Origin of the sequence: Veillonella ratti, from assembly GCF_003992115.1 — a bacterium.
In the GTDB taxonomy this organism is placed as follows: Bacteria; Bacillota; Negativicutes; order Veillonellales; family Veillonellaceae; genus Veillonella_A; species Veillonella_A ratti.
Genome location: NZ_RQUX01000007.1, coordinates 1 through 57,671, shown reverse-complemented (window position 1 = coordinate 57,671; position 57,671 = coordinate 1). Strand labels below are relative to the sequence as shown.

The 57,671-nt window shown below is 42.4% G+C and carries 48 protein-coding genes, 1 tRNA gene, 1 other RNA gene and 1 other annotated feature (1 of these 51 running past the window's edge); of the genes, 47 read left to right on the top strand and 3 right to left on the bottom strand.

All coding sequences use genetic code 11. The features are described from left to right. The 14 genes from radA to ssrA form a co-directional block, all read left to right on the top strand. Positions 1-207 carry the 3' portion of a DNA repair protein RadA gene (radA, locus tag EO124_RS04530; RefSeq protein WP_127058519.1) on the top strand. 1,167 nt of this gene lie to the left of the window's left edge, so the window shows 207 of its 1,374 coding nt (coding positions 1,168-1,374); its start codon lies beyond the left edge, outside the window; it ends in the stop codon at positions 205-207. Between the two features lie 83 nt (positions 208-290). Continuing rightward, positions 291-1,448: a PIN/TRAM domain-containing protein gene (locus EO124_RS04525; protein WP_127058518.1), complete on the top strand. Its 1,158-nt coding sequence runs from the start codon at positions 291-293 to the stop codon at positions 1,446-1,448. Beyond that, the gene (gene ispD, locus EO124_RS04520) at positions 1,445-2,608 is read left to right on the top strand and encodes a 2-C-methyl-D-erythritol 4-phosphate cytidylyltransferase (protein ID WP_127058517.1); all 1,164 of its coding nucleotides are present in this window, start codon (positions 1,445-1,447) and stop codon (positions 2,606-2,608) included. The genes EO124_RS04525 and ispD overlap by 4 nt, the downstream gene beginning before the upstream one ends. A gap of 59 nt (positions 2,609-2,667) precedes the next feature. After that, positions 2,668-4,134, top strand: a complete 1,467-nt coding sequence (gene gltX / locus EO124_RS04515; RefSeq protein ID WP_127058516.1) for a glutamate--tRNA ligase — start codon at positions 2,668-2,670, stop codon at positions 4,132-4,134. A 111-nt stretch (positions 4,135-4,245) separates the two neighbouring features. After that, the gene (pepT, locus tag EO124_RS04510) at positions 4,246-5,466 is read left to right on the top strand and encodes a peptidase T (RefSeq protein WP_127058515.1); all 1,221 of its coding nucleotides are present in this window, start codon (positions 4,246-4,248) and stop codon (positions 5,464-5,466) included. 159 nt (positions 5,467-5,625) lie between these two features. Then, positions 5,626-5,829, top strand: a binding site (T-box leader). Positions 5,830-5,878: 49 nt separating this feature from the next. Further along, the gene (cysS, locus tag EO124_RS04505; protein ID WP_021842447.1) at positions 5,879-7,333 is read left to right on the top strand and encodes a cysteine--tRNA ligase; all 1,455 of its coding nucleotides are present in this window, start codon (positions 5,879-5,881) and stop codon (positions 7,331-7,333) included. Then, a complete protein-coding gene (locus EO124_RS04500; protein ID WP_021842446.1) occupies positions 7,323-7,790 on the top strand; it encodes a Mini-ribonuclease 3 in 468 nt (155 codons plus the stop codon). Before cysS ends, EO124_RS04500 begins: the two co-directional genes overlap by 11 nt. Positions 7,791-7,821: 31 nt before the next feature. Further along, on the top strand, positions 7,822-8,550 hold the full coding sequence (gene rlmB / locus EO124_RS04495) for a 23S rRNA (guanosine(2251)-2'-O)-methyltransferase RlmB (protein WP_127058514.1): 729 nt from the start codon (positions 7,822-7,824) through the stop codon (positions 8,548-8,550). Positions 8,551-8,568: 18 nt separating this feature from the next. Next, a complete protein-coding gene (locus EO124_RS04490; protein ID WP_127058513.1) occupies positions 8,569-9,105 on the top strand; it encodes an NYN domain-containing protein in 537 nt (178 codons plus the stop codon). Positions 9,106-9,186: 81 nt separating this feature from the next. Then, the gene (gene sigH, locus EO124_RS04485) at positions 9,187-9,858 is read left to right on the top strand and encodes an RNA polymerase sporulation sigma factor SigH (RefSeq protein ID WP_021842443.1); all 672 of its coding nucleotides are present in this window, start codon (positions 9,187-9,189) and stop codon (positions 9,856-9,858) included. A gap of 14 nt (positions 9,859-9,872) precedes the next feature. Further along, positions 9,873-10,109 carry a preprotein translocase subunit SecG gene (secG, locus tag EO124_RS04480; RefSeq protein ID WP_127058512.1) on the top strand — a complete coding sequence of 79 codons (237 nt, stop codon included), beginning with the start codon at positions 9,873-9,875 and terminating at the stop codon, positions 10,107-10,109. 55 nt (positions 10,110-10,164) lie between these two features. Further along, a complete protein-coding gene (gene rnr, locus EO124_RS04475; protein WP_338142091.1) occupies positions 10,165-12,639 on the top strand; it encodes a ribonuclease R in 2,475 nt (824 codons plus the stop codon). 26 nt (positions 12,640-12,665) lie between these two features. Next, positions 12,666-13,145, top strand: a complete 480-nt coding sequence (gene smpB, locus EO124_RS04470; protein ID WP_021842440.1) for an SsrA-binding protein SmpB — start codon at positions 12,666-12,668, stop codon at positions 13,143-13,145. 200 nt (positions 13,146-13,345) lie between these two features. Further along, positions 13,346-13,689, top strand: a transfer-messenger RNA (tmRNA) gene (gene ssrA, locus EO124_RS04465). 53 nt (positions 13,690-13,742) lie between these two features. Here the strand turns inward: ssrA and EO124_RS04460 are convergent. Further along, on the bottom strand, positions 13,743-15,221 hold the full coding sequence (locus EO124_RS04460) for a DASS family sodium-coupled anion symporter (protein ID WP_127058510.1): 1,479 nt from the start codon (positions 15,219-15,221) through the stop codon (positions 13,743-13,745). A 207-nt stretch (positions 15,222-15,428) separates the two neighbouring features. Here EO124_RS04460 and EO124_RS04455 point away from each other — a divergent pair. The 19 genes from EO124_RS04455 to EO124_RS04370 all read left to right on the top strand — a co-directional run bounded on the left by EO124_RS04455 (position 15,429) and on the right by EO124_RS04370 (position 38,124). Next, positions 15,429-15,512, top strand: a tRNA-Leu gene (locus EO124_RS04455). A gap of 320 nt (positions 15,513-15,832) precedes the next feature. Then, a complete protein-coding gene (locus EO124_RS04450; RefSeq protein WP_127058509.1) occupies positions 15,833-16,387 on the top strand; it encodes a YagU family protein in 555 nt (184 codons plus the stop codon). 474 nt (positions 16,388-16,861) lie between these two features. Then, on the top strand, positions 16,862-17,425 hold the full coding sequence (locus tag EO124_RS04445) for a TetR/AcrR family transcriptional regulator (protein ID WP_164726547.1): 564 nt from the start codon (positions 16,862-16,864) through the stop codon (positions 17,423-17,425). After that, the gene (locus EO124_RS04440; protein WP_127058507.1) at positions 17,418-18,548 is read left to right on the top strand and encodes an efflux RND transporter periplasmic adaptor subunit; all 1,131 of its coding nucleotides are present in this window, start codon (positions 17,418-17,420) and stop codon (positions 18,546-18,548) included. Before EO124_RS04445 ends, EO124_RS04440 begins: the two co-directional genes overlap by 8 nt. Before the next feature lie 11 nt (positions 18,549-18,559). Further along, a complete protein-coding gene (locus EO124_RS04435; protein WP_127058506.1) occupies positions 18,560-21,700 on the top strand; it encodes an efflux RND transporter permease subunit in 3,141 nt (1,046 codons plus the stop codon). 335 nt (positions 21,701-22,035) lie between these two features. Beyond that, positions 22,036-23,418, top strand: coding sequence for a C4-dicarboxylate transporter DcuC (dcuC, locus tag EO124_RS04430; protein ID WP_127058505.1), 1,383 nt, complete (start codon positions 22,036-22,038; stop codon positions 23,416-23,418). A gap of 220 nt (positions 23,419-23,638) precedes the next feature. Next, on the top strand, positions 23,639-24,916 hold the full coding sequence (locus EO124_RS04425) for a manganese-dependent inorganic pyrophosphatase (RefSeq protein WP_127058504.1): 1,278 nt from the start codon (positions 23,639-23,641) through the stop codon (positions 24,914-24,916). 90 nt (positions 24,917-25,006) lie between these two features. Continuing rightward, on the top strand, positions 25,007-27,202 hold the full coding sequence (gene pcrA, locus EO124_RS04420; RefSeq protein ID WP_127058503.1) for a DNA helicase PcrA: 2,196 nt from the start codon (positions 25,007-25,009) through the stop codon (positions 27,200-27,202). Between the two features lie 54 nt (positions 27,203-27,256). Then, on the top strand, positions 27,257-29,281 hold the full coding sequence (ligA, locus tag EO124_RS04415) for an NAD-dependent DNA ligase LigA (RefSeq protein WP_127058573.1): 2,025 nt from the start codon (positions 27,257-27,259) through the stop codon (positions 29,279-29,281). A 62-nt stretch (positions 29,282-29,343) separates the two neighbouring features. After that, positions 29,344-29,634 (top strand): Asp-tRNA(Asn)/Glu-tRNA(Gln) amidotransferase subunit GatC, encoded by a 291-nt coding sequence (gene gatC, locus EO124_RS04410; protein ID WP_127058502.1) that lies wholly within the window; start codon positions 29,344-29,346, stop codon positions 29,632-29,634. 11 nt (positions 29,635-29,645) lie between these two features. Beyond that, a complete protein-coding gene (gene gatA / locus EO124_RS04405; RefSeq protein WP_127058501.1) occupies positions 29,646-31,103 on the top strand; it encodes an Asp-tRNA(Asn)/Glu-tRNA(Gln) amidotransferase subunit GatA in 1,458 nt (485 codons plus the stop codon). Further along, positions 31,100-32,542: an Asp-tRNA(Asn)/Glu-tRNA(Gln) amidotransferase subunit GatB gene (gene gatB, locus EO124_RS04400; protein ID WP_021842114.1), complete on the top strand. Its 1,443-nt coding sequence runs from the start codon at positions 31,100-31,102 to the stop codon at positions 32,540-32,542. Before gatA ends, gatB begins: the two co-directional genes overlap by 4 nt. 114 nt (positions 32,543-32,656) lie before the next feature. Continuing rightward, complete coding sequence (locus EO124_RS04395; RefSeq protein WP_127058500.1) at positions 32,657-33,028, top strand: hypothetical protein; 372 nt, start codon at positions 32,657-32,659, stop codon at positions 33,026-33,028. A gap of 281 nt (positions 33,029-33,309) precedes the next feature. After that, positions 33,310-33,795, top strand: coding sequence for an HAD family hydrolase (locus EO124_RS10340; RefSeq protein ID WP_241230666.1), 486 nt, complete (start codon positions 33,310-33,312; stop codon positions 33,793-33,795). Positions 33,796-33,822: 27 nt separating this feature from the next. Beyond that, positions 33,823-34,149 (top strand): hypothetical protein, encoded by a 327-nt coding sequence (locus EO124_RS10335; protein WP_241230665.1) that lies wholly within the window; start codon positions 33,823-33,825, stop codon positions 34,147-34,149. 166 nt (positions 34,150-34,315) lie between these two features. Then, positions 34,316-34,891 carry a hypothetical protein gene (locus EO124_RS04385; RefSeq protein ID WP_127058499.1) on the top strand — a complete coding sequence of 192 codons (576 nt, stop codon included), beginning with the start codon at positions 34,316-34,318 and terminating at the stop codon, positions 34,889-34,891. Between the two features lie 264 nt (positions 34,892-35,155). Then, the gene (locus EO124_RS04380) at positions 35,156-35,731 is read left to right on the top strand and encodes a hypothetical protein (RefSeq protein WP_127058498.1); all 576 of its coding nucleotides are present in this window, start codon (positions 35,156-35,158) and stop codon (positions 35,729-35,731) included. 236 nt (positions 35,732-35,967) lie between these two features. Beyond that, on the top strand, positions 35,968-37,575 hold the full coding sequence (locus EO124_RS04375; RefSeq protein ID WP_241230664.1) for a subtype B tannase: 1,608 nt from the start codon (positions 35,968-35,970) through the stop codon (positions 37,573-37,575). Positions 37,576-37,623: 48 nt separating this feature from the next. Then, positions 37,624-38,124 (top strand): GNAT family N-acetyltransferase, encoded by a 501-nt coding sequence (locus tag EO124_RS04370; protein ID WP_127058497.1) that lies wholly within the window; start codon positions 37,624-37,626, stop codon positions 38,122-38,124. Between the two features lie 176 nt (positions 38,125-38,300). On the opposite strand, the gene nadE is transcribed toward EO124_RS04370, so the two are convergent. Both nadE and EO124_RS04360 read right to left on the bottom strand, forming a co-directional pair. After that, positions 38,301-40,262 (bottom strand): NAD(+) synthase, encoded by a 1,962-nt coding sequence (nadE, locus tag EO124_RS04365; protein WP_127058496.1) that lies wholly within the window; start codon positions 40,260-40,262, stop codon positions 38,301-38,303. A gap of 113 nt (positions 40,263-40,375) precedes the next feature. Beyond that, on the bottom strand, positions 40,376-41,599 hold the full coding sequence (locus EO124_RS04360; protein WP_127058495.1) for an MFS transporter: 1,224 nt from the start codon (positions 41,597-41,599) through the stop codon (positions 40,376-40,378). 490 nt (positions 41,600-42,089) lie between these two features. Between EO124_RS04360 and EO124_RS04355 the strand changes: the two genes are divergently transcribed. The 14 genes from EO124_RS04355 (at position 42,090) to rnhB (ending at position 57,417) form a co-directional block, all read left to right on the top strand. After that, positions 42,090-42,674 carry a histidine phosphatase family protein gene (locus EO124_RS04355; RefSeq protein WP_164726546.1) on the top strand — a complete coding sequence of 195 codons (585 nt, stop codon included), beginning with the start codon at positions 42,090-42,092 and terminating at the stop codon, positions 42,672-42,674. 153 nt (positions 42,675-42,827) lie between these two features. After that, complete coding sequence (locus EO124_RS04350; RefSeq protein WP_127058493.1) at positions 42,828-44,669, top strand: B12-binding domain-containing radical SAM protein; 1,842 nt, start codon at positions 42,828-42,830, stop codon at positions 44,667-44,669. Continuing rightward, positions 44,662-45,624, top strand: a complete 963-nt coding sequence (gene mnmL / locus EO124_RS04345) for a tRNA modification radical SAM protein MnmL/YtqA (RefSeq protein WP_127058492.1) — start codon at positions 44,662-44,664, stop codon at positions 45,622-45,624. The genes EO124_RS04350 and mnmL overlap by 8 nt, the downstream gene beginning before the upstream one ends. Positions 45,625-45,719: 95 nt before the next feature. Continuing rightward, a complete protein-coding gene (locus EO124_RS04340) occupies positions 45,720-46,838 on the top strand; it encodes a PhoH family protein (protein WP_127058491.1) in 1,119 nt (372 codons plus the stop codon). Positions 46,839-46,843: 5 nt separating this feature from the next. Next, entirely contained in the window at positions 46,844-47,338 is a 495-nt protein-coding gene (gene ybeY / locus EO124_RS04335) for an rRNA maturation RNase YbeY (RefSeq protein ID WP_206512535.1), read from the top strand. After that, positions 47,331-48,227 (top strand): GTPase Era, encoded by an 897-nt coding sequence (gene era / locus EO124_RS04330; protein WP_127058490.1) that lies wholly within the window; start codon positions 47,331-47,333, stop codon positions 48,225-48,227. The genes ybeY and era overlap by 8 nt, the downstream gene beginning before the upstream one ends. A gap of 6 nt (positions 48,228-48,233) precedes the next feature. Beyond that, the gene (locus EO124_RS04325; protein WP_127058489.1) at positions 48,234-49,598 is read left to right on the top strand and encodes a hemolysin family protein; all 1,365 of its coding nucleotides are present in this window, start codon (positions 48,234-48,236) and stop codon (positions 49,596-49,598) included. Positions 49,599-49,604: 6 nt separating this feature from the next. Then, the gene (gene recO / locus EO124_RS04320; protein ID WP_127058488.1) at positions 49,605-50,321 is read left to right on the top strand and encodes a DNA repair protein RecO; all 717 of its coding nucleotides are present in this window, start codon (positions 49,605-49,607) and stop codon (positions 50,319-50,321) included. A gap of 159 nt (positions 50,322-50,480) precedes the next feature. Continuing rightward, positions 50,481-51,356, top strand: coding sequence for a glycine--tRNA ligase subunit alpha (gene glyQ, locus EO124_RS04315; RefSeq protein WP_021841067.1), 876 nt, complete (start codon positions 50,481-50,483; stop codon positions 51,354-51,356). 1 nt (position 51,357) lies between these two features. Then, positions 51,358-53,409: a glycine--tRNA ligase subunit beta gene (gene glyS, locus EO124_RS04310; protein WP_127058487.1), complete on the top strand. Its 2,052-nt coding sequence runs from the start codon at positions 51,358-51,360 to the stop codon at positions 53,407-53,409. A 74-nt stretch (positions 53,410-53,483) separates the two neighbouring features. Then, a complete protein-coding gene (locus EO124_RS04305) occupies positions 53,484-54,887 on the top strand; it encodes a DASS family sodium-coupled anion symporter (RefSeq protein ID WP_127058486.1) in 1,404 nt (467 codons plus the stop codon). Between the two features lie 185 nt (positions 54,888-55,072). After that, positions 55,073-55,414: a 50S ribosomal protein L19 gene (rplS, locus tag EO124_RS04300; protein ID WP_021841063.1), complete on the top strand. Its 342-nt coding sequence runs from the start codon at positions 55,073-55,075 to the stop codon at positions 55,412-55,414. Positions 55,415-55,700: 286 nt separating this feature from the next. Beyond that, entirely contained in the window at positions 55,701-56,621 is a 921-nt protein-coding gene (gene ylqF, locus EO124_RS04295; protein WP_127058485.1) for a ribosome biogenesis GTPase YlqF, read from the top strand. Beyond that, positions 56,608-57,417 (top strand): ribonuclease HII, encoded by an 810-nt coding sequence (gene rnhB / locus EO124_RS04290; RefSeq protein WP_127058484.1) that lies wholly within the window; start codon positions 56,608-56,610, stop codon positions 57,415-57,417. The genes ylqF and rnhB overlap by 14 nt, the downstream gene beginning before the upstream one ends. The last annotated feature ends 254 nt before the right edge of the window (positions 57,418-57,671 follow it).

Sequence of the window (57,671 nt, the reverse complement as noted above, 5' to 3'; positions counted from 1 at the left end):
GATATGGTGATTCTCGGTGAAGTAGGCTTGACCGGTAACATCCGAAGTATTCCGCGCATTGAACAGCGTATTGCGGAAGCTGCCAAAATGGGCTTTACCCGTTTTGTGGTGCCGGCGGGGAATGCGAAACAGGTGAAGACGAACCGCAAGGATATTACGATTCACGGCGTTACCACGGTACAAGAAGCGATGCAACTCGTATTTTGATAGTATTTTTAATAATGATTTAATGATTTATTTATAATTTTAATGTACAATATAGGTGTACACAGTGAAAGGAGGTGAAATGAATGGTATATAAGATTTTACGTCATGTCATAGCCTTATTGGTTGGGATTATGGGTTATATGTTGACGGACAATTTTATGCCTGTATGGGAACCGATTATTGATGTGAAGTTCTGGACAATGGGCTTCTTCGGTATTTCCATAATTAAAATTTTAGCCTTAGCTTTGGGCGGCTTAATTGGCGCTCTAATCGGCTTTGTTATCGCTTTGCCGATTATTAATCAGGGGTTAAAATTGGCCAGAAGAATTGAAAGTCTCTTATCCCGTGTACCTAATCAGGAATTAATGGCCGGCACAGCCGGATTACTTTTTGGACTTATAATAGCAAATCTTATTGGCTTGGCATTTTATCGCGTACCGATTATCGGTTCGTACATTCCTATTATTTTAAGTGCTATCTTCGGTTATATCGGGATGCGTTTGGCATCGCGCAAAGGACCGGAGCTCTATGCCAACTGGCTGCAGAGCCGCACAGTGGCAAAAGATAAGAAAAAAGACGTTGTCCCTAAAGACAGCGAGCAGGCGGCAATACCGGTTATCTCCGAATTTGAATCGGTATCGGTAGCAAAGTTATTGGATACGTCGGTTATTATTGACGGTCGTATTGCAGAATTGTGTGAAACGGGCTTTTTGGAAGGGCCTTTAGTAGTGCCTTTATTCGTGCTTGAGGAATTGCAACATATTTCTGACTCAGCCGATGTGTTGAAGCGTAATCGTGGTCGTCGCGGTCTTGATATTTTGCAAAGTATGCAACAAAAAGAGGTAATCACCATTAAAGTAATTGCCGATGATTTTGAAGATATTACAGAAGTAGACTCCAAATTGATGCGTCTTGCTTTGGACAAAAAGTGGAAAATTGTAACGAATGATTTTAACTTGAACAAAGTAGCCAGCTTGCAAGGTATTGAAGTGCTTAATTTAAATGATTTGGCCAATGCATTAAAACCGGCCATGATTCCGGGCGAATGGATTCGTGTCCAGGTTATTAAAGAGGGCAAGGAAGATAATCAAGGTGTCGCTTATTTAGATGACGGTACGATGATTGTTATTGAAAACGGGGCCCAATATGTGGACACGTCAATTGATGTTATGGTTACGTCAGTATTACAGACCAGTGCAGGTCGTATGATTTTTGCACGAGCGAAAGGAACTAAGGAATGATCAGCTGTATTTTATTAGCCGCCGGAGCCGGTAAACGCATGCGTTGTGAAGCTAACAAAATATTTTTACGCCTCGGCAAATATTCTGTGTTGCAGTGGAATTTGCACCATCTGGCGAAGGTAGCTGATATTTCGGAAGTTATTATCGTAGCCGCAGCCGGTGAAGAAGATGTTGTGACGAAGGAAGTAGCCGATATGGGTACGTTGCCTTGGCAACCACGCATCGTACCGGGCGGTAAAGAACGGCAGGATTCGGTACGAGCCGGCACTCTTGCTGTCAGTGAGTCAGCGGAGCTTATTCTGGTACACGACGGGGCAAGACCCATGGCTAAACCGGAACTGTTTAAGGCAGTAGCTGAGGGGGCTAAAGAACATGGCGCCGCCGTAGCGGCTGTATCGGTTATCGATACGATAAAACGTGTGTCTGATGATTTATTAGTTACGGAGACGCTAAAACGTAGCGAATTATATGCGGTTCAAACGCCGCAAGGTTTTCAGCGTCAATGGCTCATGGATGCACAGGCCTACGCGGCTGAGACTGACTTCTTGGGAACTGATGATGTATCTTTGGTAGAGCATCAAGGTAAACCGGTTCATATCGTACTGAGTGATTATACCAATTGTAAACTCACAACCCCCGAGGATATTATAAGAGCTAAGCAATATTTAGGAGTGACAGAACCTATGATGCGAGTAGGCTTCGGCTATGATGTGCATCGTTTTAAAACAGGCAGGCCTTGTATTTTGGGCGGTGTACAAATCGAGAGTGAATTCGGCCCTGATGGCCACAGCGATGCGGATGTATTGATTCATGCTTTGATGGACGCTTTATTGGGAGCGGCCGGTTTACCCGATATTGGGTATTGGTTTCCGCCGGAAGATGATGCGTTCAAAGGTATTTCAAGTATGGAATTATTGCGCCGTGTTGTGAAACTACTACACGAAAAAGGATTTAAGGCGTATAATGTAGATGTTATGGTCATTGCTGAAGCGCCTAAATTAAAGCCTCATATCGGGGCTATGAAGGAAAATCTGGCCGGTGCCTTAGGGATTGGCGAAGATTTTATTAGTGTAAAAGCAACGACTCATGAGAAGATGGGGGCGTTTGGTCGCAAGGAAGGTTTGGCTGCTCAGGCGGTAGTAACGCTTTATAAAGCTTAATCTTTAGCAACCTGTCACCCTATAAATAAAATGTATTAAGTAAAGGAGCGGATATAAACATGGCAAAGATGAAGGTACGATTTGCACCAAGTCCGACAGGACCTTTCCATATCGGTGGTGCCCGTTCAGCCCTTTTCAACTGGCTATTGGCACGTAAAGAAGGAGGTACATTCCTTCTGCGTATTGAAGATACAGATTTGGCGCGTTCTACGCGTGAAAGCGAAGAGAATATTAAAGCCGCTCTTAAATGGCTCGGCATGGATTGGGATGAAGGTATTGACGTAGGCGGTGAACATGGTCCGTATCGTCAGACTGAACGTCTTGATATTTATAATGAAGTAACGCAGCGTTTATTGGATGAAGATAAAGCTTATCGTTGTTACTGCACCGAAGAAGAATTGGAAGCGGTACGTCAGGAACAATTGGAACGCGGTGAAACACCTAAATACAACGGTCATTGCAGCCATTTAACAGAAGAACAAATCGCTGAATATGAAAAAGAAGGCCGTAAACACACGGTTCGTTTGCGTGTACCTTTGAATCAGACCATTGCCTTTGACGACATGGTACGCGGTCATGTATCCTTTGAATCCAACGGCGTTGGTGATTTTGTTATTGTAAAATCCGACGGTATTCCGGTTTATAACTATGCCGTTGTTATCGATGATCATACCATGGAAGTAACTCACGTAATTCGTGCGGAAGAACATCTTTCCAATACGCCGCGTCAGATTGCAATTTATAATGCCTTGGGCTGGGAAGTGCCGACTTTCGGTCACATTTCCTTGATTCTCGGTAAAGATTACAAGAAGATGAGTAAACGTCACGGTGCTACTTCCGTTGATCAGTATCGTCAACTTGGCTACTTGCCGGAAGCCATCGATAACTTCTTGGCTTTGCTCGGTTGGGCTCCGGACGGCGAACAGGAATTGTTTACGCAGGAAGAATTAATTCAAAACTTCTCCATGGACCGCGTAGCTAAAAATCCAGCCGTATTCGATATTGATAAATTGAATTGGATTAACTTTAACTACATGAAGAACTTGTCCGATGAAGAATTATATGAATTATGCTTACCGCATTTACAGGAAGCCGGTTATGCTTCTGAAAACCCTGATGAAGCGGAAAAAGCTAAACTCATCATGCTTTGTGTATGCTTAAAAGATCACATCAGCTTCGGTGCTCAGATTAAAGAAGAAGCAAAACTAATCTTTGAAGACATTCAGGCTCCGGATGCCGAACACGCTGAAGAAATTAAAGCGGTATTGGCTGAAGAATCTTGTCCGACCGTACTCAATGCATTCCGTGCAGCCGTAGCGGATTTGGACGAAATCACGCCAGATGTAGTAAAAGCTACCATCAAAGGTATTATGAAAGAAACCAAATTGAAAGGGAAATTTGTATTTATGCCGATTCGTATCGCTACGACCGGTCAAATGCACGGCCCTGATTTGAACTATATCATTACCTTGTTCGGTAAAGAAAAGACGTTGGCACGCCTTGATGCGGCTATCAGTCAGTTATAATTGATTATTTTAGTAGGTTACATCCTTTATTGACGGTCAATTTTTGAGTACGGGAGGTTTCCTCCCGTACTCTTTTTTTATATTCTTTCTTTTTTTAAAGGAGGCTATAATATGGAATCTATGGTTGAACGTTTTTTGCGGTACACTAAAACAAACACGCGCTCTGATGAAGCGGCTACTTCAGTACCGAGTACACAGACTCAGGTTGAGTTTGCCAAAGTATTGAAAGCGGATTTGGAAGCACTGGGCTTAAGTGATGTGAAAATCAACAAAAAGAACGGGTTTGTCATTGGTGCTTTACCGGCTAATACTAACGACCAGGTACCGGCCATCGGCTTTATTGCCCATATGGATACAGCTGATTATAATGCGGAAAACATTACCCCGCGTATTATCAAAGATTATGACGGGCAGGATATTTTGCTCAATGAAGCAAAAGGTATCTATAGCCGTGTTGCCGATTTCCCTAATTTAGCCAATTACAAAGGTCAAACTTTAATTGTCACGGATGGAACGACTCTTCTTGGTGGCGATGACAAAGCGGGCATCGTTGAAATCATGGAAGCGTTGCGTTATTTAAAAGAAAATGAAGACATCAAACATGGTCTTATTATGTGTGCCTTTGGTCCTGACGAAGAAATTGGGCGCGGTGCAGATTTGTTTGACGTAAAAGACTTTCCTGTAGATTTTGCGTACACCATTGACGGTACCCGTCTTGGTGAATTGGAATACGAAACATTCAATGCCGCTTCTGCTACCGTTGAATTACACGGTATATCCGTGCATCCGGGATCTGCAAAGAATACCATGATTAATTGCAACAAATTGGCCATGGAATTCGATCGTTTATTGCCGCAAGCCGCTGTTCCTGAATTAACGGAAGACCATGAAGGCTTTATCATGCTTGCGAGCAATGAAACGGGTGTAGAATCAGGCACCATGAAATACATTATTCGTGACCACGACCGTTCCTTCTTTGAAGCCAAAAAACAATTATTTGTATTGGCCGCCAAAGTATTGAACGAACGTTACGGCCGTGAAGTAGTCACATTGACACTTAAAGATCAATATTACAATATGTATGATATCATTAAAGATCATATGGAATGTGTAGATATTGCGAAAGCAGCTATGGAAAAAGCCGGTGTTAAACCGCTTATCCAGCCGATTCGCGGCGGCACTGACGGATCTAAGATTTCCTTTATGGGTATTCCGACACCTAATTTGTTTACCGGTGTGGAAAACCTTCACGGTCCTCACGAATACGCTTGCGTTGAACATATGGAATTAGCGGTTAAGACGATTGTTAATATTGCCACGGCAGCTAAATAAGAGCAAAATAACAGGCAAAATAATAAGAAAATTAAATATAATGGAACCACTTGCACACGATTTAATTTTAGCCGTATAATTTGTATAGAATTAGTCGTAATACATTGACTTTATAAGGGTTTTATGATATTATTCTCTATATATCGAATAAAATTGTTATTAAAGACGATGAACGAAAGAAGTACTTTGTGACTAACTTTACAGCGAGAACTAACTGGTGGAAGGGTTTAAGTATAGCCAAGGGAAATGCATTCGGGAGTTAACAGACTGAATAGAGTAAGTTTGTTCGGATACGCCCGTTATGCGTTTGAGAGAGTGCTATCAGTACTTAACAGAGTGGAACCGCGGGCCACCGTCTCTGTAATGAGATGGTGGCTTTTTATATTTTAACGGAAGAGAGGCATCGGTAGCGATGAGAGAAATTAAAGTATACAATACGATGACAAGAGAAAAAGAAGTATTTAAACCGGTAAAGGAGGGAGAAGCTAAGATTTACGTATGTGGCGTAACGCCATACAACCACCCTCATATCGGTAATGCTCGTCCTTTTGTTACCTGGGATGTAATTCGTCGCTATTTGACACATGTAGGCTATAAAGTGACGTATGTACAGAACTTTACAGACGTGGACGACAAAATTATTAACACATCTAATGGGGAAGGTGTGTCCTGGGATACGATTGCCAACCGCTATATCGATTCCTATTTTGAAGTTATGGATGCCCTTCACGTTAAGCATGCCGATGTATATCCGCGTGTATCCGAACACATTGACGAAATCATTGAAATGATTGCTACGTTGATTAAAAAAGGTTTTGCTTACGAATTGGACGGCGACGTATACTATAGCGTTGAAAAATTCGAAGATTACGGCAAATTATCCGGTCGTACTTTGGATGATATGGAAGCGGGCGCTCGTGTAGACGTAGATGACCGTAAACAGAATCCGATGGACTTTGCCCTTTGGAAAAGTGCTAAACCGGGTGAACCTTATTGGGAAAGCCCATGGGGTAACGGTCGTCCGGGCTGGCATATTGAATGCTCTACCATGAGTAATAAATACTTGGGTGAAGAATTTGACTTCCATGGCGGCGGCAGCGATTTGATTTTCCCTCATCATGAAAACGAAATCGCACAGTCTGAAGGCTGCACCGGTCACCATCCGTCAGTGCGTTACTGGTTGCATAATGGTTTTATTACCATTAACCAGGAAAAGATGAGTAAATCTTTGAACAACTTCTTCTTGGTAAAAGATATTTTGAAAGAATACAGTCCTGATGCACTTCGCTATTTCTTGATGAGCACACATTATCGCAGCCCGCTTGATTTTAGCGATGAACGCTTGGAAGAAGCCAATAAATCTTTAGAACGCATGACAACGGCTATTCAGAACCTTTTATACTTGGAAAACCAAGAAGAAGGCGAATGTGATGATGAAGCAAAAGCATTGCTTGATAATGCTCGTAAATATGCGGAAGAATTTGAAGAAGCTATGTCCGATGACTTCAATACGGCTCTCGCCGGAGCGCCAATGTTCGGCTTGGCTAAAGAAATCAACATTTACTATCAAGCAGTACAAAACTGCAACGGTAAAGTTTGCCATGAAACATTAGCGGAAGTACGTGACATCTTCAAGATGATGACTGATATCATCGGTATTTTGGAACAGGCTTGGGAAGGTCCTCAAGGCGGTGCCGGCGCTGAAGAATACGAACAGTTAATGCAAGTAATCTTGAATGTTCGTCAAAATGCCCGTGAACAGAAACTTTGGGACTTAGCCGATGCCATTCGTGATGAATTGGGCAATATCGGTATTGTAATTGAAGATTCGCCACAAGGGGCACGGTGGAAGAAACGTGAACTTTAAGCGCTATCAATTTTTACGAGCCACGGCTATTGAAAAATTAAAAGCAACAACTACGCATGAGGGAATTGTACCGGCTGAAGCTGAGGATTCCCTCATGCTTGCCTATATAGGCGATGCCGTGTATTCGCTCTATATCCGTGAGCGCATGACGGAAGCGGGCATTTCTAAGGTTCAGGTGTTACATAACCTGGTTACGGAGTGCATTTGTGCCAAGGCACAGTCAAAGGTTCTCCATGCGTGGGAAGAGTCAGACTATTTGACGGATATGGAAAAACAGGTGGCTAAACGAGCTCGTAACAGTAATGTACATGTACCGAAAAGTGCCACCGTACAAGAATATCGTGCCAGTACGGCCTTTGAAGCAGTACTTGGCTATTTATATCGTTCGGGGCAGAACGAGCGACTACAGACTTTGATGAAAGCTGCTTTTTGGTATACTTTGGACAGTATGAGTTAGATGCGTTATGATAGAGTAAAGGAGACATATCATGAGTGATTATATTGTAGGACGCAATGCGGTACGTGAAGCTTTGCGATCGGGACGAACCATTCAGCGTTTGTTTATTACGAATGATAAGGTGCAGGGCTCCTTACAGGAAATCATAGGGTTGGCTAAGGATAAAGGAATTGAGTTGCGCCGGGTGGATGACAAACAGCTTAGTAAATACGCTGACGGTGTGGTCCATCAAGGGGTAGTGGCTTTGGCGGCACCAGTTAAATTTGCCGATTTAGGTGAAGTGCTTCAAAATTGGTCTTCTGATAAAGCGCCACTTTTAATCTTATTGGACGGCATTGAAGATCCTCATAATATGGGGGCAATCATTCGAACTGCCGAATGTTGCGGCGCTACGGCTGTTTTAATTCCGAAGCGCCATACGGCTCCGATTAATGCTACCGTTGCCAAAACTTCTGCCGGTGCTTTAGAATCTATTCCATTAGTTCAGGTTGGCAATATGGCGCAGACGATTGAAGAACTTAAAAAACAAGGCTTTTGGGTTCTCGGTGCTCACATGGAAGGTCAGCAAACCTTGTATCAGGCCGATTTGACGAGTCCTTTAGTGCTCGTTATCGGCAATGAAGGGAAAGGGCTTAGTCGCCTTACTAAAGAGCGCTGTGATTTTCTCGTAACGATTCCTATGTACGGTCGTATTAACTCATTAAATGCATCGGTAGCGGCGGCTATTTTGATGTATGAAGCGGTTCGGCAGCGTCAATAAAAGGAGTGAGGCTCCGACATGAGAGAAGATATTTTAATTGTTGACGGGTATAATGTTATATTTGCGTGGCCGGAACTGAAGAAAATCAGTAAAAGTTCTTTGGAACATGCCCGGTCGCGAATTAAGCATATGCTTCAAAATTACGGTAAACATAAGGGGTACCGTGTTATACTGGTATTTGACGGTAAATATGCTCATCCCGGCAGTGCCGAAGAGATTATTACCGATGATTTTTTGGAAGTGTATACGGCTGATGGGGAAACGGCGGACTCTTATATTGAACGGACCGTTTTTACTTTTAAAAACACCTATGCCAATGTATATGTATGCACCTCCGATTATGCGGAACAGAGCCAAGTACTCGGTTTTGGTGCTTTGCGTATCTCCGCTCGTGAGTTAAAAGCCCAGGTTGAACGGGCTAAAATCGACGAACAGCGGTATTACAAAGGGCTTCACAATCGAGACAGTTTGCAATTACAGCGTAATGAACTGGGGCATCAAATTGATGGTGACGTAGCTAAGCAGTGGGAAACCTTGCGTCGGGGCAAGAAATGACCTTGCAGAACCGAGGGCTATCAAGTATAATGAGAGATACATTAGTAAGGTTCTGCGAATCCGGCAGAGTGGGAGGTCGGCATGTGCGTTAATCCACGCGTAAATGATGAGTACCGTCGTTATGTAGATTTAACAGATGAACAAATTTGTAAATTAGCGCAAGAACAAGATGACCACTTAGCGGTGGACTATCTTGTGGATAAATATAAAAATTTTGTGCGTGCCAAAGCACGGTCTTATTTTTTAATCGGTGCTGATAAAGAGGATATTATCCAAGAGGGCATGATTGGCCTCTATAAAGCTACGCGCGATTTTAAAGGGGACCGACTGGCGTCGTTTAAGGCCTTTGCCGAGTTATGTGTAACGCGGCAAATTATTACGGCTATTAAAACAGCGACACGGCAAAAACATATTCCGCTCAATTCCTATATTTCGCTGAATAAGCCGATTTATGCGGATGAGACGGAACGAACCTTGATGGACGTATTAGTGGAAGGCCAGGGTACGGATCCTGAAGAATTATTCATTAATCGGGAGGAATTTTCCGATATTGAAGCAAAAATGGGATCTATATTGAGTGATTTGGAAGGCAAAGTGCTGATGGGTTACTTAGACGGCAAGTCATATAATGAAATTGCCGCTGAATATCACCGCAGTGTCAAATCCATTGATAATGCATTGCAACGCGTAAAGCGTAAATTAGAAAAGTATTTGGAACATCGCAGTGAATTGGCGAAAAAGAATGAGCCTTAGGAAGGATGACAATTGTGAGAAATTTCTTGATGTTTGCAGAAGTGGTTGTTGCTATTTTATTGATTATGGTGGTTGTATTACAATCCAGTAAAAGTGCCGGTATGGGCGGCGCCGTAAGTGGTGCGGCTGACTCCGTATTTGGCGGTAAAGCACGTGGTATCGACGGTTTATTGTCGAAATGTACTATCGTGTTGGGGATTATTTTTGCCATCTTGAGCTTATTCTTAGGGATTTACTTGAATCAATATTAATAGCGAGCCTGCCTTGTGCAGGCTTTTTTGGTAGGGGTATAAAGCTATGGAAGAGATGAAAGATAAGATTTTAGCGTTTTTTAAGGCCATTAGTCCGGAAGCGTATCATATTGAAGATGCCGCATATATTTTGGGCATAAAAGGGTCTGAAGAGTTGGAGGCCTTTATGGGAGATGTGGAGGCGCTGACCGAAGCGGGCTTATTAGAAGCACGGCCCGGCGACTATTACAAATTCATCGACAAGGCTGAAAAAGCAGCATTAAAAATTGAGGAAGTAAGAGAGTTTGAAGGTATTTATAAGAGCCTTCGTAACGGCCGCGGGCTTGTTATTGACGAGACGGGCCAACATGAAGTAAATATCGGTGCCGGCGATCGTAACGGTGCCATGCATAATGATAAAGTTTTGGTACATATTTTCCGCTTCGGTCGTATCGGCGAGCAGCGCCATGAAGGCCGTGTGGAAAAAGTGATTCAACATGTGAATACGTCTATTGTAGGGACTTATGATCGCCAACAGATGTTTGGCTTTGTAACGCCTGATGATGAGCGCTTAGTTGATGATATCTATGTATCTTTGCCTGACACTATGGAAGCGCGCAGCGGGGCTAAAGTATTGGTGGAAATTACTCGTTGGCCTGATGCTAAAGGACGCCAGCCGGAAGGTAAAATTACGTCCATTTTAGGTTATAAGGGCGACGTAGGTGTCGATATTAACTGCGTAATGGCGCAGCATAAAATTCCGTTTTCATTTCCTGAGGCGGTTTTAAAAGAAGCGGATCGCGTATCCTTTGATGTAGCTCTGGGCGGTAAACGTCTTGACTTACGCGAGGTGCCGATGATTACTATTGACGGCGAAGATGCTAAAGATTTGGACGATACGGTAAGTTGTAAACAGCTGGCCAACGGTCATTATAAATTAGGTGTTCACATTGCCGATGTAAGTCACTACGTACGGGGCAATACACAGCTCGACAAAGAAGCCTATAAACGTGGTACCAGTGTGTATTTGGTTGACCGTGTTGTACCGATGTTACCGACTAAATTATCCAACGGTATTTGTAGTTTGAATGCCAAAGAAGATCGCTATGCCATGAGCTGCATTATGGAAATCAACCATGCGGGCCGTGTGGTGGACTTCCAAATCAGTCCGTCCGTCATTCGCGTGGATCGTCGTTGCAGCTATCCCGAAATATATAAAGCATTGACTCAAAGCATCATTCCCGATGATTTGTTACCATTGATGCCAATGGTTCACGAACTTCACGAAGTGGCGAAGATTTTAATTGCCATGCGTGAAAAATCCGGTGCCATTTCCTTTGAGTTCCCTGAATACAAGATTCTATTGGCCGAAGATGGCACACCGCTCAAGATTGTACGTAAAGACCGTACAATTGCTGAAAAAATCATCGAAGCTTGTATGTTGATTGCCAATGAAACGGTAGCTTGTTACTTACGAGACACTCACAAACCGGGGATTTATCGTATTCATGAGCAGCCAAGCGAAGAAAAGTTACAAGCTTTGCAGACGGTTGTTACCTATTTAGGCAAACCGTTCCATTTAGCCGACAGCCATGTTGAACCAAGAGATATTCAGAAGTTCTTAGACAGTATAGCCGGTACTGACATTGAACCGATTGCGCAGATTATGACCTTGCGCTCTATGCAGCAGGCACGCTATTCGGCAGTCAATGTGGGGCACTTTGGTTTGGCGTCCGCTTGCTATACTCACTTTACATCGCCAATTCGTCGTTATCCGGACTTAATTGTCCATCGTTTGCTGAAAAAACGCTTGCACTGGGGCGATGGCTATAATAAATACGACGATATGGAGGATTATTTGGCAAAAGCGGCTGACCATTGTTCGATTCAGGAACAAATTGCCGTAGCTGCGGAACGCGATACAAATGATCTTAAAAAGGTTCAATACATGGAACCGTTTATCGGCGAAGTCTTTGACGGTAAAATCAGCTCTATCACATCATTTGGTATGTTTGTAGAGCTTGAAAATGGTATTGACGGCTTAGTTCACATTGCTACCATGGATGATGATTATTATTTCTTTGACGAAGAACATTTCTTGTTGGTTGGGCGCCGTACGGGCAGAACCTATCATTTGGGGCAGGAAGTAAAAGTAACACTCATCAAAGCGGATAAAGATAAGAAGCAAATAGACTTCTTGCTGGGCGAAGTGGATGCGCAGACCCTGATTGAAAAATCTCTAGCCGGTGAACATCGCCGAACCGGTTTGGGCAGTCGCGGTATGCGCTCCGGCAAGTCAGGTAAAGCCGGCAAAAATGGTAAAGCAGGTAAGAGCAGTAAAAGCTCTAAGTCTGAAAAGTCCGGTAAACGTGAAGCAAGCGAAAAAGACAGCAAGAATAGTAAACGTAAGAGCACAATCAGTAAATATAACTGGCAAAGTGATTACGAAGATAATACGCCGGCTGCTTTTGCCAGATTTGCCAAAAAATCTAAAAGCAAAAAACAGAGTAAAAAAGTAAGCCGCAAAAAGAAATCAGGTAAGAAAAAATAGCAGTACCGAAGTTTAGGAGGTAGTTTGTGAGTAAAGCTAAGAAAGACAGTACCAGTTTAATCGCCGACAATCGTAAGGCAAGACACGATTATCACATTCATGAGACTTATGAAGCGGGGATTGCTTTAACCGGTACTGAAGTTAAGTCGATTCGTCAGGGCCGACTTAATCTGAAAGATAGTTATTGTGCTATTCAAAATGGTGAAATATTCCTTTATCAGGCTCATATTAGCCCTTATGAACAGGGAAATCAGTTTAACCATGAACCGATGCGTACGCGTAAATTATTGATGCATCGCAGTGAAATTCATAAATTGTTGGGACAGGTGAAGGAAAAAGGCTTTTCTTTGGTACCACTTAATTTTCACTTCGCTCATGGCTTAATTAAGGTAACTGTGGGCCTCGTTACAGGTAAGAAAAACTATGATAAGCGCCAGGATATGGCTGAGCGCGATGCCCAGCGTGACATTCGTCGCCGCATGAAAGAACAGAGCCGCGATTATTAAGGGCAAAATAAAAGACGTCTGCAGGTGTGTTCGCTTGAATGCACCTGAGGCGTCTAAATTAATGCCTGAGTTATTTAATCATTAACTTTTTTCTTTATGCGCTGTATTTGGCGATTTTTTTACTATAAACCGTTAGTTCAAAATTCGTCATTTTGTTTGACAGTACTGTCACAGTTGTTTATAATTAATCATGCACACATGGGGACGTAATGGTTTCGACAGGGGTGCGTGTATCACAGATAGCGAGTCGGCGTTTCCATTTGGCCGTTAAACGGTGGAACTTTTAAATTAAACGCAAAAGAAAACTTTGCATTAGCTGCATAAGCTACGTCTTACTCTGATCTGCCCGTGATCGGGGATAAGGCGTCAAACTACGGGCTCGCCTAATATATTTGCTCTAGTATAGTAGGTTAAACAACAGAGCTGGGTTAATATAGTTTGTCGTTGTACGAAAGTTAGCTAAGATCTAAAACAGCGTCTGCACTCGGAGAAGTCTGTGGGGCAACACTTTTGGACAGGGGTTCGATTCCCCTCGTCTCCACCATCATAAAAAATAACCGCCTGGGAATTTACCCGGGCGGTCTTTTTGTGCGTTTATTAAATTAATTTCGGCAAAATGAATTCAATCCACGGAATACCTACTACAATAAATACAACGAGGTAGATGATACCGAAGATGGCACCCAATTTCCAGAATTCAGGGCCTTTTACGTAACCGCTGGCAAACCATACAGGGCTATGACCGGTACCGTATGGTGTTAAGATGCCCATGATACCCATTGGCAAGAGTAAGATAATCATAATCTGACTGGCGTCAGCGTCCGGGATCTGAAGAGCCAAGGTAGCAAATAAACCAACCATAGCTGTTACATAAGCTGTACCGGAAGCGAAGAAGTAACGAAGTACACAGAAGGCAAAAAGCATACCTAAGGTGGCCATAGTTACATCGAGGCCTACGAGGTAGGTACCGGCGGATTTTGCCAACCAGTCTAGGAAACCTACGTTTTTAAGACCGGCAGCCATAGGAACCAAAGTAGCAAACCAAGTCAATACGTTCCAAGCCGGCTTGTTAGCTAAGAAGTCATTCCAGGTGATGATTTTAAAGAGAACCATAAGAATAATAACTACTAAAGCCGTTGTGGTTGGGTTTACACCAAAAGTAGAAGAACCGATCCAAAGAGTTAAGGCGATGAGGGAAATAACCGCCATGGCGATTTCAGAAGCACTCATGGCGCCTAATTTATGGAATTCTTCTTTGGCCCATTCGGCGATTTCAGGCGAACCTTTAACTTCCGGCGGGCAAAGGTAGTATGTCAAAATCGGTGTGATTAAGAACAAGATAATGCCTACCGGTGCGACTGCTAAGAACCAACTTGTCCAGTTAACGGTAGCAACGCCGGATTTGGCAGCAAGTTCAACCGCCAATGGGTTTGGTGCCTGGCCGGTGAGAAATAAGGTACTGGATACACAAGTCGTAGCTAAGCTGATCCAACACAAATAGGAGCCGATACGGCGCGGGTTTTTATCCGGATAGCTGTCAAACATCGGGCAAATACTGGAAACGATAGGGTAGATAGTACCACCGCTACGGGCTGCATTACTTGGGATAAATGGTGCTAAGATAAGGTCGGTAATAGCAATGGCATACCCGAGACCCAAGGAGGATTTACCTAATTTTTGAACTAAGAATAAGGCAATGCGGCGACCGAGACCACTATTTTGATAGCCGATACCAATCATGAAGGCGGCAAAGATTAACCATACGATGGCATTGGAGAAACCGCTGAGCCCCCAATTGATTGCCTGACCGGCTGTGGTAGGCACAATTTTACCGGCTTTTTCTACAACCGGCATACCTACACGAAAGAGAACGGCTAAGGTAATCGCAATCATACCGATAAAAGCAGGCGGCATCGGTTCGAGAATAAGCCCCACAACTAAGGCTGCAAAAATACTTACAAAAATCCATGCACCTGCGGATAGACCTTCCGGCGCGCCAATCGCAAATACAATGAGTCCCACAATAATTGGGGCTAAGTACTTCCATAAGGAATTAAAACTCAACTTTGATATCATATTTTTTTATCTCCTTTCTGATGATACAAAAGTACTTTATATTATATAGAAATATAGGAAATAGTAAAGTGAATTATTGATTAAAATTACACATTATGAGAAATAGATATAAGTTACCGGATATATTTTGTGACTTTGAAAATTTTTTGTAAAAAATGTGTTGACAGGTTTGTAAAGTTTGCGTATAATAGTCATTGTTCCGAACGCGCCGGAGTGGCGGAATGGCAGACGCACTTGACTCAAAATCAAGCGGGTAATACCGTGTGGGTTCAAGTCCCACCTCCGGCACCAAGCTAAAAGACGCTCAGTTGAGCGTCTTTTTTTGTTTCCTGTTTATTGTATCTTATTTATTATTGGCATCTATATTTTGATACATTCAATAGTAATTATGTCAACTTTCTTGTAATTCGAGTAAACTGTTTTTATATTTTTGTTCAAAAAACGGTAAACTAAAATGCATCGCAATTATGATTTTTATTCATGTTATTGATTGACATATAAAAATTTGATTGAATTTGAATTTATTTGAGCGTTTTTAATAGCGCTTTAATCATTAAAGTGCTAAAATACTATTATTAAAGTAGTATTTGCAAGAGAAAGGGGGCTTTGTGATGAAAGTAGGTTTTAACTACATCACAGAACCAAGCAGACGACGCGTAGGTTTGTCTGTTCTAATCGGTATTATAGTCGGCATTATCGGTGCCATTGCTAAGTGGGGTTGGGAAGTGCCGTTTCCACCACGTGATCCTAATGTATTTTGGCCGGTTGATGCCATGTCCCGTGTAACACCGCCAAAAGTTGTGTTAGACATGTTACATATGCCTGATTTATCCTATACATTCTCCGGTGTTCAGTTACCGCTTGATGTATTTATTGTGCATGTTTTATTCTCTATTGTATTTGGTGTTATGTATTGCGTAATAGCTGAATATTGGCCTTGTATTAAAATGTGGCAAGGATGTGTATTCGGTTTCTTTGTGTATTTATTTGCTCATGTAATAGTAATGCCGCTTATGGGATTGGTACCGCCATTGGCAGAAATCCCATTCGATGAAAACTTGTCCGAATTATTCGGTCATCTCTGGTGGCTTTGGATTATGGAAGTGGCTCGCCGTGATTTACGAAATCGTATGACCGGTGAACTTGATCCCGAAAAGTATATTTAATTAATAAAACCTCTTTGTTTTAGGTGCTCGGTAATGTTGTTTAAAACGGCATTTATGACCAAAGCAACTTTAGAACAAAGGGGTTTTTGTTATATCGAAAAAAGTAGAAAGATATAGTATAATAATTATTGACAAAATTATATTTTTTCGATAAACTGAAACATGGTACTAGAGTTTTCGGTTCGGTTTTCATTAGTTTTATATAAGTTGAATTGAAGGCGTTTTTAGAATAAAAATATTGGTAATGCGTAATGCTTATCAATTTTTTATATAGTGTTTACTTTAGAATCTGCAAAGCATATCAGGACTAAGGTAAGTACAGTTATGTAGTGATTGTTATAGTGTAGTGATTATCCTTATAAACAGGGTGAGCAGTATAGTGTAATGATTGCTTATTTTTCTATTTTAGTGTGTGGAAGTGATTCATTATGTGTATGAGGAATTACAGTGTGAATGTTGATGGAGGAGGCGACAATGAAACAACGAATTCTTGATGCCGCTGTAGCCGAAATAGAGTTACATGGCTCGTCATTTCGTATGGATGACTTGGCTAAGCGCCTTAATATTAGCAAGCGTACTTTGTATGAAAATTTTCATTCTAAGAATGAAATTATTGAGCGTATTTTATTCGACAAGAGTCAGGACTTTTATAATTTGCATAAGCAGATTTTAGAAGACGAAAGCTTGGATACCATTACTAAGCTCAAACGCTATTTTACGGTTAAATCTGATTTGTATGCGGCAATCAGCGGTGATCATTATCGACTTATGTTTGCTTCGGTGCCATCTTTGGTCGACCAAGTAATGCGGACAGTTGAAAAAGATTGGGAGTTACTGGGGAACTTTTTAAAAGAACAACAACGATTAGGTGTTATTAAAAATGTAGATATTGATGTACTAATACTTATGTTTAAAGGTGTTTTACGCATAGTATTTTACGATAGTCTAGCTAACCCGGAAGATTGCAAAGAGCTTTTGTCAGAGGCTATGAACATAATATTGCATGGTATTTTAAATGAGGAGGATAAGAATGAGTAAGTTTCGATTATTGGGTGGCATTGTGGCCGGGTTGGCGATGATGCTTGTCGTTGCCGGTTGCGGTAAGGAAGAAGCACAACAACAAGCAGTAGCGGTCAACACATATAAAATTGTGGCCACCGATACACAGATTGCTACGTCCTTTAACGGTACCGTTACATCGCAGAATAGTACAGCCATTCATGCACGTGTATCCGGTCACGTAGTAGAAAAGTATGTTAATGGCGGTGAACAGGTTGTTAAAGGTCAACCGTTATTCCGTTTGGATTCTCGTCAATATGAAGCTAATTTAGCCAGTGCTCAGGCTAATGCAGCATCGTCTAATGCATCCTATTTAAATGCGGAACGCGATTTGCAGCGTTACCAGCAGTTGGCAGATGAAGATGCGATTGCTCGTCAGACCTTGGATACCCAAGCCAGCACAACTGAGCAGCAACGTGCTGCGTTAGCGGCTAATGATGCAGCTGTTCGTATTGCACAGGATAATTTGCAGGATACAGTTATTTATGCACCGTTTGACGGTACTTTAGAAATGGATGACGTCGATTTAGGTGCTTATGTAACGGCCGGTAGCACTACGTTAGTTACAATTAATACAGTAGATCCTGTATATGTAGAATTTGCCATGAGTGAAGCTGAATATCTTGACTTCATGAAGAATAAGCAAGGTCAGAATTTGGCTAATGTACCATTACAACTTCGTTTATCTGACGGCTCTATTTATCAGTACACCGGTACTTTGGTGCAGGCTGCCAAAAACCTCGACAGCACATCCGGTCAGTTGATGTTTAAAGCGTCCTTCCCAAATCCACAGCATATGTTATTACCTAATATGTATGCGTCTGTTGTTTCGCCTGGGGATATTATTAAAGATGCCATCTTAGTTCCTACTAAAGCTATTACTTATGTATTGGATAAATCCTTTGTATTTACGGTTGATGAAAACGGTAAAGTTACTCAGACTCCTGTTGAAACTAGCGGTACTCAGGGGATTTATACAATTGTTAAGAGTGGTATAAAACCGGGAACAACGGTTGTTGTTGACGGCTTAACCAAGATTCGTAACGGTGTAACAGTTAACCCTACGGCGTTGACTAAAGACCAGATTGAAAAGACGAAATAAGGGGGGATACTGTGTCGAAATTTTTTATTAACCGACCTATCTTTGCCATCGTTTTGTCCTTGATTATTACGATTGTCGGCCTTGTGTCAATGTTAACCTTACCGATTGCGCGCTATCCGGAGATAACGCCGCCACAGGTTCATGTAACGACTAGTTACGTAGGGGCATCTGCAGACGTTGTAAGTGATACGGTAGCGTCCGTAATCGAATCCCAAATCGTAGGGGTTCAAGATATGGACTACATGACATCAACCAGTAGCAACAGCGGCAGTTACTCTTTGACAGTCCAATTTAATCAGGGTACCGATGCGGATATGGATACGGTAAATACTCAAAACCGTGTACAGCGTGCCTTAGCTTCCTTACCGTCGGAAGTACAAAGTGTCGGTGTTATTACAACTAAATCTACCGGTGATATGTCCTTGGTATTTGCATTGAAATCCAATGATGCTGATACATATGACCAGACATTCTTAAAAAACTATGCATCCAACTACATGATGGACGAAATTAAATCCATCAAGGGTGTTGGTAGTGTGCAGGAATTCGGCGCTGACTTCGCTATGCGCGTTTGGCTCGATCCGAGTAAAATGGCTCAGCATAATGTAACAATCGCCGAAGTGACTAGTGCTATCAGTGCACAGAACAGACAGGCGGCAGCCGGTTCTTTAGGTACCGATCCAACGCCTAGTACACAGCAAATTAATCGTAACATTTCCATTCAAGGCCGTTTAATTACGCCTCAGGAATTCGGTAATATCGTTATTAAAACAGATAGTAACGGCAACTTACTTCGATTAAAAGATGTGTCTACCATTCAACTTGGCTCTGAAGACTATGGCTTTAATGCGAAAAGTGATGGCCGCCCAATGGCTGCGTTCACCGTATCTTTAACAAGTGATGCGAATGCGATTGAAACAATCGGTCAAGTAAAGCAAGTTCTCGAAAAACAAAAAGACAGTTTACCACCGGGTGTTGAATATACGGTTATCGTAGATAATACGAACTTCGTTATCGCATCCATCGAAGAAGTAGTTCAGACCTTCGTAGAAGCGTTGATTTTGGTAGCTTTGATTGTATATATCTTCTTACAGTCCTGGCGTTCCACATTGATTCCGATGATTGCCGTACCGGTATCCTTGCTTGGTACCTTCGCGGCGTTTGAAGTATTAGGCTTTACCATCAATACGTTGACCTTGTTCGCCATGGTACTTGCCATCGGGCTTGTAGTCGATGACGCCATCGTTGTTATCGAAGCAGTTGAATACGAAATTAAGGTCAATGGTTTACCGCCACATGATGCGACTATCGCAGCTATGAAAAACGTACAAGGTCCGGTTGTCGGTATCGCTTTCGTATTGGCGTCCGTATTCGTGCCGGTATCCTTCATGGGCGGTATGACTGGTATTCTCTATAAACAGTTCGCTTTGACCATTGCTGTATCTGTTGCTATTTCTGCGTTCGTAGCGTTAACCTTGACGCCGGCACTTTGCTCCATGATGTTAAAACCACATGTACCGCAGGAACATGAAAACTTGTTGCATCGTGGACTTAATAAATTTAACGATGTCTTGGAACGTTTCAGTGATTGGTATGGGTATCAGTTAGCTCGCTTGGCTAAACACTTATGGATTACTGTGGCTGCTTTATTAGCATTTGCCTTGGTTTCCGCAGGTGTATTCCGCGTATTGCCATCCGCTTTCGTACCGCCGGAAGATAACGGTTATTATATGGTAGCCGTCAACTTGCCGGAAGGGGCTACTTTATCCCGTACGATTGCCGTTCTCGATAAAGTTCAGGGCTTCATGAGTGAAGACTCGGATATTGTCGATAAGGCAGGGATTGCCGGTTTTGATATTTTAGCCAGTGCTCAAAAATCCAGTGGTGGTTTGATGTTTGCTACCTTATCCGACTGGAGCCAGCGTAAAGGGGCCGGTCAGGATGTAAACAGTAAAATCGGTAAATTAATGGGCTATGCCGCTACCGTTCCGGAAGCGACCATTTTACCGTTGAACCCACCACCAATTCCCGGTTTAGGTAACTCCGGCGGTTTCTCCATGTATATCATCAACAAGGCAGGGGATTCCACAGCTGAAATGGCACAAGTTGTTAATGACTTCTTAAGTGAAGCACGTAAACAACCGGTGTTTGGTTCTATTTATACAACCTTTACTGATAGTACGCCAACTTATAACTTTGACATTAATCGTGATAAAGCGGCTCAGGATGGCGTAAGTGTATCTGATATCTTTACTACCTTGCAAGGTTATTACGGTTCTATCCAGGTTAATGACTTTAATCAGTTCGGTAAAACTTATAAGGTTGTAATTCAAGCCAGCCAGGATTACCGTATTTCGCCTGAAAACAACAATAATATTTATGTAGCTAACAGTAGCGGTACTTTGTATCCGGTAGCTAACTATGTTAAAGCTGTATCCACCACATCGGCTTCGACAATTACTCGTTTTAACAACTATCCGGCTGTTAAAATCGGTGGTTCCGAAGCAAGCGGCTACAGCTCCGGTGATGCCATTGCAGCTCTTGAAGAAGCAGCTAAGAACTTGCCACAGGGCTATGACTACGACTGGGCCGATCAAAGCCGTGAAGAGGTTAAAGCCGGGTCCCAGACGATTCTTATCTTAGGCATGGGGATTATCTTCGTATTCCTCGTATTGGCCGCCTTGTATGAATCTTGGAAAGTACCGTTTGCCGTATTGTTCTCCGTACCATCCGGTATCGTAGGGGCCGCTTTAATTCCTTGGTTATTGAACTTAACCGGTGCTTATAGCTTAACCAATGATATTTATTTACAGATCGGTTTGTTGACCTTGGTCGGCTTAGCGGCGAAGAATGCGATTTTGATTATCGAATATGCTAAGATTCGTGTTGATGAGCGTGGTATGCGCTTTGTCGATGCGGCTATCGAAGCGGCGAAGATTCGTTTACGTCCTATCTTGATGACGTCCTTAGCGTTCATCTTAGGTTGTATTCCGCTCGCCATTTCCAGCGGCGCCGGTGCGGGTGCTCGTGTATCCATGGGTATTACCGTAGTAGCGGGTATGACATCTGCTACTTTATTCGGTATCTTCGTTATCCCGATGTTGTTTATCTTAATTGAAAATATCGGTTCCGGTAAGAATAAAAAACATTAATACATCAGTCTAGGAACTCTAGAATCTTACCATAGTGTAAGTTTTAAAGTGCCCGACCTGTAAATTATTAAGCGAGTATGCTCTTTTGAGTGTACTCGCTTTTTATATATAATTCGATAGTTGCATATTATGTATAACTTAAATGAAAGAATACATGATATAATGTTGGTAATTAAAAAGTACATACGTGTACATGTAGGAGGCGATGCGCAGCTGGTGAGGTGTAACGGTGATAGATTTTTTATAATTTTATATTTAAAAGTCACCGGGTTGTGTGTACGGTTATTGGGGGATAACTGTCAGTAGGTTCGTTGTAGTAGTGAGGAGGTAAGTAAGTGAATATTATTATTTCGGTAATTGTCATTCTCTGGATTGGTACCTTAGTATTCAAACGGTATAAAGCGCAAGCCGTTTTATTCATCGGTGGTATGGTACTATTAGCATTAGCCTATTTAATGGGTTACGGCACAATTCTTGGTGCTAAACAACAAACGGGTAACTTTATTTTTGATATTTATGAACTCATTCGTATTTTATTCAGCGAACGTGCCGCTAAATTAGGTCTTAATATCATGGCGGTAGCCGGTTTTGCCCGTTACATGGATCACATTGGTGCATCCCGTGCGTTAGTTACCTTGACAATTAAACCGCTTAAAAAATTAAAATCCCCGTATTTAGTACTCAGTGCTTGTTGGGTAGTGGGGATGATTATCGGTCTTGCTATTAACAGTGCCTCCGGTTTGGCCATGTTATTAATGGTTACTATGTATCCTGTATTAATTGCGTTAGGCGTAAGTAAGTTGTCCGCAACGGCTGCCATCGCAACGACTCTTTGTCTCGACTGGAGTCCAAGTGATACAGGGACTATCTTTGCCGCTGAACTGGCAGGTATCGATCCTGTAACGTACTGGCATTCCTACCAGGTGCCGGTTGCTCTTTGGGTATTTCCGGTAGTTGCTATACTTCACTACTTAACTCAGAAGTATATGGATAAACGGGACGGTCATATCGTAGTGGCTCAGGATGCTGTGGTACACGAAGAAAAAATGACCAATGAAGATTTAAAGGAAGTTAAAGCACCTTTATACTATGCGATTTTACCGATTATTCCGCTCGCTTTAATTTTATCTTTCTCCAGTCTCTGGATTTCTTGGATTAAGATGAACATCATCATGGCTATGTTAATCGGTACGACGGTGGGCATGATTTTCCAATATTTACGTACCTTTGACGGTAAGTCTACACTTGCTGATTTACAGGTTTACTTCGACGGTATGGGCCGCCAAATGGCAAACGTAGTCAGCCTTATCGTAGCCGGTGAACTCTTTGCTAAAGGTCTCATGGCTATCGGTACAATTGATGCGCTCATCAACTGGGCCAAAACGTCCGGCTTCGGTGGTATCGGTATCACCCTCGTGATGGTATCTATCATCGGTATTTCCTCCATTGTCATGGGCTCGGGGAACGCGCCGTTCTTTGCCTTTGCCAACTTGGTACCGTCTATTGCGGCATCCACCGGTGTTTCGGCAGCCCTCATGATTTTACCGATGCATTTTATCGCCAGTGCATTCCGTACGATTTCACCGATTACAGCCGTAATCGTAGTAGCCGCCGGTATGGCCGGTATTTCGCCGTTCGATTTGGTTAAACGTACCGCGATTCCAATGATTGGCGCCGGTATTACCTTAGTTGTGGCTAACTTTGTAATGTTCTTATAATTAATCGTGATTTTTATTTGAGAGAGTAGTATCGTTTTAGACGCGAATAATTTAAAATTGTATTTCATATCTCCATCCGCTATTGTGTCGGGTGGAGATATTTGTTTGTAAAAAGCATGTTATAATGCTCATTTACTCATACTGCAGAAGGGTAATTTATGGTATAATGAATAAGATAAATTAACTTCGTTAATTCTAATTTTTTTATGAGGTGATATACATGAGTGAAAATGTAATTTTAGTAACCGGCCATAAGAGCCCTGACACGGATTCCTTCTGTTCTGCATTAGGCTATGCTAATTTGAAAACCCAGATGGGTATGCCTGCCAAAGCAATTTGTGCCGGTAAAGCCAACAAGGAAACATCCTTCGTGCTTGATTATTTTAAAGTAGAACATCCTGAAATCGTGACAAGTTTTGCCGTTCGCATTAAAGACGTTATGGAAAAAGTTCCGGCCGTAGATGCTGCTGCAAGCTTGGAAGATGTTTTGGCATGGCGCAACACTCATGACATGAACCGTGTACCGGTTGTTAAAGACGGTAAATTCGTAGGCGTAATTTTGCCAAGCCGTTTAATCGACGCCTTAGCCGGTGCATGGCTTGATAAAAAAACGGTAACCGCTCTTGATATCGTATCCAAAGCGGGTTGCCAATTGGTTAACCCTGAACTTAAATTAAAAGAATTTGACCGTGGTCATGCAGGCGCGTTCCCGGTAGTGGACGGCGACACTTACTTCGGTATGGTTCGCTCCAAAGTGGAAGCTCCTAAAGAAAAACAAAAAGTTGTTTTAATCGACCACAATGAAAAAGTACAGATTATCGACGATATCGAAGATGCCGAAATTATTGAAAACATCGACCATCATCGTATCGGTGGCTTAACAACGGAAAACCCTATTTTCATCCATTACGAACCGGTTGGATGTTCTTGCACTATCGTGGCTAACTTCTACTGGCAGTACGGTCAGGAAATTCCTAAACACATTGCGGGCTTATTGTTATCCGCTATTATTTCCGATACAGTATTGTTCCGTTCCCCAACTTGCACACCAAAAGACGTAGAAACAGCTAAGAAATTGGCTGCTATCGCCGGTGTGGATTTGGAAGCTTACGGCCTTGAAATGTTGAAAGCCGGTGCCGATGTATCCGATTTCAGCGATGAACAAATCGTTCGTACAGACATGAAAGAATTCGGTGCTAACGGTCAGGTTATCAGCATCGGTCAGTTGACTACCATGAACGCTGAAGAAGTATTGACTCGTAAAGCAGCTTTATTAAAAGCGTTGGAAGATTTACGTGCATCCAATAATTATGCTGCTTCTTATATCATGGTTACTGATATCTTGAAAGAAAGCACTAACTTATTGTTTGCCGGCGATGCTGACGCTATCGTTAAAGCTGCTTTCGGTCAGGAACCTAAGGAACAGGAAGTATTCTTGGCTAATACTTTGTCCCGTAAAAAACAAATCGTTCCTCAAATCTTGGGAGCTATGAAATAATACGACTAAGTAGCTATATAAGTAAAACAAAAACGTTGCCCTTTGCAACGTTTTTGTTCATTCTGATTACACTGTGTAGAAAGGACTGTTATGAGTAGTATATTTGACGGCTTGAATAAAGAGCAACAAGAAGCGGTACGCACAACGGAAGGCCCTCTACTGATTGTAGCGGGCGCCGGATCCGGTAAGACGCGTGTACTGACGTATCGCATTGCTTATTTATTGTCACAGGGTGTAAATCCTTATGAAATTTTAGCCATTACTTTTACCAATAAAGCGGCAAAAGAAATGAAGAGCCGTGTGGAGGATTTGGTTGGTTCCATGGCGGACCGCATTTGGCTCAGTACATTCCACTCATTTTGTGCTAAATTCTTGCGTTTTGAATTGGATAACTTCCTCGGCTACAGCAAAAATTTTACGATTTATGATACAGGGGACTCACAAGCCGTTATTAAGGGGGCGTTGAAGAGCCTGAATCTCGATGATAAATACTTCCCACCGGGAGCCATGCTCAGTGCTATTTCCGATGCAAAGAACCGACTCTTGATGGCCCACGAATTTCGTATGGAAGCTCGTGATTTTTACAGTCAAAAAGTGGCTGATGTATACGAATATTATGAGAAAGAACTCCGTAAGAATAATGCTCTCGACTTCGATGATTTATTGATGGTAGCGGTTAAACTTTTGCAGAGCCGTGAAGATATTCTTCAGAAATACAGTAATCGTTTCCGTTACATCATGATTGATGAATATCAGGATACGAACCATGCACAATATACCTTGGCTCATTTATTGGCCTCCAAATGGCAAAATATTTGTGTCGTAGGGGATGCGGACCAGAGTATTTACGCTTGGCGCGGTGCGGATATTCAGAATATTCTTGATTTTGAAAAAGACTACCCAGCTACTAAAACAATAAAACTGGAGCAGAACTATCGCTCAACTAAGACGATTTTGGAAGCGGCCAACGCCGTTATCGATAACAATGAAGGGCGGCCCGACAAAGTCCTTTGGACGGATAAGGATATGGGTCCTAAAATCCGCCATTTCGAAGCACAATCGGAATTGGAAGAAGCGGCTTTTATCAGCGAAACTATTGCCAAACAGCATGATATTCATGAAGTGCCGTATGGCAATATGGCCATTTTATATCGTACCAACGCTCAGTCTCGTGCCCTTGAAGAAGGCCTCATTAAACGGGGGATTCCTTATGTAATGGTAGGGGGGACGAAGTTCTACGATCGTAAAGAAATTAAAGACGTGTTAGCCTATTTAAAGGTACTCTTTAATCCCTTTGACGATTTGAGCTTGATGCGTATTATTAACGTGCCAAAACGCAGTATCGGTGCTACGACGGTTGCTAAATTGCAAGATTATGCTCGTGAAACAGGCAATTCTTTATTCATGAGTTTGACTATGCTAAGCAATATTCCGACAATTAAAGGCAAAACGAAGGAAAAACTGGAGGAATTCGGCATTCTGATTTTCACTTTGGTAGCCATGATGGATAACCACAATGTATTGCAGATTTTGGAAGCTATTTTGGAAAAAACAGGTTATCTCAAAGAATTGGAAGACAGCACAGATCCGCAGGACGAAGCACGCGTTGAAAATATCGGTGAATTGTTATCTGTGGCGAAAGTGTTCTTGGATGAAAATCCGACGGGCACGGTGCAAGACTTCTTGGAACAGGTGGCCCTTGTCAATGATGTGGATACATATGAACAAGCTGATTCTAAAGTAACCTTGATGACCCTTCATTCGGCCAAAGGCTTGGAATTTCCGATTGTCTTCTTAGCCGGTATGGAAGAGGGCTTATTCCCACACAGCCGTACCCTCATGAATCCGGAAGAAATCGAAGAAGAACGCCGCCTTTGCTACGTAGGGATTACCCGTGCAGAAAAAGAACTCTATCTTTTAAATGCTACGACCCGTACCGTATTCGGACGCACCAACGGCTATTTGCCATCTCGCTTCTTAAAAGAAATTCCGGAAGGTTTGATTGAAGAATTACGACCTAAACGCAAAGTCCGTGAGGACGTACAGCGTCATGTACCGTCTCATTTATCGGTTATGTCGCGACCGGTTACGAAGCCAACCTTACGCAATAAGGTAGTTGAAAATTGGCAAGTCGGTGATACGGCGGTTCATGCTAAATGGGGGAACGGTACCGTTATCGAATTACAGGGGGCCGGATCCGGTTTGAAATTAAAAATTGACTTCCCAACCCAAGGGGTTCGCTTGATTATGGCTCAATTTGCGCCGGTTAAGCGTTTAGAAAAATAACCTGTTAGAAACAGTGTTTTACAATAAGACGGTAGGAGAAAGACTATGCCAGCAATGAATGAATTAAGAGCGGCTGTAGCCAATGCGGCTACAGAAGAAGCAAAAGCCCATGCCCTGCAACAATTATTGGCTCATGCCGGATATTTGTATTATGTAAAAGATGCTCCGGAAATGGAAGATTATGAGTACGATAAACTCTATCGGGAATTACTCGATTTAGAAACGGCGCATCCCGAATTTATCACATCCTATTCACCGACGCAGCGCGTAGGCGCCAAGATTGAAGGAGATTTTCCGAAAGTCGTTCACGGACGACCAATGCTAAGTCTTGGTAATGTTTTCAGTGATGCTGAAGTGCGTACGTTTGCGGAACGAACCGAACGCGAGCTCGGTCATCGACCTGAATATGTAATTGAACTTAAAATTGACGGTCTCGCTTGTAATCTTCACTATGAAAACGGCGTTCTCGTAAGAGCCGTAACACGCGGTGATGGCCGTGTTGGGGAAGATGTAACGAATAATGTGCGCACCATCCAATCGGTACCGCTTTGGATTGAAAATGCGCCGCCGTATATTGAAATTCGCGGTGAAGTATACATGCCTCATAAAGAATTCCAACGCATTAATGAAGAGCGTGAAGCGGCCGGTTTACCGACCTTTGTGAATCCTCGTAATGCGGCGGCCGGCTCCTTACGTCAGTTAGATCCGGCTATTACGGCCAGCCGTAATTTGGACTTTTTTGCCTACGCCGTAGGTTCTTCAGAAGGTTCCGATATCCATTCGCAGCAGGAACTCTTAGAGCGTTTGGCACAGTATCATTTTCATGTAAATCCTCATTATAAATTATGTAAGGCCATTGATGAAGTAATTGAGCAGATTCATCATTGGGATGTGGCTCGTCATGACTTGCCGTACGACACGGACGGTATGGTTATTAAGGTTAATGCCTTTGAAGACCAGGAACAGCTTGGCGCCACCGTTAAAGATCCCCGTTGGGCTACGGCTTTTAAATATCCGCCGGAAGAAGTGGAAACTATCGTCAAAGATATTACCATTAATATCGGCCGTACCGGTGTTTTGACACCGACTGCCGAATTGGAGCCGGTATTCGTATCCGGTACCAATGTAGCGCGCGCAACCCTGCACAACGAAGATTTTATTAAAGATAAAGACATTCGCATCGGCGACCATGTAATGATTCATAAAGCGGCCGAAATTATTCCTGAAGTTATTAAGTCCTTGCCGGAAAAACGTACCGGTGAAGAACGTGAATTCAGCATGCCGACCAATTGCCCGATTTGTGATTTTCCGACCGTACGCCAACCCGGTGAAGTAGCAGTCCGTTGCAGTAATCCGCATTGTCCGGCCGTGGAAAAAGAAAAAATCATTCACTTTGCCTCCCGTGACGCCATGAATATTGACGGTTTGGGGCCTAGCATTGTGGAAAGCCTCATTGCCTATAAGTTAATTGCTACGGTAGCCGATTTGTACAAATTGACGGAAGAACAGCTGGTTACAATGGAGCGGATGGGAAAAAAATCAGCACAGAACCTGTTAAAAGCCATTGAAGACTCTAAAACACGCGGTTTGGGACGCTTATTATTCGCTTTGGGTATTCGTTTAATCGGCGCTAAAGCGGGTCGAACCATTGCGGAACATTTTCCCACTATGGAAGCACTACAGGCTGCGACCGTTGAGACTTTGACGGCGGTCAGTGAAATCGGACCGACTATGGCGGACAGCTTGGTGGCTTATTTTAAAGAGCCGTATAATTTGGAACTCATTGCAGCCCTACGCGAAGTGGGCGTTGTAATGGCGGAAGAACAGGTGGAACCGAGCGGAACCGAACTGGAAGGGGAAACCATCGTTTTGACCGGTACTTTGGAAAGTATGGGCCGTAAAGAAGCGGGTGAACTCTTGGCAGCTCACGGCGCTAAAATAACAGGCTCCGTAAGTAAGAAGACAACCATCGTTATTGCCGGTGCCGAAGCAGGCAGTAAGCTCACTAAAGCGGAATCGCTGGGCATTCGCGTCATGAATGAAGCGGAGTTTTTAGAATTAATCAAAGACTGGCAATAAGGCGTACTTTGTATTGTCATAGTCAATTTGATATAATAATAAAATGGAAAGGATGTGTACGCATGAAAATTGATCGGGAAGAAATAAAAAAGATTGCTTTATTATCTCGTTTGGATATTAGCGAAGAAAATATGGGCACCGTAGAAAAAGCGTTAAATGACGTATTATCTTATGTTGCTGAATTGGAAGAATTGGACCTTGAAGGGGTAGAACCTATGGCCCATGCAGTTCCTTTATATAATGTATTCCGTAAGGACGAAGTGATTCCTTCGTTGCCACATGACTTGGCAATGCAGAATGCACCTGAAGAAGAAGACGGTTACTTCAAAGTGCCGCGCGTTATACAGGAATAGGAGGAAGCACTGTGACCATTCATGAATTACATCAGAAATTAGTGGCCAAAGAATTATCGGCTGTTGAATTAACGAATGCCGTAATTGCCCATAAAGCAAAAACAGAACCGACAGTACATGCGTATTTAGCGGATTCTCACGAACAGGCTTTGGCCGTAGCTGCCAAAGTAGATGAAAAAATTGCAGCCGGTGAAGTGATTTCGCCGTTAGCCGGTATTCCGGGGGCTGTAAAAGATAATATTTGTATTAAAGATCAACAGGCTACTTGTGCGTCTCGTATGTTGGAAAACTTCGTGCCGCCATATAATGCGTCCGTTGTTGAAAAGTTAACCGGTGAAGACTATGTAAGTCTTGGTAAACTTAACATGGACGAATTTGCCATGGGTAGTTCTTCCGAAAGTTCCGCGTTTGCCAAAACTACGAACCCTTGGAACGCCGACTATGTACCGGGCGGTTCATCCGGCGGGGCAGCAGCTTCTGTAGCAGCGGGCAGTGCTGTGTGGGCTTTGGGCTCCGATACGGGCGGATCCGTTCGTCAGCCGGCATCCTATTGTGGTGTTGTAGGCTTAAAACCTACTTACGGTAATGTGTCCCGTTACGGTCTCATTGCCTATGCGTCATCCCTTGACCAAATCGGACCTGTGACCCGTGACGTAACTGATGCGGCTATCGTGCTCAATGCTATCAGCGGCCACGACCATCGTGATTCTACGTCTATTCCGGGGGAACGTCCTGATTATACGAAAGCCTTGGTAAATGACGTAAAAGGCCTTAAAATCGGTATGCCAAAAGAATATTTTGGTGAAGGTTTAAACAGTGAAGTACGCGAAGCGCTTGAAAAAGCCGCTAAAGTATACGAAGGTTTGGGTGCTGAAATCGTTGAAGTAAGCTTACCGACTTCTAAATATGCTTTATCCGCTTACTATATTATCGCTTTGGCGGAAGCCAGCTCCAACTTGGCTCGTTATGACGGCGTAAGCTACGGTTTACGCGTACCGGCCGATAACTTGGTTGAAATGTCCACGAAGACTCGTTCCCAAGGTTTTGGTGCCGAAGTACAGCGTCGTATCTTGCTCGGTACCTATGTATTGAGCTCCGGTTATTATGATGCCTATTATTTAAAAGCCTTGAAAGCTCGTCGTTTGATTAAAAACGAATTTGATTCGGCTTTTGAAAAAGTAGATGTATTGTTAACACCGACTGCACCGAATACAGCGTTTAAGTTCGGTGAAAAAATTAACGATCCATTGTCCATGTATTTAGAAGATATTTGTACCACCCCGGTTAACTTGGCCGGTATTCCGGGCATTTCCATCCCGGCAGGTTTTGCATCCAACGGCATGCCTATCGGTATGCAATTGTTGGCACCGGCTATGGGTGAAGAAGTCTTATTCCGTACGGCTTATACATTCGAACAGGCTTGTCCGGAATGCAATAAAATCGCATCCATTGGGGAGGTAACACTATGAAATACGAAACAGTCGTAGGGCTGGAAGTCCATACGGAGTTAAAGACTAAATCTAAGATTTTCTGCGGTTGTACCACTGAATTCGGCGGCGACCAAAATACTCATGTTTGCCCTGTATGTTTAGGTTTACCAGGCGTTATGCCGGTACTTAACCAGAAAGTAGTTGAATATGCCATTCGTGTCGGTTTAGCCTTGAACTGTGAAATTTTACAATTCAATAAATTCGACCGTAAAAACTATTACTATCCGGATTTGCCTAAAAACTGGCAGACATCCCAATATGACTTGCCAATCTGCTTGAACGGTCATATCGATATCGAAGTGGGCGGCAAAACTCGTCGTATCCGCATTACCCGTATTCACATGGAAGAAGATGCCGGTAAATTGGTCCACAGTGGCAACACTATCAGTACATCCGATTCCTCCAACGTTGACTACAACCGCACCGGTGTACCTTTGTTGGAAATCGTATCGGAACCTGATCTTCGCTCCGGTGAAGAAGCCCGTGCCTATGTGGAAAAAATCCGTTCCATCATTAAATATTTGGACGTGTCCGACGTTCGTATGGAAGAAGGCAGCTTGCGCTGCGACGCCAATATTTCTGTACGCTTGATGGGCGATGAAAAATTAGGCACCAAAACTGAAATTAAGAATATGAACTCCTTAACTGCTTTGCAAAAAGGTGTTGAATATGAAGCCATTCGTCAGGCTGAAACCTTGGAAGACGGCGGTACTATCGTTCAGGAAACCCGTACTTGGGACGATAGCAAGGGCATGACATTGTCTATGCGTAAAAAAGAAGCGGAAAACGACTACCGTTATTTCCCTGAACCTGACTTGGTGCCAATCGTGATTACGGACGAACAAATTGAAGCGGCTCGTCAGTCTTTACCGGAATTGCCGGATGCTAAAATGGCTCGTTTCCAAGCCGATTACGGTTTATCTGAAGAAGACAGTGCGATTTTGACAACTATGCGTGAAACTGCTGATTACCTTGATGAAGCCGTTAAAGCCGGTGCCGATGCTAAAACAGCGGCTAACTGGATGCTCGGTGATTTGTCCAAAATGGTGAACGAAGCCAATATTACTTTTGCCGATGCGAAAGTTAAACCGGCTCAATTGGCCGCTATGATTGAGCTTATCAACAAAGGCACTATTTCCGGTAAAATTGCGAAAAAAGTTATCGTTTCCATGTGGGAAACCGGTAAAGATCCGCAAGCTATCGTTGAAGAACAAGGTCTCGTTCAGATTACCGATACCGGTGCAATTGAAGAAATTGTAAAACAGGTTATTGCCGACAATCCTAAGTCTGTAGAAGACTTCAAGAGCGGTAAAGGCAAAGCTATCGGTTTCTTGGTAGGCCAGGTTATGAAACTCAGCAAGGGCCGCGCTAATCCGGGCGTTGTTAACGAATTATTGCAGAAACATTTGAACGCATAAATTTAAAAGTTTTCAGCTTATATAATTTGGAATTATGGTTATACATAATTCCAAATTTAGTAAGCGTAGGACCTATTAATTCCGATTCTTTGATTTAAAACACAGGAGATTGCTATGGAAGATAAACAATCTTATGATTCTAAACAGACGAGTGTGTTATCGGAAGAAGAACGTCGTGCGTTTGACGGCGTGACCATAGATGAAACCGGCCGTGAGCAATCGGAAGAGGATATTCGTCGTGAGAACCGTGCCAAGAGTCATGAAATGTCTGATGGCACCGGTTATAATGATTATTTTCAACAGACAATTCCGGGCGTAAAAATATTTACCTTCAGCTCCGTGGGCTGGAAGGGTAAATTAATCATGGCAGCTCTCGCAGTTGTTCTTTTTAGTGTGTTAACTTTCTTTGGTGGTTTATTTTTAATTGGATTTATTGTGTTGGGACTAGGCGTCGGTATATGGGCGCTCTTACGAAAGCTTTTTTAGAAAAATAAAGACTTCCTTATCGCGAATCGCCATCTGGCATGCAAGCATGAAGGCTGGCTTATCGCGATAAGGAAGTCTTTTCGCGTATTAAAAAGCAATTCGCAAGCGGCGACCATATACAATTGGGGTGTGATTGGGCGTACACGTACGAAAGGCTAGCTTGCCCAGAATGGAGAAGTCTTTTTGCGTTTAAAAGCAATTCGCAAGCGGCGCGGTCCCGATTCGCAAGCGGCGCCCATATACTAGGGGAGTGGATGGGCCACGGTATGAAAGGAGTTTATATGCAAATGAATGAAAAGCCGATTGTGGCGTTGATGTATGATTTTGATAAGACGCTTTGTACTAAGGATATGCAGGAATATGGTTTTATTCCGGAACTTGGTATGACGACGGCAGATTTTTGGCGTGAAGCTAACGGTTTAATCGATAAAGACGGGATGGACAGTATTTTGGCGTATATGTTCATGATGGTTAAGATGAGTCGCCTTCATGAAGTACCGATTACACGCCAAACGTTAAATAAATTGGGGGAAGGCATTGAATATTTCCCAGGCGTAATTACTTGGTTTGACCGCATCAGTGCTTACGGTGAGTCAAAAGGCGTGCAAATAGAACACTATATTGTATCGTCCGGTGTAAAAGAAATCATCGACGGTAGTGCAATTGCCAAGTTTTTCAAAAAGATATATGCCTGCGAATTCAAATATGATTACAACGGTCTTATTGAATGGCCTAAGATTGCCGTAAATTACACGGCAAAAACGTAATTCTTATTCCGTATCAACAAGGGCGTATTGGATATTACGACGAGTAGCGATAAAGAGCTCAACCAGTATACGCCGGAAGAGCAACGACGTGTGCCGTTTAGCAATATGATTTACATCGGCGACGGCCTTACCGATGTGCCTTGTATGAAACTCGTTAAGGTTAACGGCGGCCAAGCCATTGCCGTATATAATCCGGAACAGGAAAACGGAATTAATGTGGCGAAAAACCTGATTAAAGACAATCGTGTTAATTTTGCCTGCCCGGCCAATTATGATGAAGATAGTCGTTTGGATAATATTGTGAAGACTATTATTGATAAGGTAAAAGCAGTCGAGACCTTACAGCGAATATAACAGAGGATTCTACATGGGGAGCGGAAAATAGTCTTAAGTTGGCACTTATATCATTAAAATGCATAATTGGCATTACTTCTTGGAATAAATATATAGTGTAAATTCAAAAAATATTGTACTATTAACGTAGTAAGTAGTGTCGTGTTTATATTTAGGGAGGGGTATTATGAAACGAATATGGGGTATTGTTTTGATGGTTATTACTGTCTTGGCTGTTCTGGGATGCGGTACTGACAGTATTACCGGCGGTTCTGGGAAAAGTATTTTTACAGAGCCTGGTTTGGCGGCTAAGGCTATTTCCGAATTAAAAGAAACACCTGCATTAAAGGGGAAAGATATTCAGGTATTTCAAAATGTACTGGTTAGCGATCTTAAGGGTGTAGGAAGTCGCATCGATATTAATATCCTTGTTCCTGACACTAATGATAAAGTTGATAATTATGTGTATCAGAATGGTAAATGGGCTAGCCCGCAGCCGGTTCAGATTTCGGGTGACGGTGATATGAAAGACAATGTTATGCCAATCGACTCTATCGATTACAGTAAGATTCCCGATATGTATAAAATAGCCCAAGATAAGGCCAAAGAGATTGAAGGCGGTAAAGTAGATGAACAGCTGATTTACATTTTTGATATTAATGAACGTAAATATGATGCTCATCTTAAAATTGAAGGGGCCAGAGAAAAGTTCGACGCCATTTTTGACTCTAAAGGCAACCTCATTGAAATGAAAAAAGAATAGTAATTATTAGGCGCTGGTTTTATACAACTAGAAAGGGAATAAGCTGTTATTTAATAATTTTGAGACGCTACTACTATTGTAAACAGTAAGATTAATGTAAAAACTATTGTCGTTGGAGAATTTCTAATTTTAGATTGTGTTCGATTCGGCAATAGTTTTTTCTTTTAAGATTATATATATTACTAATTATATTGTGTGTGTGCATGAAATGTTCTATTGGGAAAGTCGTTAGTGTTATTTAGTTTTATATATGGGAGGGGTATTATGAAAAGACTATTAGGGATTGTTTTCATGATTATCACTATTTTGGCTGTGTTAGGCTGCGGTGGTGACAGTGGCACCGGTGGTGGTAAAAAAAGCATAATTACCGAACCGGGGCTAGCGGCTAAGGTTATTACAGAATTAAAAGAACAATCGGAATTTAAGGGAAAAGAAATTAAGGTGTTCAACAATGTAGTGGTTTCGGATACAGAAGAGCACGGAAATACGATTAGTATTAATATTTTGGTTCCCGGCACCAGTGACAAAGTTGACCAATATATTTATATGGACAGCAAGTGGCAGAATGCAGGCGCAGCGTTCATTCCTGATGGTCTTACTGTGAAAGATAATCTTATGCCAATCGATGCCATCGACTATAGTAAAATCCCTGAGATGTATAAAGTGGCTGAGGAAAAAGCGAAATCGATTGAAAACGGTAAAGTTGAAAAAACAGTGGGATATATCTATTATGGTTCTAATCACACATATAAAGCCTACATTCTAATCGATGGTTCTAAAGAATCATATTCAACAGAATTTGATGCTAAAGGTAACTTTGTTCAATTTATTGACGGATGACAAGAATTAAATATAGAGCTAAGAATTTATGATATAAATGCAAATAATCTACATTAGCCAATACTAAAAAACTATTGTCGGGTGAAGACTAATCATTGAATGATTTAGGTCTGAGATGACAATAGTTTTTTTCATATTTCTTCTAATCTTTCAATTTATAATTACAATCAATACAAATAAAAGTTATAATATAGATATAGTTAGATGTACAAAACATTGAAAGGAGAGAGGCTATTATGGGAATAGTAAAACATTCAAAGTATAAAAAGGTATTACGGGCTATGGTTCTTATGGGAGCGGCTTTCACTGTGGGGGGAATGATGGGCTCGGTAAGTGCGGCTGATCCTTTGGATTTTAAAATCCAAAATTATGAAACGCGTACCATGGCAGTTGATGGCAAGGATGTTACCTTTAGAGCTTATGAAAATATTCCGTACGTAGCCAATCCGGTGGATACGACCTATCAGTCAATGAATGTGTATATTCCGGAAGCCTATTTTCAAAATGAAAAAGATGGCAAATATACAGCTGAATCGGCACCTATCTTTTTACCAAATTCGGTAGGGGGCTATCGTCCAGGGAAAGCGTCCACACCGACCCTTTCTAAAGATGGCGAACCAAATGCTGTTTTATATGCTTTATCCCGTGGCCTTGTTGTGGCGGCACCGGCTGCACGCGGTCGCAGTAACGAAACGGCAGAAGGTGTCTATTACGGTAAAGCGCCGGCCGCTATTGTTGATTTAAAGGCCGCCGTGGCCTATTTACATAAGAATGATAACATTATGCCCGGTGATGCGAATAAAATCATCTCTAATGGCACCAGCGCCGGTGGAGCCTTATCCCTGTTACTAGGCGCTACCGGTAATGAATCCGATTATGCTCCGTATTTACAAGAGGTTGGAGCGGCCGATGCGCGAACAGATATTTTTGCCGTATCGGCGTATTGCCCGATTACCGACCTTGACCATGCCGATATGGCCTACGAATGGTCATATAACGGTGTCAATGAATATACAGGTATGCCGTCCTTTGGCGGTCAAATGGAGCCACCTGATCCTACCTTGGGGAACAGCTCGGCCGGAGCCACCCCGGATATGACAGCTATGCCGGACATGTCCGGTGAAGCACCTGGTAAGCAACAAACTCAAGAGGCAGTTCAATTGACGGCTGACGTGATTGCTTATAGCGACCTTTTGAAAAATAATTTTCCTACCTATTTGAATAGTTTACAGCTAAAAGATCAAGACGGTAAGTTATTGTCACTCGACTTTAACGGTAACGGCTCATTCATGGATTATGCTAAATCGTATATCATTAAGAGTGCTGAAAAAGCTAAAGCAGCAGGAACGGATATTTCCGATGCCGATTTTTTAGTGTATGATGCGAAAAATCCGGGTAAAATCGTCGATGTTGATTGGCTTGCTTATAATACATCCGTAGGCCGTATGAAAGCGCCGGGTGCTTTTGATTCCCGCGATAATTCTACCGGTGAAAACAATCTTTTCGGCACGGCTACGGTAGACAATCAGCATTTCACACAATTTGCCTCTATTAATGGTGACGGCACTGCTGTGGCAGATGAACATATCGTCAAAATGATGAATCCGCTTAACTATATTGAACCAAATGACGCTTCAAAGACGAAGGGACAGACACAGCATTGGCGTATTCGTTATGGTGAAAAGGATAACAACACGTCCATGGCCGTGCCGCTAATTGTGGCTACACGCTTGACTAACTATGGCTACGATGTTGATTTTGATTTGCCATGGGGCGTTCCACATGCCGGCGACTATGATTTACAAGAACTTTTTGATTGGATAGATAAAATCGTTACTGAATAAAAAAACAGTAGTGTTTAAATTGTTAGGGTGTTAGTTGGAGGCATTATAATGTATTCACTTGAATTAGCAAACAGTAAAGAGTTAGAAGTATGCTATGAAATTATTGAAGAAGGGCGTGCTTTTCAAAAAGAACAGGGATTCGTGCAATGGACGGAAGCATATCCCAATCGCGATACAATTGAAGCTGATATTGAGAAGAAAAAAGGGTATGTTATCAAGGCCGATAAGGATATTTTAGGTTATATGTGCGTTGATTTTGACGGCGAACCGGCCTATGACGATATTAACGGGGCGTGGCGAAGTGAGGCGCCTTATGCCGTGGTTCATCGCATGGCTTTTAGTAAAAAAGCACGAGGCAAGGGCATTGCCGACATAGCTTTTGGTTTAATAGACAAACTTTGTGTAGCTAAAGGCGTGAAATACATTAGAGTGGATACGGATTTTCCGAATAAACGAATGCAACATATTTTGACAAAGAATGGCTATATTTATTGCGGTGTTATTGTTTTTCAAAATGGCGATAAATTAGCGTACGATAAGTTTTTATAATGTAAAGCAATTTTTGGCTTACAACCCAATTTTTCTATTAGGATTAATAAAATACTCCCCAAGAGGTCATTAGCTGAATGAGCTGACCTTACGGGGAGTATTTTGCATTACTATAAAATTTAAGATTGTAATGGCTGTTTATTTTTGCGTGAACTGCCTTTTATAGGTTATTAGCACTATATTAGCGAGTCTTTTAGTTCATAGTATTTTTCCGTATAATACGGAGCCATTTGAGATTCCAATAAATCACCGCCATAGGCTCGACGGCTGACTACGATGATAGGCGGACTCTGGATTCGTTTCGCCACGGCGAGGCCCGCAAAGGAATTCCACCAATGTTCTAAATCGTCAATAAAATCAGAGGCACTACTAAAGTAATGAGAAATCGGTTTAGGTAAGTTTAGAACCGCTTCCAAACTATTTTCTTTATAGGCAAGGAGTAAGTCTTCCGGTGTCATACGATTCCATGGCTCGATGAAGCTTCTGAAAAGACGGTCATGATATTCGTATTGCAACGGATCGCCTTGGCCTTTGGTGATATCCTGGTTTTCAGAAAGTTCGGCGCTCGGGATAATATCGATGGTACCTTGTGGAATGGCTTTGCGCTTGAAGATTTCACGGTTTAAATAATTGGCTAAATCATACACCTGATATTTCCAAAGGTCACCGGAGGCGGCTAGGAAACCGGCCAAATCACCGTATAAGGTGGCATAACCGATGGTGAATTCCGTCTTATTGCCGTTGCAGGTGAAAGCACCTCCCAGAGAGGCCGCAAGGCCGGCCAGAATGCGAGCAGAACGATCGCGGGCTTGAATATTTTCTTTTACAAAAGAGCTCACTTTGACTTGTTCGGAGCCATTCGGACCTTCAAAAGTTAATGATTCAAACTGGTTAACCGTAAGTGCTAAACTATTCTCAACCGGACAAACCGCATACTGACAACCGAGATTCTTAGCTAGTTGAGCGGCTAAATCTTTCGTAGCCGTTGAATTGAAGCGGGTCGGCATATTGACTAAGTAAATTTGCGATGGGTCTAATACGGTGGCGTAGAGGGCTGCGTTTAAGGCTGAATCAATACCGCCGGATACACCGATGACAATTTTCTTGATGCCGGTTTGCTTTAAGAAGGCTTGAAGACCGAAGTGAAGGGCACTATAAATTTGAGCCGGTTCCGATGGAACTTGTACATCAATGGCTGACTTTGCTGTTGGCTGGCCGTCTGCTAAATCAACGATTTCATACGTATCGCAAGCATTATCGTTTGTAGGGGGTTCAGCTTTTGATAGTAATACAGGCTGTATGGTGGCTTCATAGGCCGGTAATTGAGTAACTACCTGGCCACCTTGATTGTACACCGTTGATTGCCCGTCAAAGGTACAAATGGATTTGCCGTTATTTTGTAAGCCCACAGAATTTATATAAAAGATAGGCGTTTGCAATTCTTTGGCGCGCGCCGTAAACAAGCGATGGCGACGTTCATTTTTGCCCAAGGTAAACGGGGACGCCGATATATTGATAAACGCATCAATCGGTACATTTTGAATAGCACTCTTATCAGCTAAGGTTGTAGTCGGTGAGAAGGAATAGTTTTCATCCCAGCTATCTTCACAGAGGAGGGGAGCCACATTAAAGGTTTCACCGTTTTTAAAGGTAAACGGTAAAATGCCTAGCAACTCTTCCACCGGACGATGCAGCTCTTGGGCCACAATCGGTAGGGGCGTGAAATAACGGGCTTCGTTGAAGAATCGATAGTTTGGATTTAATGTTTTAATAATAAACGGATACGGTGCTTCTTGGGGTGTAATTAATTCTCCATTTTGAGCGGCAAAGATAGCGTTAAATTTGCGCGGCCGCCCATCAAAATTGGTTTTGTCAGGATCGAGACCTATGTTGCCGAAAATGACGGCTATATTATCGGTCGCTTTAATGATGGTTTCGCCCATGGTAACACATTCCTTAACAAAGGCCGGTTGGTCCCAAACGTCGCCGATGAGGTAACCGCTAAGGGCGAGTTCGGGGAGAATTAATAAATCCAAGCGTAACGCTTTAGCGTATTCGATAGCTTTTAGAATAGTGTCTCTGTTTTTACGGGGATTACCGGGCACAATTTCAATTTGCCCCATACCGATGCGTATCATACTAGCTCCTTATTTTGAAAAAAGAAGAAGATTCATAATATTAAAATACTGATAATGTTAAAATACTGTCTGAGAATTATTAACGAATAATTCCCAGACAGTTTTATTATACCTTATTTTTCAATAGTATTGATTTTATTTTTTAACCGTGGCAAGTCGGAGATAAAATAGGTAGATAATAAGGCTAACCAAACAATCGGATTTAGCGTGAGCCAAGCGTTTTGAAGACCGTAAATATCCGCCAGTTTGCCGATAAGAGGCGCCACAATACCACCGAGGGTAATGCCTAGACCTAAGGTAATGCCGGAGGCAAAACCGATGTTTTTAGCTAAATACACTTGACCAAGAATTACCATTGGACTGTATTGCGTGAAAATACCGAAACTTAACGGCAAAATCAGAATCATAGAGAGCCAATAGGAATCACTTAGCGTAAAGGCCAACATGATAGGCACAAGGGAAATATAGCAATAACGAATGGCTTTAACATAGCCTATGCGATCGGCTAAGGTACCGCCAAGGACAGTGACAATTATGCCGCAAACAAAGTAAATGGATAGGGCTAAGTTGCCGGATGCCGTTGTTTGACCTAAATGAGTAATCCAATAGATGGGGATAAAGGTATTAAGAACGGCAAAACAAATGGAACGGCCCGCAATGGAAACAAAGAGAATATTGAAACTGCGCCAATCATTTTGAGCTGTTGTTGAGGATGTTGTCTCTTTTTCTTTACGTTCCGCTTTGGCGGCTAATTTATATGGTTTTAATACTAAATAGAGGGTCACTGCCACAATGGCGATAACGGCAAAGATTAGGAGACTTTTGACGCCCCAAATATAAGCGCTGCTTCCGATGATAGGACCGATGGTAAAACCGGCTTGACCACCAACAGAAAAATAACTCATGGCCTTGCCTTTTTCTTTACCGGAGATGGCGTTAACCCAACGCGCTGCTTCCGGATGAAAGAGTGCAGAGCCAAAACCGGAAATAAGGGCACAGAGAATAATGCCTACGTAACTGTCTACAAAGGCAATGGAAGCAATACTAAAGCCGCAAATCAGAATACCCAAAGGAACACTTTGCCAAAAGGTTTTTTTATCCGCCAAATAGCCAAAGAATGGCTGGGCAATCGTAGCTAAGGCTGTGTTGAAAAAGATAATAATGGCCACTTGTTCATAGGTTAATCCGTAGTTGGTAATAAATAACGGCAAGAGAGCCGGCAAAGAACCTTGGGCCGTGTCATTTATCATATGACAAATGGCCGGTAAATACTCGTGCGTTTTGCGTATAAAGTTATTTTCAGACGGTGTCTGGTTAATGCTTATTTCGGTCGACATAAAAAACCTCTCCATTTAAATTTAATAATTACATAATAATTGTAATCATTGAAGCGTTTACTAATTATTCGTAATACTCATATTTTATACCTCTTGGCATACTTTTACAAGAAATTTACATTCTTGTTTAGGTTACTGATAGTTGTTAGTGATTTATAACGAGAAGATTTAATAATTGAATACATTCATTTTACTATGTAGTTAATAAGGCTAAATGCGAGTATTTTGTGAAAAAATACCAATTTATTTTTGAAAAAGTATTATTAATAAAAATATTGTTGTATTTTCTTGATAAATGAGTATATAATGAGTATTATTTAAAAGTTTTATACGGGAAATAAGATTTTATTATGGAATGTATGGGGTGTTTACTGGAAATAAAAAGTAGTTGGGCGTAGAGTATTGAGTAGAGTCCCGGTCTAATCCCGGCTTATCTGATTATGGAGTAATGAGTGATTGTGTAATTATGCAATTGAGAAAAAGGAGACTTATGGCAACAATTTATCTTATCCGTCATGGTGAAAGTGCAGCAAATGCAGGTCTTAAAACGTTTGGAACGGCAACTATACCTTTAACGCCATTGGGGCAATCTCAAGCGCAAGAAGTGCCGGAACATTTGCCTAATCACTTAGAGTATATTATTCACTCTACGTATTTACGTACTAAAGAAACGGCGAAACCGACGATCAACGCCTATCCCACGGCTACTGTTGAAGAATGGCCGGAAGTTCGTGAATTTACTTATTTAGATCCGGTGAAATGTATGGGGTCGACCATGGCAGAGCGTAAGCCGATGGTTGAAAAATTTTGGGAAACATTGAATCCGGATTTACAAATGCATCCTGCGGTAGAATCGTTCGGGCAATTTATTAAGCGTGTTAAGGCGGCCCACTTATTGTTAAATGAACGTTTTGGCGGTAGCCATAAAAATGTTGCCGTATTTACGCATGCATTGTTTATGAAAGCCTTTTTTCAGGTGGCGGAGAAGCCTGATGCTACGGCTAAACAGCTCATGTCGGAATTTTTTGATTGTCCGGTAATTTATAACTGTGATATTTTTACGTACGAACTTTAAGTAGTATTAAGAGTTTATTAAAAGTAATATTATGGTAAAACCTAATATTACCAATCGCTCCATTCACACAAAATTCTCAAAATATGATATAATATAGCCGATGACTAAGTTAGTGGCAGTGTAGTTAACTGCGATCATATGATGAGGATATTAATGAACATACTCTTAAGTACTTTAAATTCAAAATTTATACATTCGTCGTTGGCGCTCAGGTATTTGCGCGCCTTCGGACGCACTCAAGGACAGGCATATGATATAGTGGAATACACTATTAATATGCCTGTTTTGGATATTATAAGCGATTTAACGGAACATGACGCCGATGTAGTGGGCTTTGCCTGCTATATATGGAATATCGACATGACACTCCATGTAGCGTCTTTGTTAAAATCGGTACGACCGGCGGTAAAAATTGTACTGGGCGGTCCTGAAGTAACGTATACGGCTCGCCGTATTTTAGAACAGCATCCGTATATTGATTATATTGTACAAGGTGAAGGGGAAGAAGCTTTTGCCAAATTGACGGCTAAATTGCAAGCCGGAGAATCACCGGTGGAACCGCCTATAACCGGTATTCTGGGACGAGCCGAGAATGAAATGGTTTTAAAGTCAACTACCACTGAGGACAAAACCGGATTATCAAGTCATAGCAATCTGATTAAAGGCTCTGAAGAAGTAGCGGAAGTAGCCGATTTAGGTACGATTCCATTCCCCTATGATGAATCGGATATGGTAGATTTAGAACATAAGATTATTTACTATGAATCATCTCGCGGCTGTCCGTTTCATTGTCAGTACTGTTTATCGGGCAATGCCAATACGGTACGATTTTTCCCACAGGAACGAACCTTTAAAGAATTACAGTGGTTTATTGACCATAAGGTAAAGCAAGTTAAATTTGTAGACAGAACCTTTAACTGCGCCAAGCATCATCATTTACCGCTGATGCAGTGGATCCATGATGCGGATACGGCGACGAATTTCCACTTGGAAATGGAGCCTGTTCTGATGGGGCAGGAAGAAGTTGATTTACTCGTAACTGCCCCAAAAGGGCGTATGCAGATTGAAGTGGGCGTACAGAGTACGAATCCGGAAACACTTAAAGCCATTCGGCGTTATAACAATTGGAATCACATTTGTGAAGTTATCCGACCCGTTATTGAAGGGGGCCGAACTCATGTACATATGGATTTAATTGTTGGATTGCCGCATGAGCATTATGAGCGTTTCGGTGAGTCCTTTAACGATGTGTTTAGTTTGACGCCACATGCTTTGCAAATCGGGTTTCTTAAATTATTACAAGGGTCCGGTTTGGAACGAAGTTCGGATTATGATTACGTGTATGATCCGAAGGCACCGTATGAAGTACTGGCTACGCATGTCATGCCTTACGATGAAATACGCTTTTTAAAGCATTTTGAAGATGTGTTTGAGCGTTTTTACAACAGTGAGCGGTTGCGAACGGTATTTGGCTATTTGGGGCGACGTTTAATTGCCAATGGCGAAAGTGCCTTCCATTATTTTGAAAATTTGACGAAAGCCTGGCTCGCTCAGAATTTACATCAGCGTAAATTGAACGATCGCGATCAAATGGCTTTTTTACACGATTATTTTACAAAGCAAAATGATGTAATCAGTAAAGAGCTCTTGGAATATGACTGCCTGGTAAGCTTCGGCGGTAAAGTGCGGGGCGATGAATTGGGACTCCCTAAGCAGACGAAGGAATTATTACAGGCCGGCGAGACGTTCTGGCGTGACGAAGAACTGGTTCGACGTTTTATTCCAACTTATCGCTTTGTAGAGTGGCGACGGATTCGTCAGGATTATTGTGAACATACAGTCACATTGGCTACAGCCGTTATATTAGGTGCCATTTCCAAAACGGAACAGGAAACCTATAAGACAAAAGGTATAGACCGAGTGACGTTAATTATAGATGTAAAACAGCGGCAAACGCCGTTTGTAAGACCGGAGGCGGTATTAGTTAATGAGTGATACGACAAAACCGAAACGGTATCGAGCCATATCGGCTTTTTTGAAAGAAAAATATGGTGAAAAAGTATATAAATTGCCCGTAGCCTTACCGTTAACTTGTCCGAATCGTGACGGTTCGGCCGGTGTAGGGGGCTGCGTATTCTGTGGCGAAATCGGGGCGGGCTATGAAAATTTACCGGCCTCTATGACGGTGCAGGAGCAATTGGTGAAGAATATTGCCCATATTGCTCCTAAATATAAAGCTTATAAATACATTCCGTATTACCAAAATTTCAGCAATACTTATTTGGAACCGGAACGTTTTAAAGAATATATGGAAGCGGGTTGTATCGATAGTACTGTAGGCCTTGCCATAGCGACCAGGCCTGATTGTATTAACGACACGTACCTAGAGATTCTAAAAGGTATTAAGGAAACATACGGTGTGGATATTTATTTGGAATACGGCTTGCAGTCGGTGAATTACCACACACTTGAAAAAATCAACCGTGGTCACGGTATGGCGGAGTTCATTGATGCCGTACTTAGGACTAAACGTTACGGATTCAGCGTTTGTGCCCATATGATTGTCAATTTGCCTTGGGATACCATGACGGATACGATTGAAGGGGCCAGGATTTTAACGGCACTCGGTGTTGATCAAGTTAAATTGCATGCTCTTTATATTGTAAAGAATACCTTAATGGCTAAGTGGTATGAAGCGAAACAATTTGAATTAATCAGTGCCGATGAATATATTGAGCGTGTTATTGCTTTTTTACGACATTTAGATAAAGATATAGTCTTACAGCGCTTGGTTGGTCGGGCGCCGGAAGAAAACACCTTGTTTACGAATTGGTCTATGGGCTGGTGGCGTATTCAAGAAGAAATAGAACGAGGTATGGATGAACGTGATGTGCGACAGGGGGATTTATGTAACTACTTAAACGGCTCGGCAGTACGTAAATTTTTGTAAAAATGAACGACTAATATTGGCAGATACAATTAATGGCATTTTTATAAAATCCTACAGTTTTATTTATTACAGTTAAAAGGAGTAAGGAGAAGAGTATGACGGAACGAACTTTTACGTTTCCCCGCTATGAAATGGCAGCCCCTATTTTGGGGATGCAAGAACGAAATTTAAAAATTATTGTGGAAGAATTACCTTGCCAGGTGGTGAGCCGTGGCGACACATTGCAACTCAAAGGAGACGATGAAATTGTCAATCAATTTTGGCGCGTCCTGGAAGAACTGGTTTTCCTCTATAAAGAGAGCAGCGCCATTACGGAACAGCAGATTCGTATGGCTGTGCGCATGGTGAAATCCGGTAAGGCCGATTTATTACACACCATGTTTGAAGATACTATTAATGTGACCATGAAAGGCCGCATGATTACGCCAAAAACGGAAGGTCAGAAGGTGTATGTAGACAGTATTCGTCGTAATACGATTACTTTTGGCATCGGCCCGGCCGGTACGGGTAAAACGTTCCTAGCCGTAGCACTTGCTGCTTTTTATTTAAAAAATCGCGATGTAGAGCGCATTATTTTAACTCGTCCCGCCGTTGAAGCCGGCGAAAAGCTTGGTTATTTGCCTGGCGATTTAAAGGAAAAGGTGGATCCGTATTTGAGACCACTCTATGACGCTTTAAATGATATGTTCGGCTTGGAACAGGTAGACCGCTTCATGTTACGCGGTATCATCGAAGTGGCTCCGCTCGCTTACATGCGCGGTCGTACATTGGAAAACGCCTTTATCATTTTGGACGAAGCACAGAATACGACACCGGAACAAATGAAGATGTTCTTAACTCGTTTGGGTAACAACTCTAAGATGGTTATTAACGGTGACCGCACCCAGATTGACTTACCGGGGCGCATGGTGTCAGGCCTTATTGAAGCGGAAAATGTACTTACTGGTCTCGCAGGCATTTCCATGGTTCACTTTACCGATGCGGACGTAGTTCGTCATGACCTGGTAAGTAAGATTATTCGCGCTTATGAACGGTATGAAGTGAAACGAACCGGTCGTGATTTAAATAAACCGCTTAGTAAACAGAAGAACGATAAAACGGTTAAGCATGCTAAGTCGGATAAACCGGTAAAAAATGATTCAACCGATGTTATCGCTAAAGAGTTTGATACACCGGTTCAAAAGACGGATACTACACAAGAGGAAGGTCGGTGAAACCTATGATAGTTACAATCAGTTATGCAGAAGGCATGGAACCTGTTGAAGGCGACAAAACGGCAACCCTTAATGAAGAAATTATTCAAAAAGTTTGCGGCGAAGTGAGCGAAGTATATGGTCTCAGCGATGAAGAAGAGATCAGCGTGTTACTTTGTAACAATGAAGTAATTCATCAGCTCAATAAAGAGTATCGCGGCATTGACCGTCCAACCGATGTCTTGTCTTTTGCCCTCAACGAAGGGGACGAAATTGATATGGAAGTGGAAACTCATTTGATTGGCGATTTGATTATTTCTTTGGAACGAACAGCGGAACAGGCCATTGAATACGGCCATCCTTTTGAAAGGGAATTGGCCTATTTGACGGTTCATGGTTGTTTACATATTTTAGGCTATGACCACATGACGGATGAAGATAAAGCGGAAATGCGCCGCGAAGAAGAGTTCGTGCTAGGCAATTTAGGTTATGTGCGGGAGGATGCACCATATAATGAATAAAGATAAACATTTTAAATCCGGTTTTGTAGCAGTGGTAGGGCGTCCGAATGTGGGCAAATCCACATTGATTAATGCACTCATTGGCGATAAAATTGTGATTGTTTCCGATAAAGCACAGACGACGCGTAATCGTATCGTTTGTGTATACATGGATGAGAAAAAACAGATTGTGTTTATGGATACGCCGGGGATTCATAAACCGAAACATAAATTGGGTGAATTCATGGTAAAGGCGGCCGTAGACTCGCTAAAAGAAGTAGAAGCCGTTTTATTTTTGGTGGCAGGCAATGAAAAACGAGGGCCCGGGGACAATTTCATTATCGAACAGCTAAAAAATGTAGATGTACCGGTATTTTTGGTAATCAACAAAATTGACACTTTGTCCAAAGAACAAATTTTGGAAACTATCGTAGAATATCAGAATTTATATCCGTTTGAAGGGATTATTCCCATTTCTGCCCTTGAAAAGGATAATATCCATGAAGTATTGGACGTATTGGAAAAAGTATTACCGGAAGGGCCGCAGTACTTCCCGGAAGATATGATTACGGATCAGCCGGAACGTCTTATTATTGCCGATATTGTGCGTGAAAAAATACTTCTTAAAACAAGGGAAGAAATTCCTCACGCTATCGCTGTTGATGTAGATGAGATGAAACAACGTCCCGACGGCACAACTTACATTCGTGCAACTATCTATTGCGAACGGGACTCGCAAAAGGGTATAATAATCGGTAAAAAAGGAAATATGTTGCGTGAATTAGGGGCTGAAGCGAGAACGGATGTAGAACGCTTATTGGCCACCAAAGTTTACCTCGATTTATGGGTAAAAGTTAAAAAGGATTGGCGCAACAAATCAGGCATGCTGTCTGAATTTGGTTATGAATAGAAAGGAATGATTGGTATAGATACCCCCCTAGGGGCCGCCATATTATTGATAGGGTTGGCCGTAGTTTGTATTGTAATGATTAATATTTTAGTTTTGGCGAAATTTTCATTCGCAAGGCTCAGTGAAGAGCATTTGGATGATATTGAAGATTTAAGTGAAGTAGCCAAAGCGTATTTGCGAAATTTGTATAAACGACCGGCTCGGTTTATTAATACGGCGCAATTTTTAATTCTGTTTTTTATCGTACTCCTTGCCGGCGTTGGCAGTGCTTTGATAGCACCGTTTATTGCAGATTGGGAGCGATTGTTTGAGGTTGAAACTGATTGGCTGGCCGGTATTATCGATTTTATTGTGATAGCCTTGATTGCGTTATCCATTTTGACTTTCGGTGAAATTATTCCCAAAGCATTGGGTTTATCTTTCCCAATTCGCTATATCCGTTGGACGGCCAAGATAGTTATGGGCGTAGGCTTTATAGCTACACCGTTGGTATGGGTGGCGGAAAAAGTGAGCGCTATCTTCTTAAAGAGCTTCGGCACGTTGTACAAAAACGAACTCGACTTGGTACATACGGAAGAAGAAATTCGTATGATGGTTAACCGATCTCATTCGGAAGGTAAGCTTGACCATGTGGAGGGTGAGCTTATCGATAATGTATTTGACTTTGTGGAGCGTATGGCTCGTGAAGTTATGATTCCTCGTCAAGATGTAGATTGCATCTACGTGGAAGATGACTTTGAAGAAACCTTGAAAATTATTTCGGAGACAAGTCATACCCGTTATCCCCTCTGTATGGAAGATAAGGACCACGTAATCGGCCTTGTTCATATTAAGGATTTAATGGAGCAAAAAGAAAAGGCTCGGAAAGATTTACGCTTAGTTCGTCGTGATATTTTAACCGTACCGGAAGTCATGAAGCTTTCCGTACTCTTACAGTATATGCGTACCCGTCGAATTTATCAGGCTGTCGTAGTTGATGAATACGGCGGTATGGTGGGTCTTGTTTGCCTCGAAGATATTATCGAAGAGCTCGTTGGCGATATTAAAGATGAGCATGAAACAGATTTACCGGCGGTAGTCATCAATGATGACGGCACCTTTGATTTTGACGGTAAAGTCCTTGTGGACGAAGTGGAATATGCTATGCATGTGGACTTCGATGAGCCGGAAGAAGATACTATCGGTGGTTATATCTTCGGTATGCTGGAACGTACGCCGGTTGTAGGCGATACGGTTGAGCTTTCCGGTTATGTTTTCACCGTTACGGAAATGCAAGGGTATCGCATTGCACGTCTTAAAGCAGCACCGGTACCACCGGTTGAAGAAGAGAATGAAGCTGAGCCTAAGGAGCATGATAAGGAAAAGGAGTAATACTCTATGAAAGGTCAAAATACGATAAATTGTGACGCGGTGGTTCTATACCGCCGTAAACGCAAGACCTATTCAGTAGTAACGTTTTTGACAAAACAACGTGGTATTCTTCATTGCTCCATCCCGCAACGTCGTTGGCAGACACTTAAAAATGCCGGTTATTTACAGCCTTTCAGTCAGGTGTATATTACTTTATTGCCGAATGGTGAGTATTACGATTTACAGCAATTGGACGGTCGTTATTTAGTTCGCTCCATTGAAACCGATTTAGACAGCATTTGCTATGCTGCCTTTGCGGGGGAGTTTATCAGCACTGCCTTTGCTGCGGAAGAACGAGATATAAATCTTTATACCTTGGTTGTGCGTTTTTCAGAGTTGATTCGCACGAAGCCGGTGCCGTTAGCCGTTATCTTACTGGGGTGGCAACTACTTAGTCTGGCCGGCTTTGTACCAGCCGCTAAAGCTTATCAACAGGCGGACGGGGTAGCCCGTTTTGTCAAAGAATTCACGGAAACGACGGGGTTTACTTTGTCACGAACGGCGCAGGAAGCAATAGGGCAGATTTTGCTCTATGATTGGCAAGATACTACATCGGTTCAATTGCCCCGTACATTGTGGCGCGAGTTGGAACGTGCGCTTTTTGCCTATACAACGATACAGTTGGGGCAGGAACTCAGTTCTTTGCGATTCTTACATGAAATGAAGGCGAAAGCTTTTGATTAGTAATGGCTTTAATAATAGTTAGCAAGTTACTCATATAATTATTACTATATAAGCAATTTTTGACCGAGGACATATGTTTTTGGTTGACAATATAAACGGGAATTGGTATGGTAACAGAAGTTAGTGTCCTAAAGGGCCACCATGTTAGGAGGAACGAACATGACATTTCAAGAAATAATTTTAAATCTGCAAAAATTCTGGGCAGAGCAAGGTTGTATTTTACAACAGCCTTATGATATGGAAAAAGGGGCCGGTACTATGAACCCGGCGACTTTTTTACACGCTATCGGACCTGAACCTTGGGCCGTTTGCTATGTGGAACCATCCCGTCGTCCGGCGGATGGCCGTTATGGTGACAATCCGAACCGTTTGTTCCAACATCATCAATTCCAGGTTATCGTTAAACCATCGCCTGAAAATATTCAGGAATTGTATTTAAAAAGCTTGGAAACTTTGGGGATTCATGCGAAAGACCATGATATCCGCTTCGTAGAAGACAACTGGGAATCGCCAACTTTAGGTGCCTGGGGTCTCGGCTGGGAAGTTTGGCTCGACGGCATGGAAGTAACGCAGTTTACTTACTTCCAACAAGTGGGCAGTATCGATGTAAAACCGGTATCTGTAGAAATTACGTATGGTTTGGAACGTTTGGCTATGTATATTCAGGGCGTAGAAAACGTGTATGATTTGAAATGGAATGAAAATGTAACGTACGGCGATATTTGGCATCTTAATGAAGTGGAACAGTCTGCTTACAGCTTCGATTTAGCCGATACAGATATGTTATTCACTTTGTTTGAAATGTATGAAAAAGAAGCTAAACGCATTTGTGAAGAAGGCTATATTTTGCCGGCTTACGACTATGTGTTAAAATGCTCGCACACGTTTAACTTATTAGATTCTCGCGGTGCCATCAGTATCAGCGAACGTACCGCTTTTATCGGTCGTGTACGCAGTCTTGCTCGTATTTGCGCTCAGGCGTACTTGGATAAACGTGAAGAATTAGGGTTCCCACTCTTGAAAGGAGATAAGTAATATGGCTGAAGATGTATTATTTGAAATTGGTGCTGAGGAAATACCGGCCGGCGCCATGCCCGGCATTTTAGCACAGCTTAAATCCTTAACGGAAACTAAATTGCAGGAACATCATTTAAAATATGAAGCGATTCGCACTATGGGGACACCTCGTCGTATTACCTTAATGGTTGATGGTGCAGCGGATATGTCCGAAGAATTGAGCGAACGCCATAAAGGACCTTCCGCAGCTATCGCTTATGATGCAGATGGCAATCCTACAAAAGCAGCTATCGGCTTTGCCCGCGGTAAAGGCCTTGATGTAGCCGACTTAGTAGTAGAAGACGGTTATATTTATGCTGAAACCAAAACAGCCGGTGTTAAAGCTATGGATATTTTCACGCAAATCTTGCCTGAATTAATTCATGGGTTAAGCTTCCCTAAATCTATGCATTGGGGCGATTTGGATGATAAATTCATTCGTCCGGTTCGTTGGATTTTAGCTTTATTGGGCACCGCCGTAATTCCGGTGGAATTTGCCGGTGTTCGTTCCTCTAATTTCAGCCGTGGCCATCGTTTTTTAGGTGAACGCGGTGTGCTTGTACAGCATCCGGCTGATTATATCAAAAACTTGGAAGATAACTTTGTTATCGTGGATCAAGATAAACGCCGTGACATGATTAGTAAACAACTTCATGAATTGGCTGATTCTAAAAATGCTACCATCGTATGGGACGACGATTTATTGGAAGAAGTTTTGTACTTGGTAGAATATCCGACAGCTCTTTGCGGTACTTTCGATGAAAGTTACTTGGCATTGCCTGATGCTGCGGTTATTACGCCGATGAAAGACCATCAGCGTTATTTCCCATTGGTGTCCAAAGATGGTAAATTATTGCCAATGTTCCTTACCGTTCGCAATGGCGACAGCCATAGTCTTGACGTAGTAACAGCCGGTAACGAACGCGTATTGCGTGCACGTTTGGACGATGCTAAATTCTTCTTTAATGAAGATCGCAAAAAAGCCTTGGCCGATCGTTCCGAAGGACTTAAGAAAATCGTATTCCAAGAAGGTCTCGGTAATTTAGCCGACAAAACTGAACGTTTATTAGCCTTAGGTGCTGAATTCGGCGAAGCTTGCGGCCTTGGTGAAGACGCCATGGTTGAACTTGAACGAGCTACCGTATTGGCAAAAACGGACTTAACAACCGGTATGGTAACCGAATTTACTGAATTACAGGGCATTATCGGTAAAGAATACGCTTTGCTCGACGGTGAATCCGGTGAAGTGGCGGAAGCCATTTTTGAACAATATTTGCCACGTTTTGCCGGCGATATTTTGCCTGAAACTCCGGCCGGTAAAGTGCTCAGCATTATCGACAAAGTTGACAATATTGTGGCTACTTTCAGCCGCGGCTTAATTCCAACCGGTTCCCAGGACCCGTATGCACTTCGCCGTCAAACTATCGGTGTATTGAATATTTTGAGCAATAGTGCTTGGAATGTTTCTTTAGAACCGTTATGGCGTCAGGATTTAACTTTATTAGGCGTTCCGGAAGCTAAACACGATGAAATCGTAGGGCAGTTGAATAACTTCTTTGCCCTTCGTTTAAAAAATATTTACCTCGATCACGAAGTGCCGCACAATGTTATCGAATTGGTATTATCCAATCCGACTGTTACCGTAGCTCAGGCTGACGGCCTTGTTAAAGCTATTATGGCTCATCGTATCGATGAAAATGTAGAACTCGTTCAGGCCTATACGCGTATGTATAACTTGGTTAAAAACGAAAGCTATAAGGCTGTGGATGAATTGTTATTCAGTGACGAAGCTGAAAAAGCATTATTCAAAGAAGCGGTTTTTGCTTATGAAAATTCACAAACAGCCCTTGAAAACAAGGACTATGATAAAGTAGTAGCTATTCCTGAAACCTTGGTACCGGCTATTAACAAATTCTTTGAAGATGTTATGGTTATGGTCGACGATGAAGCGGTTAAAGCAAATCGTTTGCAATTAGTTCGTTTGGCCTATGAATCCATGGCTGTTATCGGGGATGTAAGTACTTTGAAATAAAAGTATAAGTATTTTTAGAAATTTTGGATAAATCTGATAGAGAGAGCAGATTTTTGAGATTTGGGGATGTTTGTATGAATACTTTTACTCGAGCGGCCTTAACCGTTTTGGTAGGGCTTGTTATCTGGTTTTTACCTCACACCGAGGCTATTAAGCCGGAAGGTTGGCAATTGTTGGCTATTTTTATAGCCACTATTGTAGGCTTTATTTTGCGTCCGTGGCCTACTGGCATTATGGCCATTTTCGGTGTCGTTGCTGCCGTAGCGACTAAATCCATCACTATGGTGCAAGCTTTGGGCGGTTACGCGGAAGCAAATGTATGGCTCATCGTGGCAGCTGTATTTTTCTCGCGCGGTATTATTAATTCCGGCCTCGGCAAGCGGATTGCGTATACTTTAATTCATTTATTTGGTACCAGTTCATTGAAGCTATCCTATGAGTTAGCTTGTGCGGATTTGATTATATCGCCGGCAACACCGTCGAATACAGCCCGTGGGGGCGGGATTATCTTCCCGATTGTGCAAAATGTTTCACTGTCCTTCGGATCCAATCCACACGATAGCTCGTCCCGCAAAATCGGTGCCTTTTTGATGACTACGGCTCACACCATTAATACAATAACCGTTACTATCTTTTTAACTGCTTGTAGTGGTAACTTATTGATTACTTCTTTAGGGGCTAAATTATTCGGTTATGATATTTCCTGGTGGGAATGGTTTCAGGCGGGCGTGATTCCCGGTGTGATTTGTATGATTTTAATGCCGTGGTTCATTTATAAAATCTATCCGCCTGAAATTAAGGAGACACCGGAAGCACCGGCGATGGCGCAAAAAGAGTTGGATAAGTTAGGACCTGTCACGAAAAGTGAAATTTATGTGGCGTTGATTTTTGTGGCTTGTATTATTTTATGGGCTACGGCTATCTGGACTAAATTGCATCCAACGGCAGTCGCTTTAATCGGTGTTCTCGCCTGTGTTGTGACGGGCTCACTAACGTGGGATGATATATTAGGTGAAAAAACGGCCTGGGATATACTCATCTGGATGGGGACCCTTGTCGGTATGGCCGGGCTCCTTGGTAAATTAGGCGTTGTTGCTGTATTTGCGGATTTCGTAAGCAACTTCCTGAAAGGTTACGACTGGTTCTGGGCCTCTTTCTTTGTATCGGCGGCCTTCGTGTATTCTCAATATTTCTTTGCCAGCGGCACCGCTCGTATTACGGCGCTATTCTCCGCTTTTGCGGCTATTTTGGTGGCGATGGGGGCTCCTATACCATTTACCATCTTGTTATTTGGTTTGATGAACAGTCCGGGCTGTACGTTGACACATTATAGCTCCGGCGTAACGCCGATTTTCTTTGGCGCCGGCTATGTACCGCAAGGTACGTGGTGGCGCGTTGGCCTGGCTATCTCGGTTGTGAGTTTCCTAATTCACTTCTGGGGCGGTGTATTGGGTATGAAACTATTTGGCATACTCTAATTAGCCTTAAGCGAAATTTATTTGAACAATATAGATTTTTAGGTAATAGTAGGGTGTAGTAAAAATTTTACAAAAATAGACTTGCTATATATAGTTAGTATGTGATATTATAGTACTGTTATTTTGAGATAGTCCGCTGCCTATGAGGTATGGGTAAGAATGTCTACAATAAGGAGGAAAGAAAAGTGAACATTATTAACGTAATTGAGCAAGAACAGCTTCGTGCAGACATTCCTGCATTCCGCGCCGGCGACACCGTTCGTGTACACGTAAAAGTTGTCGAAGGCACACGTGAACGTATCCAGGTTTTCGAAGGCTTGGTTATTAACCGTCAAGGCGGTAGCGTTCGTGAAACTTTCACTGTTCGTCGTATTGCTTCCGGTGTGGGTGTAGAACGTACATTCCCACTTCACAGCCCACGTTTGGCTAAAATCGAAGTTATGCGTCGTGGTGTTGTTCGTCGTGCTAAGTTGTATTACTTACGTAATCTCACTGGTAAAGCTGCGCGTATTCGCGAAAAACGCTAATTTCACAAATAAAGGGTTGCCGTTGGCAGCCCTTTATTTTTTGCATGTTATAATATAGTTAGTGAATAGTTAGCGAGCAATGAGTGAGCAATATATTGAATTACACGAATTGCATAAATTAAAAATATTTTGATTATTATATATGTGTGCTACATTATATATCAGTATATATAATCTGAGGAGATATATAACGTACGAATATTTTTATCATTTTTCATTGTAGTATAAAGATACTTGTATAAAAATCAGTTAAAGATGAACGATTAAGCTTAAAGGAGGCGATACCATGGCAGATACAAAACAGGATATATTTCCGGTCGTACATTGGTTCCCGGGGCATATGGCAAAAGCCACCCGCATGATAAAGGAATATGTCAAAAAAGTAGACGTTGTCATCGAGTTGTTGGATGCTCGCATTCCGCGAAGTAGTGCCAATCCCGTAATCAGTGAAGTAGTGGGCCAAAAACCACATATCGTCGTGTTAAATAAGTCCGATTTGGCTAATCCGCAAGCAACTAAAGAATGGGTTGCTTATTTCGAAAGCCAAGGTGTTACCGTATTGGCGATTGATTCCAAAACCGGTAAGGGGAATAAACAGTTAGTCAAAGCTGTTGAACGTCTGGCCCAGCCGATTATCGACAAATGGAAGAATAAAGGCATTCGCAGCCGTTCCGTGCGTACTATTATTTTGGGCATTCCAAATGTAGGGAAATCTACTTTGATTAATAAATTGGCCGGTGCGGCCGCAACTCGTACGGCGGATAAACCGGGACATACCAGAGGTCAACAGTGGGTTAAAATCGGTAAGGATTTGGAGCTTCTCGATACGCCGGGCGTATTGTGGCCTAAATTGGAAGACCAGCGTGCCGCAGCTCGACTGGCTATGACCGGTGCCATTTCGGATGATGTGTATGACCTTGAATCGGTAATGAAACAATTACTTAACCAGGTCAATGAAGCGCAACCCGGTTTATTAGCGGAACGCTATAAATTAAAACCGGAAGAATTAGGCGATGCTGATACATTGTTAGAAAATATCGGCCGTCGTCGCGGTTGTTTAGTAAGTGGCGGTATTGTCGATTTAGACAAGGCACGACGCATTGTGCTCACCGATTATCGCAATCAGAAGCTTGGTAATTTAACATTGGATAGCGTCAATGAAGAACCGTTAACTACAGAGGACGAAACTAAGCATGACGAAGAATGAATTTGAGGCCTTAACGGTAAAAGAAATTAAAACCCTTTTGGAAACCACTCAATTTGAGTTTGATGTTCTCTTGTGGGCTCAGGAAGATTCCCGGACTTCGGTTCGTAAGTTGGCCGCTGCTTACGTGATGCGCCAGAAGAAGCAATTAGCGGAATTTCAGCGTTTAAATGCGCTTTATACGTATGAAAACAGCTTCTATGAAGAAGGTATTTTTGAAGTTGCCGGCGTTGATGAAGTTGGGCGCGGTCCCATTGCGGGGCCGGTTACAGTGGCTGCTGTAATTTTGCCGCCAAATGCTCAAATTGAAGGCCTTAATGATTCTAAAAAGATTGCACCCCATAAACGGGAGCTTATTTATGATGAAATTATGCGCCAAGCCGTTGCGGTTAGTTGCATTTCGTATGGGCCTGAAAAAATTGACGAGCTCAATATTTATCGGGCTACGCAGATGGCTATGTATGAAGCAATTAATACCTTAAAGGTGCCGGCGAAGGCAGTCCTGGTAGATGCTATGCCATTGCCGGAGCTTACAGTTCATGTGGAATCACTCGTTAAGGGGGATTCTAAAAGCGCTTCTATTGCGGCCGCATCAATTGTGGCTAAAGTAACGCGCGATCGTTATATGGAATCCTTGGAAGATGAATATCCGGGTTATGGTTTTGCCATCCACAAGGGCTATTTTACGCCGCTTCATAAAGAGGCCTTGGAATTGCAGGGCATAACGCCGCTCCACCGCAAAAGTTTTGAACCCATTAAAAGCATGGTGGGCTTTGAGTATCCGTCAAAAAGTAAATAGAATCCTATGTTGGAAAACCGGTCCTATGGCCGGTTTTTTGCATTCTCTATGTATAGCTTTAGTTGCGTAATAGTTGAATGATTACTATTCAAAAACGAATAAATATTCTGATGCGATTAGAACAATTAATTGGTTTTTGTCAAGTGGTGTGCTACGATGAAAGCCCGATTTTAAAATGAGGGTTATAGGACATTTTGAGTTGGTAATTTAATCCCAGAGATAGTTAGGATATGGATCAGAGAAATGAAAATCAC

Excerpts from the sequence above, each read along its gene's own strand:
- sigH (WP_021842443.1), top strand. The coding sequence starts at position 9,187 with ATGTGCGTTAATCCACGCGTAAATGATGAGTACCGTCGTTATGTAGAT.
- EO124_RS04450 (WP_127058509.1), top strand. The coding sequence starts at position 15,833 with ATGAAAGTAGGTTTTAACTACATCACAGAACCAAGCAGACGACGCGTA.
- EO124_RS04525 (WP_127058518.1), top strand. The coding sequence starts at position 291 with ATGGTATATAAGATTTTACGTCATGTCATAGCCTTATTGGTTGGGATT.
- nadE (WP_127058496.1), bottom strand. The coding sequence starts at position 40,262 with ATGATACGCATCGGTATGGGGCAAATTGAAATTGTGCCCGGTAATCCC.
- mnmL (WP_127058492.1), top strand. The coding sequence starts at position 44,662 with ATGAGTGATACGACAAAACCGAAACGGTATCGAGCCATATCGGCTTTT.
- EO124_RS04385 (WP_127058499.1), top strand. The coding sequence starts at position 34,316 with ATGAAACGAATATGGGGTATTGTTTTGATGGTTATTACTGTCTTGGCT.
- EO124_RS04355 (WP_164726546.1), top strand. The coding sequence starts at position 42,090 with ATGGCAACAATTTATCTTATCCGTCATGGTGAAAGTGCAGCAAATGCA.
- EO124_RS04370 (WP_127058497.1), top strand. The coding sequence starts at position 37,624 with ATGTATTCACTTGAATTAGCAAACAGTAAAGAGTTAGAAGTATGCTAT.
- cysS (WP_021842447.1), top strand. The coding sequence starts at position 5,879 with ATGAGAGAAATTAAAGTATACAATACGATGACAAGAGAAAAAGAAGTA.
- ispD (WP_127058517.1), top strand. The coding sequence starts at position 1,445 with ATGATCAGCTGTATTTTATTAGCCGCCGGAGCCGGTAAACGCATGCGT.
- EO124_RS04380 (WP_127058498.1), top strand. The coding sequence starts at position 35,156 with ATGAAAAGACTATTAGGGATTGTTTTCATGATTATCACTATTTTGGCT.
- recO (WP_127058488.1), top strand. The coding sequence starts at position 49,605 with ATGAAAGGTCAAAATACGATAAATTGTGACGCGGTGGTTCTATACCGC.
- ylqF (WP_127058485.1), top strand. The coding sequence starts at position 55,701 with ATGGCAGATACAAAACAGGATATATTTCCGGTCGTACATTGGTTCCCG.
- ybeY (WP_206512535.1), top strand. The coding sequence starts at position 46,844 with ATGATAGTTACAATCAGTTATGCAGAAGGCATGGAACCTGTTGAAGGC.
- EO124_RS04375 (WP_241230664.1), top strand. The coding sequence starts at position 35,968 with ATGGGAATAGTAAAACATTCAAAGTATAAAAAGGTATTACGGGCTATG.
- EO124_RS04490 (WP_127058513.1), top strand. The coding sequence starts at position 8,569 with ATGAGAGAAGATATTTTAATTGTTGACGGGTATAATGTTATATTTGCG.
- EO124_RS04395 (WP_127058500.1), top strand. The coding sequence starts at position 32,657 with ATGGAAGATAAACAATCTTATGATTCTAAACAGACGAGTGTGTTATCG.
- EO124_RS04425 (WP_127058504.1), top strand. The coding sequence starts at position 23,639 with ATGAGTGAAAATGTAATTTTAGTAACCGGCCATAAGAGCCCTGACACG.
- EO124_RS04305 (WP_127058486.1), top strand. The coding sequence starts at position 53,484 with ATGAATACTTTTACTCGAGCGGCCTTAACCGTTTTGGTAGGGCTTGTT.
- glyS (WP_127058487.1), top strand. The coding sequence starts at position 51,358 with ATGGCTGAAGATGTATTATTTGAAATTGGTGCTGAGGAAATACCGGCC.
- rlmB (WP_127058514.1), top strand. The coding sequence starts at position 7,822 with ATGAGTGATTATATTGTAGGACGCAATGCGGTACGTGAAGCTTTGCGA.
- rnhB (WP_127058484.1), top strand. The coding sequence starts at position 56,608 with ATGACGAAGAATGAATTTGAGGCCTTAACGGTAAAAGAAATTAAAACC.
- pepT (WP_127058515.1), top strand. The coding sequence starts at position 4,246 with ATGGAATCTATGGTTGAACGTTTTTTGCGGTACACTAAAACAAACACG.
- glyQ (WP_021841067.1), top strand. The coding sequence starts at position 50,481 with ATGACATTTCAAGAAATAATTTTAAATCTGCAAAAATTCTGGGCAGAG.
- EO124_RS10340 (WP_241230666.1), top strand. The coding sequence starts at position 33,310 with ATGCAAATGAATGAAAAGCCGATTGTGGCGTTGATGTATGATTTTGAT.
- EO124_RS04350 (WP_127058493.1), top strand. The coding sequence starts at position 42,828 with ATGAACATACTCTTAAGTACTTTAAATTCAAAATTTATACATTCGTCG.
- pcrA (WP_127058503.1), top strand. The coding sequence starts at position 25,007 with ATGAGTAGTATATTTGACGGCTTGAATAAAGAGCAACAAGAAGCGGTA.
- ligA (WP_127058573.1), top strand. The coding sequence starts at position 27,257 with ATGAATGAATTAAGAGCGGCTGTAGCCAATGCGGCTACAGAAGAAGCA.
- EO124_RS04445 (WP_164726547.1), top strand. The coding sequence starts at position 16,862 with ATGAAACAACGAATTCTTGATGCCGCTGTAGCCGAAATAGAGTTACAT.
- EO124_RS04340 (WP_127058491.1), top strand. The coding sequence starts at position 45,720 with ATGACGGAACGAACTTTTACGTTTCCCCGCTATGAAATGGCAGCCCCT.
- EO124_RS04460 (WP_127058510.1), bottom strand. The coding sequence starts at position 15,221 with ATGATATCAAAGTTGAGTTTTAATTCCTTATGGAAGTACTTAGCCCCA.
- EO124_RS04360 (WP_127058495.1), bottom strand. The coding sequence starts at position 41,599 with ATGTCGACCGAAATAAGCATTAACCAGACACCGTCTGAAAATAACTTT.
- gltX (WP_127058516.1), top strand. The coding sequence starts at position 2,668 with ATGGCAAAGATGAAGGTACGATTTGCACCAAGTCCGACAGGACCTTTC.
- rnr (WP_338142091.1), top strand. The coding sequence starts at position 10,165 with ATGAAAGATAAGATTTTAGCGTTTTTTAAGGCCATTAGTCCGGAAGCG.
- EO124_RS04440 (WP_127058507.1), top strand. The coding sequence starts at position 17,418 with ATGAGTAAGTTTCGATTATTGGGTGGCATTGTGGCCGGGTTGGCGATG.
- gatB (WP_021842114.1), top strand. The coding sequence starts at position 31,100 with ATGAAATACGAAACAGTCGTAGGGCTGGAAGTCCATACGGAGTTAAAG.
- era (WP_127058490.1), top strand. The coding sequence starts at position 47,331 with ATGAATAAAGATAAACATTTTAAATCCGGTTTTGTAGCAGTGGTAGGG.
- gatC (WP_127058502.1), top strand. The coding sequence starts at position 29,344 with ATGAAAATTGATCGGGAAGAAATAAAAAAGATTGCTTTATTATCTCGT.
- EO124_RS04325 (WP_127058489.1), top strand. The coding sequence starts at position 48,234 with ATGATTGGTATAGATACCCCCCTAGGGGCCGCCATATTATTGATAGGG.